The following is a 57,671-nucleotide window of genomic DNA, read 5'->3' on the forward strand; positions in this document are numbered from 1 at the left end:
GTCCGGCTGGCCGGCGACGAACCACAGCTCGCGATCCGCGCCGGCGCGGTTCACGTCCCCCGCCTCGAACGGGCGCGGACCGAACCGCTGCCCTCGTTGCTCAGCCCCGAGGGCACGGTGCTCGTCACCGGCGGCACCGGCACCCTGGGCGGCACGATCGCCCGCCACCTCGCCGTACGGCACGGCGTGCGGCACCTGCTGCTGGTCAGCCGGAGCGGCCCGGACGCTCCCGGCGCGGCCGCGCTGACCGCCGACCTGGCCGCGCTGGGCGCGACCGCCGACATCGTGGCGTGCGACGTGTCCGACCGCGAGGCGGTGGCGCGGCTGCTCGCCGAACACCCGGTCACCTCGGTGATCCACGCCGCGGGCACGCTGGCCGACACCGTCGTGGAATCCCTCACCCCGCAGCAGTTCGCGCGCGTGTGGGAGCCGAAGGCCCTCGCGGCGCGGCACCTCCACGAACTGACCTCGGACCTGGAGGCGTTCGTGCTGTTCTCGTCGGCGGCCGGTGTGCTGGGCGGCGCGGGCCAGGCGAACTACGCGGCGGCGAACGCGTACCTCGACGGCCTCGCCGCACACCGGCACGCCCAGGGACAGCCGGCCGTGTCGCTCGCCTGGGGCTACTGGGCGGAGGCCAGCGGCATGACCGGAGGTCTGACCGCCACCGACCGGCACCGCCTGGCCAGGGCCGGCGTACGGCCGCTGCCGACGACGGACGCGCTGGCCCTGTTCGACGCCGCGCTGACCGCGGGCACCCCCACCCTCGCCCCCGTCAGGTTCGACCTGCCGGCGCTGCGCCGCGCCGGAGACCCGCCCGCCCTGCTGCGGGAGCTGGTACGGCCCCGGCGCAGGCAGGCCGACCGCGTGTGGACGCAGGCCGACGTGCTGCAACTCGTCGTGGGCCAGGTCGCCCTCGTCCTCGGGCACTCGTCACCGGAGGCGGTCAACCCCGACCAGGCGTTCACCGACATCGGGTTCGACTCGCTCACCGCCGTGGAACTGCGCAACCAGCTCGACGCGGACACCGGCCTGCGCCTGCCCGCCACGCTCGTCTTCGACCACCCGACACCTGCCCGCCTCGCCGCTGCCGTGCACACACGGCTGCACGGCACCGAACCCGACCCCCTGCTCGCCGGACTCGACCAGCTCAAGTCCACCCTGGACGCGGCAGCCGCCGACGCCGACTACGAGACCGTCGCGGCCCGCCTCGAAGCACTTCTCGCGGCCTGGACCGCCAAACGCACCGGCTCCGCGGCCGGAGTCGACGAGGCCAGCGACGACGAACTGTTCAGCCTTTTGGACGATGCGCACCGCAGGACCGAGGTCATCCGCTCGGGCGAGTCCCGCAACGCTAAGGAGTAGCGATGTCCGACGAAGAGAAGCTCCGCACTTACCTCAAGCGCGCCACGGCCGACCTGGGAGTGCTCAGCAAGCGCCTCTCCGACATGGAGGAGGCCGCGCGCGAGCCGATCGCGATCATCGGCATGGGCTGCCGCTACCCGGGCGGAGTGGAGTCCCCGGACGGCCTGTGGCGGCTTGTCTCGGACGGTGCCGACGCGATCACCGAATTCCCGCCGGACCGTGGATGGGACGTCGTCTACGACCCTGACCCGGACCGGCCGGGCACGACCTACACCCGATCGGGCGGCTTCCTCGCCGACGGCGCCGGCTTCGACGCCGGGTTCTTCGGTATCTCGCCGCGCGAGGCACTGGCGATGGACCCGCAGCAGCGGGTGCTGCTGGAGACCGCGTGGGAGACCTTCGAGTACGCCGGCATCGACCCGACCACACTCGGCGGCAGCCGCACAGCCGTGTTCACCGGCCTGTGGTCCTCCGGCTACGGCAACCAGCCGCCGCCGGACCTCGAAGGTTTTCTCGCCACCGGAACGGCCACCAGTGCCACGTCCGGGCGGGTGTCGTATCTGCTGGGGCTGGAGGGTCCGGCGGTGTCGGTGGACACGGCGTGTTCGTCGTCGCTGGTGGCGATCCATCTGGCGTCGCAGGCATTGCGGGCGGGGGAGTGTGCGCTGGCGTTGGCCGGTGGTGTGACGGTGATGGCGACGCCGGCGGGGTTCGTCGAGTTCTCGCGGCAGCGGGGGCTTGCGACCGACGGCAGAGTGAAGGCGTTCGCCGAGGCGGCCGATGGTACGGCCTGGGGTGAGGGCGCCGGCTTGGTGCTGCTGGAACGCCTGTCCGACGCCCGCCGTAACGGCCACCGGGTGCTGGCGGTGGTGCGGGGCTCGGCGGTGAACCAGGACGGCGCGTCGAACGGGCTTGCGGCGCCGAATGGTCCGTCCCAGGAACGCGTCATCCGGCAGGCGTTGGCGAATGCCGGGTTGGAGCCGTCCGAGGTGGACGCGGCGGAGGCGCACGGCACCGGGACCACCCTTGGCGACCCCATCGAGGCTCAGGCACTCCTGGCGACCTACGGTCAGGGGCGGGATGAGCCGTTGTGGCTGGGGTCGGTGAAGTCGAACATCGGGCACACGCAAGCCGCCGCCGGCGTGGCTGGTGTGATCAAGATGGTCATGGCGATGCGGCACGGGCAACTGCCGCGGACCCTCCACGTGGACGCGCCGACCTCCCACGTCGACTGGTCGGCGGGCCATGTCTCACTGCTCACCGAGGCCCGGCCGTGGCCGGAGACGGGGCGTCCCCGCCGTGCCGGCGTGTCGGCGTTCGGCATCAGCGGCACCAACGCGCATGTGGTGATCGAGGCGGCTGCTGAGGAGCCGGTCGGGGCTCCGGCGGGGGCCGCGGGCGGGGTGGTGCCGTGGGTGTTGTCGGGGAAGTCGGATGTGGCGTTGCGGGAGCAGGCGCGTCGGCTGGGGGCGTTCCTGGCCGGGGATCCGGGGGTTGGCGCGGTTGCGGTGGGTCGGGCGTTGGCGGGGCGGTCGCGTTTCGATCACCGTGCGGTGCTGAGCGGTGTGGAGGCGTTGGAGGCACTGGCGGAGGGTGGCACGGCGCCGGGTCTGGTCACCGGGATCGCCCGGCCGGTGGGTCGGTCGGTGTTCGTGTTTCCGGGGCAGGGTGCGCAGTGGGTGGGTATGGGCGGGGAGTTGTACGGCTCGGAGCCGGTGTTCCGGGAGGCGATCGATGCGTGTGATGCGGCGCTGGCGCCGTACACCGATTGGTCGTTGGTGGAGGTGTTGATCGGCGGTGGGTCGCTGGAGCGGGTGGATGTGGTGCAGCCCGCTCTGTTCGGGGTGATGGTGGCGTTGGCGGAGCTGTGGCGTGCCCATGGTGTGGAACCTGATGCCGTCGTCGGGCATTCGCAGGGGGAGATCGCGGCGGCGTATGTGGCGGGGGCGTTGTCCCTGGACGACGCCGCCAAGGTGGTGGCGTTACGGAGCAGGGCGCTGGCGGTGTTGGCCGACCGGGGCGGCATGGTTTCCATAGGGCTCGGGCATGAGCGGGCCGCCGAGTTCGTGGCCCGCTGGGACGGCCGGCTGACCGTGGCGGTGGTCAACTCGGCGGACAGCGTGGTGGTATCGGGTGATCTGGACGCGCTGGACGAACTGCTGGCGGCCTGTGAGGCCGACGGCATCCGCGCCCGCCGCCTGCCCGTCGACTACGCCGCTCACTCCGTCCAGGTCGAGGCGATCCGCGAGCAACTGCTCACCGACCTCGCCGGGATCAAGCCGAGGACCGCGGAGGTCCCCTTCTACTCCACGGTCACCGGCGAGGAGATCGACACCTCCGCCCTCGACGCCGATTACTGGTACCGCAACCTCCGCGAACCCGTGCTGTTCGACCAGACCACCCGTGCGCTGCTCGACCACGGCCACACCGTCTTCGTCGAGGTCAGCCCGCACCCGGTCCTGGTCTCCGCCGTCGAGGAGACCGGTCACCACCACGGCTTCGACCTCCTCGTCACCGGCACGCTCCGGCGCGACCAGGACGACTTCCTCACCTCGCTCGGCCGCCTGCACGTCCATGGTGTCCCGGTCGACTGGCGGTTCCCGGACGACACCGAGCCCGTCAGCCTGCCGACGTACGCCTTCCAGCGCCAGCCGTACTGGCTGCGGCCCGTCCCGACGGCGTCGGGCGACCACCCCCTGCTCAGCACGTTCGTGGAACTGCCCGACGGCGCGGTGTTCAGCGGACGGATCTCGCTCGCCACCCACCCGTGGCTGGCCGACCACGCCGTGCGGGGCTCCGTCCTCCTGCCCGGCACCGCGTTCGCGGAAATGGCGGCCTACGCGGCCGGCCGGCTCGGCCACGCGGTCGAGGAGCTGGTGCTCGAAACGCCGCTCGTCCTCGACGACACCCCGGTGCACCTCCAGGTCGTCGTGGGCCCCGGGGACGACGGCCGCAACCCGCTCACGGTGTACTCGCGTGACGGCGACGAGTGGGTGCGGCACGCCACCGGGACCCTGGGCGAGGAGCCGGTGCTGAGCGCCTGGGACTGGCTGCCGGCCGGTGAGCCCCTCGACGTCGACGGGCTCTACGACTCGCTGTCCGTGCTCGGCTACGAGTACGGGCCCGCGTTCCAGGGCGTCACGGCGGCCTGGCGGGTCGGCGACACCGTCTACGCCGAGGTGGAGCTTCCCGCCGAGGAACCGTTTGCCCTGCACCCCGCGCTGCTCGACGCCGCACTGCACCCCATGGCGTTCCTCACCGACCGCACCGGCCTGCCGTTCGCGTTCACCGGAGTGGCGATACGGCCCGCGGGCCGCCGTGCGCTGCGCGTACGCCTGTCCGCCACCGGGCCGGACACGTACACCGTGGCCGTGGCCGATCCGGACGGCACCCCGGTCGCGGTCATCACGTCGCTGACCGTCCGGGACGCCACCGCCGTCCCGGACAGCCTGTACGCACTCGACTGGGTCCCCTTCGAATCGGCATCGACGGGCGGCGACCCCGCGGACCTGGTCGTCTACGAGGTGCCCGGGCCGGAGCCCGAGGCGGACACCGTCGAGGCGGCGTACGAGAGCGCGCAGAGCGTACTCGCCGTGATCCGGGACCACTTGGCGGGCGAGCGGACGCGGCTGGCGGTCGTCACCCGCAACGCCGTCGCCGCCGCGCCCGGTGACGTGGTCCGCCTCCACCACTCGATGGTCTGGGGCCTGGTCCGCGGCGCGCGGGCCGAGCACCCCGACCGGTTCGTCCTGGTCGACGCCGATCCGACCTGGGACCCCGCGCTGATCGCCGGCACGGACGAGCCGGAGCTGGCGGTACGCCAAGGGGCGCTGCGCGTCCCCCGCCTGGTCCGCGTCGGCGCGGGCCTCACCCCGCCGGACGGAACCTGGCGGCTGGAGGACACGGGTACCGGCAGCATCGACGACCTGGCGCTGGTGCCCCGCCCGGAGCTCATGGAGCCGCTGGGGCCCGGGCGGGTCCGGATCGCCATGCGGGCGGCCGGACTCAACTTCCGGGACGTGCTGATCGCCCTCGGCGTCTACCCCGGCGAGGCCCTGATGGGCGGCGAAGGCGCGGGCGTCGTCCTCGAAACCGGCCCGGACACCCGGTTCCGGCCCGGCGACCGCGTCATGGGCCTGGTCCCCGGCGCCTTCGGCCCGGTCACCATCGCCGACCAGCGGCTGCTGGTCCGGATGCCCGACGACTGGTCGTTCGCCAGGGCCGCGTCAGTGCCCGTGGCGTTCCTGACCGCCTGGTACGGCCTGCGCGACCTGGGCGGGCTGAAGGCCGGTGACCGGGTCCTGATCCACGCCGGCACCGGCGGCGTCGGCATGGCGGCGATCCAACTGGCCCGGCGGCTCGGGGCGGAGGTGTTCGCCACCGCCAGCCCGGCCAAATGGCACACCCTGCGCGCCCTGGGACTCGACGAGGACCACATCGCCTCGTCGCGCACCCTGGAGTTCGAGCAGAAGTTCCCGCCCATGGACGTGGTTCTGGACTCGCTGTCCGGCGCGTTCGTCGATGCCTCCCTGCGGCTGCTCGGGCCCGGCGGCCGGTTCGTGGAGATGGGCAAGACCGACATCCGCGACGCAGCCGACCATCCCGACATCGTCTACCGGGCGTTCGACATCGCCGACGCGGGGCCGGAACGGCTCGGCGAGATCCTGGACGCCGTCGTACGGGCCTTCACGGACGGCGGGTTCGCGCCGCTGCCGTTGGACGTACGCGAGGTCCGGGACGCGGTCGACGTGTTCCGGTTCATGAGCCAGGCGGCTCACGTCGGGAAGATCGTCCTCACTGTTCCTGCGGATTTCGATGCGGCCGGTACGGTGCTGATCACCGGTGGTACGGGGACGCTGGGGGGCCATGTGGCCCGGCATCTGGTGGCCGAGCGGGGTGTGCGGCATGTGGTGCTGGTCAGCCGCGGTGGTGGCGGGGCGGCGTTGCGCGAGGAACTGGCCGGGCTGGGCGCGGAGGTGACCGTGGCCGCCTGCGACGTGGCCGACCGGGACGCGCTGGCGGCCGTACTGGACTCGATCCCGGCCGCGCACCCGCTGACCGCGGTCGTCCACGCGGCCGGCGTGCTCGACGACGCCGTGGTCGAGTCCCTGACCCCCGAACGTCTCGCCGCGGTCTGGGAGCCCAAGGCACGGGCGGCCTGGCACCTGCACGAACTCACCCGGGGACGGGACCTGACGGCGTTCGTCCTCTTCTCCTCGGCGGCCGGGACGCTCGGCAGCCCCGGGCAGGCCAACTACGCCGCAGCCAACACCTTCCTCGACGCCCTCGCCGTGCACCGGCGCGCCCTCGGACTGCCGGCGACCTCGCTGGCCTGGGGCTACTGGGCCGAGCCGAGCGGCATGACCGGGCACCTGACCGGTGCCGACGAGGACCGGCTGATGCGAGCCGGGGTCGTGCCGCTGGCCACCGACCACGCCCTGTCGCTGTTCGACGCGGCCCTGGCCACGGACCGGGCCGCGCTGGTGCCGGTACGCCTAGACCTGTCCGTGCTGGCGGGTGCCCCGGCGGCTCCGGCGGCCCTCAAGGGCCTCGTCTCCCGCAAGGCGGCCCGGCGCCCGGCGCGGCACGGTGCGATCGCCGACCGCCTGCGGTCACTGCCGGAGGCCGAACGGCTGCGAGCCGCACTCGACCTGGTCACCACCAACACCGCCGCCGTGCTCGGTCACCGCGAACCGGGGGCCGCATGGGACCGGCAGCCGTTCAAGGACCTCGGCTTCGATTCCCTGACCTCCGTCGAACTGCGCAACCGGCTCAACGTCGCCACCGGCCTGCGCCTGCCCGCCACCGTCACCTTCGACCACCCCACCCCGCGGCAACTCGCCGAGCACCTGCTGAGCGGGATCCTCGGTGGGGGTGTGGTGCCGGTGACGCCGGCGATGCCGGTCGGTGACGGGGCCGATCCGGTGGTGATCGTGGGCATGGGCTGCCGGTTGCCGGGTGGGGTCGAGTCCCCCGAGGAGCTGTGGCGTCTGGTGTCGGGCGGGGTGGACGCGATCGGGGAGTTCCCGGGTGATCGCGGGTGGGACGTCGAGGGATTGTTCCATCCGGATCCGGATCATCCCGGGACGTCGTACACGCGGTCGGGTGGTTTCCTCGCGGACGCGGCGGGGTTCGATGCCGACTTCTTCGGGATCTCGCCGCGTGAGGCTCTGGCGATGGATCCGCAGCAGCGGGTGCTGCTGGAGACCGCGTGGGAGACGCTGGAGGACGCAGGGATCGATCCGACGTCGTTGCGGGGCAGCCAGACGGGTGTGTTCACCGGCATCTGGTCCTCCGGCTACGGCGACCAGGCACCCGCCGACGCCGAGGGCTATCTCGGTACGGGCGCCGCGACCAGCGTGACCTCCGGCCGGATCGCCTACCTGCTGGGGCTGGAGGGCGCGGCGGTCTCGCTGGACACCGCCTGCTCGTCCTCGCTGGTGGCGATCCACTTGGCGGCGCAGGCGCTCCGCTCGGGGGAGTGCTCACTCGCCCTGGCCGGCGGGGTGACCGTGATGGCGAACCCCATGGGGTTCACGGAGTTCTCGCGCCAGCGTGCCCTGTCTCCCGACGGCCGGGTGAAGGCGTTCGCCGAGGCGGCCGACGGCACGGCCTGGGGTGAGGGCGCGGGCCTTGTGCTGCTGGAGCGGTTGTCGGACGCCCGCCGCAACGGCCACCGGGTGCTGGCGGTCGTCCGGGGCTCGGCGGTCAACCAGGACGGCACCTCCAACGGCCTCGGGGCGCCGAACGGCCCGTCGCAGGAGCGGGTGATCCGTCAGGCGTTGGCGAATGCGGGACTGTCGACGGCGGACGTGGATGCGGTGGAGGCGCACGGTACGGGGACGACGCTCGGCGATCCCATCGAGGCCCAGGCGCTGCTGGCGACGTACGGCCGGGACCGGGACGAGCCGTTGTGGCTGGGGTCGGTGAAGTCGAACATCGGCCACACCCAGGCAGCGGCCGGCGCGGCGGGCGTCATCAAGATGGTCATGGCGATGCGGCACGGCGAACTGCCCCCGACGCTGCACGTCGACGAGCCGACCTCGCACGTCGACTGGGAGTCCGGGAACATCCGGCTGCTCACCGAGGCCCGGCCCTGGCCCGACAACGGCCGCCGGCGTCGCGCCGGCATCTCGGCGTTCGGCATCAGCGGCACCAACGCGCACGTCGTGATCGAGGCGCCTGCCGAGGAGCCGGCCGGGGTTCCGGCGGCGTCCTCGGGCGGAGTGGTGCCTTGGGTGCTGTCGGCCAGGTCCGAGGCGGCGTTGCGGGAGCAGGCGCGCCGGCTGGGTGCCTTCACCGCCGGGCGTCCTGAGGTGAGCGCGGTGGCGGTCGGGGGTGCTCTGGCCGCCCGCACCGTGTTCGAGCACCGGGCCGTGGTGGTGGGTGCCGCCGAGGCCCTGGACGTCCTGGCCGAGGGCGGCATGGCGCCGGGTCTGGTCACCGGGACGGTCCGTCCGCTGGGCCGGTCGGTGTTCGTGTTCCCGGGGCAGGGCGCCCAGTGGGTCGGCATGGGCCGTGACCTGTACGAGCAGTCCGAGGTCTTCCGCGCCGGCATCGACGCGTGCGACGCGGCGCTGGCGCCGTACACGGACTGGTCGTTGGTGGAGGTGTTGGTCGGCGGTGGCTCGCTGGAGCGGGTGGATGTGGTGCAGCCTGCGCTGTTCGGGGTGATGGTGGCGCTGGCGGAGCTGTGGCGTGCCCATGGTGTGGAACCTGATGCCGTCGTCGGGCATTCGCAGGGGGAGATCGCGGCGGCGTATGTGGCGGGGGCGTTGTCGTTGGAGGACGCCGCGAAGGTGGTCGCCCTGCGCAGCAAGGCCCTGGTCGCCTTGGAGAACAAGGGCGGGATGGTGTCGGTCGGCCTCGGGCATGAGCGGGCCGCCGAGTTCGTGGCCCGCTGGGACGGCCGGCTGACGGTGGCGGTGGTCAATGCCCCCGGTTCGGTCGTCGTGTCGGGTGATCTGGACGCGCTGGACGAACTGCTGACGTCCTGTGAGGCCGACGGCATCCGCGCCCGCCGCCTGCCCGTCGACTACGCCGCTCACTCCGTCCAGGTCGAGGCGATCCGCGAGCAACTGCTCACCGACCTCGCCGGCATCACACCGCACCCGGCGGTGATCCCGTTCTACTCAACGGTGACCGGCGAGGAGATCGACACCTCCGCCCTCGACGCCGGCTACTGGTACCGCAACCTCCGCGAACCCGTGCTGTTCGACCAGACCACCCGGCTGCTGCTCGCCTCGGGCAGCGACCCCGTCTTCGTCGAGATCAGCCCGCACCCGGTGCTCACGCCTGCGCTGGAGGAGCACGAGGCGGGTGTGGTGACCGGGACAGTGCGCCGCGACCACGGCACCCCGGCCGAGTTCCTGGCCGCCGCGGCGCGGCTGTTCGTCGCGGGTGTGCCGGTGCGGTGGCCGTTCCCTGAAGGGGAGCCGGCGGCGCTGCCCACCTACCCCTTCCAGCGGACGCGGTTCTGGCTCGCCCAAGGCGCGGGAGACGTGTCCGCGGCCGGGCTCGACTCGGTGGACCACCCGCTGCTCGGCGCCGCTTTCGAGGTGGGCGAGCAGCGGGTCCTGACGGGCCGGCTCTCCCTGGCCACCCACCCCTGGCTCGCGGACCACTCCGTACTGGGGACGGTGCTGCTGCCCGCGACGGCGTTCGTGGAACTGGTGGTGCACGCGGCCGGGGCGGCAGTGGAGGAACTGGTCCTGGAGGCGCCGCTGATGTTGCCCGCGGACGGCGCGGTGGACGTGCAGGTCGTCGTGGGCGAGCCGGACGAGACCGGCCGCCGCACGGTCGACGTCCGGTCCCGTACGGACGGTTGGGTGCGGAACGCCACCGGCACGGTGAGCGGGCAGCCTGTGGTCGGGCGGGCCGTGGTCGGGCAGGAGCTGACGCAATGGCCGCCGGCCGGCGCGGAACCGGTCACCGGGCTCTACGACACGCTCGCCGCGGCGGGCTACGAGTACGGGCCGGCCTTCCAGGCCGTGCAGGCGGTGTGGCGCCGCGGCAAGGAGGTGTTCGCCGAGGTCACCGTGCCGGACGCGGCCCGGTTCTCCGTCCATCCGGCCCTGCTGGACGCCGCCCTGCAACCGCTGGCGCTGCTGTCCGGCACGGAAGGCGACGTGCGGCTGCCGTTCTCGTTGGGCGGGATCGCGGTCCACCGCACCGGCGTGACCTCCGCGCGCGTGCGGCTGACGGTGGTGCGCCCCGGAACGTACGCCGTCCACCTGGCGGACCGGTCCGGCGAGCCCGTGGCGACCATCGAGGCGCTGACCACCCGTCCGATGGCTGAACGCGGCCCGCTGTACGCCCTCGACTGGATTCCGCTGACCCCCGGCGAAGGCGCGCTCGGCGACGCCGTCGTCTCGCCCGGCTCGGTCGCCGAGGCGCTGACGGCCGTCCAGGACTTCCTGGCCGGGCCCGGCGAACGGCTCGTGGTGCGCACGCGGGGCGCGGTCGCCGTCGTTCCCGGTGACGGGGTGAGCGACCCGGAAGCCTCGGCCGTATGGGGCCTGGTCCGGTCCGCGCAGTCCGAGCACCCCGGCCGATTCGTGCTCGTGGACGCCGACGAGCTGCCCGACGGCCTGTCGGTCGGCGACGAGGACCAGGTGGCGGTGCGCCGGGGGGCCGTCTACGTGCCCCGGCTCGTGCGCTCCGCACCGGAGGCGTTCGACGGACGGCTGACGCAGGCGGGCACGGGCAGCCTGGACGACCTCGCCTTCCTGCCGTACGAGCAGGCCCCGCCCGGGCCCCGGGAGGTGCGCGTCGCCGTGCGGGCGGCCGGCCTGAACTTCCGGGACGTGCTGATCGCCCTCGGCGTCTACCCGGACCCGGCGCTGCTCGGCAGCGAGGGCGCGGGCGTCGTCACCGAGGTCGGCGCCGAGGTCACCGGGCTGCGGCCGGGTGACCGGGTCGCCGGGCTGCTGCCCGGCGCGTTCGGCCGGGTGGCCGTCGCCGACCACAGGGTGCTGGTGCGCATCCCCGACGAGTGGACGTTCACCCAGGCCGCCACTGTGCCGATCGCGTTCATGACCGCGTGGTACGGCCTGCGCGACCTGGGCGGGCTGAAGGCCGGTGACCGGGTGCTGATCCACGCCGGGGCCGGCGGCGTCGGCATGGCGGCGGTCCAGCTCGCGCGGCTTTGGGGCGCGGACGTCCACGCGACCGCCGGCCCGGGCAAGTGGGACGCGCTGCGCGCCCTGGGGCTGGACGAGGACCACATCGCCTCGTCCCGGACCCTGGAGTTCGCCGACCGGTTCGGACCCTTCGACGTGGTGCTGAACTCGCTGTCCGGTGAGTTCCTGGACGCCTCCCTGCGGCTGCTCGCGCCCGGCGGGCGGTTCGTGGAGATGGGCAAGGCCGACATCCGGCCCGGCGTGCTGGCCTTCGACCTGGCCGACGCGGGACCGGAGCGGCTGGGGGAGATCCTGGCCGAGGCCGTCCGGCTGATCAGCGCAGGCGAGCTGCGTCTGCCACCACTCACCACCTGGGACGTCCGCCGCGCGCGGGACGCCTTTCGGTTCATGAGCCAGGCGGCTCACGTCGGGAAGATCGTCCTCACTGTTCCTGCGGATCTCGATGCGGCCGGTACGGTGCTGATCACCGGTGGTACGGGGACGCTGGGGGGCCATGTGGCCCGGCATCTGGTGGCCGAGCGGGGTGTGCGGCATGTGTTGCTGGTCAGCCGCGGTGGTGGCGGGGCGGCGTTGCGCGAGGAGCTGGCCGGGCTGGGCGCGGAGGTGACCGTGGCCGCCTGCGACGTGGCCGACCGGGACGCGCTGGCGGCCGTACTGGACTCGATCCCGGCCGCGCACCCGCTGACCGCGGTCGTCCACGCCGCCGGTGTGCTCGACGACGCCGTGGTCGAGTCCCTGACCCCCGAACGTCTCGCCGCGGTCTGGGAGCCCAAGGCACGGGCGGCCTGGCACCTGCACGAACTCACCCGGGGACGGGACCTGACGGCGTTCGTCCTCTTCTCCTCGGCGGCCGGGACGCTCGGCAGCCCCGGGCAGGCCAACTACGCCGCGGCCAACGCCTACCTCGACGGCCTGGCCGCGTACCGGCGTGCCCAGGGCCTGCCGGGGGTGTCGCTGGCCTGGGGCCGGTGGGCCGAGGCCAGCGGGCTGACCGGGCGGATGTCCGAGGCCGACGGTGAACGCCTCGCCCGCGCGGGGCTGCTGCCGATGGCGACCGACTACGGACTCGGGCTGTTCGACGGGGGCCTGGACACCGCGGAACCGGCGGTGGTCGCGGCCGGACTCAAGGTGTCCGCACTGGGGGACCGGCCGGTGCTGCGCGCGCTGGCACGCGCCCGCAAACCGGTGCGGACCACCGGACTGGCGGGCGAGCTGGGATCGCTCCCCGAGGCCCGGCAACGCGAGATTCTGCTCGACCTGGTCAGCACCCACGCCTCGGCCGTGCTGGGCCGCAGCGACGGGATCGGCGGCGACCTGGCCTTCAAGGACCTGGGCTTCGACTCGCTGACCGGCGTGGAGCTGCGTAACCGGCTGTCCACGGCGGTCGGGATCCGGCTGTCGGCGACGATGGTCTTCGACCACCCGACCCCGGCCCGACTGGCCGAATACCTGCGTGAGGTGGTCCTCGGCAAGGAGCGCCGGACGGTCGCGCCCGTGCCGGTCGGGGTTCCGGTGTCGGGTGATCCGGTGGTGGTGGTGGGGTTGGGGGCCCGGTATCCGGGTGGGGTGGGGTCGGCGCAGGAGTTGTGGGGTCTGGTGGCGGGTGGGGTGGATGCGGTGGGGGAGTTCCCGCCGGATCGTGGGTGGGATGTGGGTCGTATTTATGATCCGGCCGGTGGTCCGGGGAGGTCGTATACGCGGTGGGGTGGTTTTCTGGGGGATGCGGGTGGCTTCGATGCCGCGTTCTTCGGGATTTCGCCGCGTGAGGCGTTGGCGATGGATCCGCAGCAGCGGGTGCTGCTGGAGACGGTGTGGGAGACGTTCGAGGACGCGGGGATCGATCCGACGTCGTTGCGGGGCAGCCAGACGGGCGTCTTCACCGGCATCTGGGCATCCGGCTACGCGGGCGGAGTGGACCAGATCTCGCGCGACGCGGACGGCTATGTGGCCACCGGCACGGCGACGAGTGTGACCTCCGGGCGGGTGTCGTATCTGCTGGGGCTGGAGGGTCCGGCGGTGTCGGTGGACACGGCGTGTTCGTCGTCGCTGGTGGCGATTCACCTGGCGGCGCAGGCGCTGCGCTCGGGGGAGTGCTCACTGGCCCTGGCCGGCGGTGTGACGGTCATGGCGACACCCGCCGCCTTCATCGACTTCTCCCGCCAGCGGGGGCTCGCGGCCGATGGGCGGGTGAAGGCGTTCGCCGAGGCTGCTGATGGCACGGCCTGGGGTGAGGGCGCCGGCTTGGTGCTGCTGGAACGTCTGTCGGACGCCCGCCGTAACGGTCACCGGGTGCTGGCGGTGGTGCGGGGTTCGGCGGTGAACCAGGACGGGGCGTCCAATGGGTTGACCGCGCCGAATGGTCCGTCGCAGGAGCGGGTGATCCGTCAGGCGTTGGCGAATGCGGGACTGTCGACGGCGGACGTGGACGCGGTGGAGGCGCACGGCACCGGCACCACCCTCGGCGACCCTATTGAGGCGCAGGCGCTGCTGGCGACGTACGGCCGGGACCGGGATGAGCCGTTGTGGCTGGGGTCGGTGAAGTCGAACATCGGCCACACCCAGGCGGCGGCCGGTGTGGCTGGTGTGATCAAGATGGTGATGGCGATGCGGCACGGGCAACTGCCGCCGACGCTGCATGTCGACGCGCCGACCTCCCACGTCGACTGGTCGGCGGGCCATGTCTCACTGCTGACCGAGGCCCGGCCGTGGCCGGAGACGGGGCGTCCCCGCCGTGCCGGCGTGTCGGCGTTCGGTATCAGCGGTACGAACGCGCACGTGATCCTGGAGGCACCGGCCCCGGACCCGGCCGAGGAGACGTCGTCCGAGTCCCCTGCCACTCCCACGCCCGCCCCTGCGGCCGCGGTGCCGGTGCCATGGCTGCTGTCGGCCAAGTCCGAGCAGGCGCTCCGGGCCCAGGCCCGCAGGCTGCTGGCGTACGCGGCCGGGGCCCCCGACGCGGACGGAATCGGCGCCGCGCTCGCCGCGCGGACCCGGTTCGCCCACCGGGCCATGGTGACTGGACCGGAGGCACTGGCGGCCCTGGTGCGCGGGGAGGCGCATCCCGGGCTGGTGACAGGCGACGCCCGCGACTCGGGCAGGTCGGCGTTCGTGTTCTCCGGTCAGGGTGGTCAGTGGGCGGGGATGGGGCGGGGTCTGTACCGCGAGTTCCCGGTGTTCGCGCGGGTGTTGGACGAGGTGTGTGGGTTGTTGGGGTTGCCGGTGGGGGTGTTGTTCGAGGACGGGGAGGGGGTGTTGGGGGAGACGCTGTTCACGCAGGCCGGGGTGTTCGCGCTGGAGGTGGCGCTGTTCCGGTTGGTGGAGTGGCTGGGTGTGCGGCCGGATTTCGTGGTGGGGCATTCGGTGGGTGAGGTGGCGGCGGCTCATGTGGCGGGGGTTCTGGGCCTGGAGGACGCGTGTGTGCTGGTGGGGGCGCGGGGCCGGTTGATGCAGGGGTTGGCCGGTGGTGGGGCGATGGTGTCGCTTCAGGCGTCGGTGGAGGAGGTGACGGGATCGCTGGTGCCGGGTGTTGAGGTGGCGGCGGTCAACGGGGTGGATGCGGTGGTGGTGTCGGGGGACGAGGCGGCGGTGGCGGCGGTGGGTGAGGTGTGGCGCGGTCGTGGGCGTCGGGTGCGGCGGCTGGCGGTCAGTCACGCGTTTCATTCGGCGCGGATGGATCCGGTGCTGGAGGAGCTGGGTCGGGTGGCGGCGGGTTTGTCGTTCGGTGAGCCGGTGATTCCGGTGGTTTCGACGGTGGCCGGGCGTCCGGTGGACCTGGGGGAGCCTGGGTACTGGGTGCGGCAGGTGCGGGAGCCGGTGCGGTTCGCCGAGGCGATGGAGTGGTTGGCGGGTCAGGGTGTGACGGGGTTCGTGGAGGTGGGTCCGCATCCGTTGCTGGTGGGGAACGGGTTGATGCGGCGTGGTGGTGATTCCGCGGAGCGGTTGTTCGCGGGGTTGGGGCGGTTGTGGGCGGACGGCGCGGTGCGCTGGATGCCGCCTGTGACCACGACGGCGGGGACGTCGGGCGGGCGTGTGCCTTCGTACCCGTTCCAGCACCAGCACTACTGGCTGCAGCCCACCACCCCGTCGGAGGGCCTCGACACGCCCGACCACCCGCTGCTGCGGTCCCTGGTGAAGCTCCCCGACGGGCAGGGCGTGGTGCTGACCGGGAAGCTCTCCGCGTCCGTCCACCCGTGGCTGGCCGAGCACACCGTGCTCGGTTCGACGCTGCTGCCCGCGATGGCGTTCGTGGACATGGCCGTCCACGCCGGTGAGCACACGGCCAGCCCCGTACTGTCCGAACTGGTCCTGGAGGCGCCGCTCGTGCTGTCCGAGCGCGACGGTGTGCACGTGCAGGTCACCGTCGGCGCGCCCGACGACACCGGACGCCGACCCGTCACCGTCCACTCCCGCACCTGGGCCGAGCCCGACGAGTGGACCCGCCACGCGACCGGCGTGCTCAGTCCGCCGGCGGACCGGGCGACACCGGCCGATCGGACGGCCGTGCCCGGGGCGGACGACAGCGAGGCCACGCCGATCGACATCGGCTCGCTCTACGACCGGCTCGCCGAAGCCGGCTACGACTACGGGCCGACCTTCCAGGGGCTCACCGGCATCCGGCGGCACGGCGAGGACCTGCACGCCGAGGTGAGCTTCCCGGCGGACCCCGCGCAGCTCACCGGTTACCGCGTCCACCCCGCGCTCCTGGACGCCGCCATACAGCCGCTGACCCTGCTCGCCGGCCTCGCGGCCGGGGACGGCGGCGCCGGCGGCAACCCGGCGCGGCTGCCCTTCTCGTTCTCCGGTGTGTCGGTCACCGGGTCGGCCGCGACGGTCCACGTGGTGCTGCACCCGACCGGGCCGGACACCTGCGCGGTGCGGATCACCGACACCGCCGGGATGCCGGTCGTGAGCATCGACGAGATCGTCCTGCGGCCCGTCGAAGCGGCGGGTCACGGGGCCGGGCGCCGGCCGAACACGCTGTTCGCCGTTGACTGGACCCCGATGGCGGCACCGGACGGCCCGGACACCGAGACGGTCCTCCACGAGGTCGTCGGCGAGGGCGAACCGGTCGCGGCCGCCCACGCGGTGACCCGTGAACTGCTCGGCAGGGTCCGGGAGTTCCTGGCCACCGACACGCCGGCCCGGCTCGTGGTCCTCACCGGCGACGACCTGGCCTCGGCCGCCGCCCGCGGCTTCCTGCGCAGCGCGCACAGCGAGAACCCCGGGCGGATCCTGACCGTCCGGCACGACGGCACGGCCGCCTCACGACGGGCGATCCCCGCCGCGGTGCGCGCCGCCGTGAGCGACGGCGAGCCCGAGATCCAGTTGCGCGACGGAACCGCCCTCGTGCCGAGGCTGGTGAGGGCCGCCCCGGCCGGGCCGGCCGGGCCCCTGGACGGCGCGCCCCTGGACGGCACCGTGCTGATCACCGGCGGCACCGGCACCCTCGGCGTCCTGGTCGCCCGGCACCTGGTCGCGCGGCACGGCGCCCTGCACGTGGTGCTCGCGAGCCGCCGCGGCGTCGAGCCGCCCGGGCTCCGGCAGGAGCTGGGCGCCGCCCTCACCGTGGTCGCCTGCGACGCCGGTGACCGCGGGGCTCTGAGGGATCTCGTCGCCTCGATCCCCGACCTGCGGGTCGTCGTGCACGCCGCCGGGGTCGTCGACGACGCCCTGGTGGGATCGATGACACCGGAGCAGATCGACACGGTGCTGCGCTCGAAGGCCGATGCCGCGTGGCACCTGCACGAGGCCACCGAGCACCTGGACCTGCGGGCGTTCGTGCTGTTCTCCTCGGCGTCCGGGGTGTTCGGCGCCCCCGGGCAGGCCAACTACGCCGCCGCGAACGCGTTCCTCGACGCGCTCGCCGAGCACCGGCACGCGCGCGGTCTTCCGGTCACCTCCCTGGCCTGGGGCCAGTGGGCCGAGTCCAGCGGCATCACCGCGAACCTGACCGAGGCCGACCACCGCCGGCTGGCGAGGACCGGGATGCTGCCGCTGGCCACCGAGCAGGCCCTCGACCTGTTAGACACCGCCCTGGCCGGCGAACGCCCGGCGCTGGTGCCGGTCCGCCTCGACCTCGCGGCGATCGACACCCCGCCCGCGCTGCTGCGCGGACTCGCCCGGCCGCGGCGCGCGCCGGCCCCGGCGGCCGGCCCCGGCGACCTGCGGGCCAGGCTCGAAGTCCTGCCCGAGCCCGAGCAGCGCGCCCTGCTGCTCGACCTGGTCGTCACGCACAGTGCGAGCATCCTCGGGATGGCCCCCGGCGCGATCGACGACCCGCGTCAGCTGTTCCGCGACCACGGCGTCGACTCGCTGACCGCTATCGAGCTGCGCAACCAGCTCAACGCGGCCACCGGGCTCCAGCTCCCGGCGACCCTCGTCTTCGACTTCCCGACGCCCGAACAGCTCGTCAACCACCTCTACGGGCAGCTGTGCTCGCCGGAGAACCGGGTCGCCGGGCCGATGGAGCGCCTGCTGCGCAAGGCCGTCGACGTCGGCCGCGCGCAGGACGGCCTCGACCTGCTGACCACGGCGTCCCGGCTGAGCCCGGCCACCGACGCGCCCAAGGCCGAGGTGGTCGCCCTCGCGACCGGCTTCCTCCAGCCGTCGCTGGTCTGCCTGCCGTCCGCGCTGGCGTCCAGCGGCATCGAGGAGTACGGGCGGTTCGCCGCGGCGCTGGAGGCCGCCCGCGACGTCACGGCGGTCACCCTGCCGGGCTTCGCCGGCGACCCGCTGCCCGCGGACGCCGACGTCCTGGTCCAGGCACTCGCCGAGGCCGCGTCGGCCGTCGCCGCGCCGGTGCTGGTCGGCCGTTCGGTGGGCGCGTGGCTGGCGCTGGCGACCGCCAGGGAACTGGAACGGCGGGGGGCCCGGCCCAGCGCCGTGGTGCTCATCGACGGCTACCCCGACGACCTGCCGGGTGTGCTCACCGGCATGCTCGACGCCGGCCACCAGGTCCAGCCGGTCGACGACGACCGGCTGGTGGCCATGGGCCGCTACCTCGATCTGGCCGGCGCCCCGGAGCCCGTCACCGCGCCGGTGCTGCTGGTGGGCACCGGGAAGCGCTCGTGGCCCCGGCTGTCCACCACCGCCCAGGAAGTACTCACCGTCTCGGGCGACCACTTCACCGTACTGGAGGAGCACTCCGCCGCCACGGCGCTGGCCATCAGCACATGGCTCCTCGACTTCAGCGGATACGGGGCCGGGTTGTCCGCACTCAGGGGAAAGGACTATGCATGATCTGGGACAACGTCTACATCGGCGGAACGGGGCGGTACCTGCCGCCCCGCACGCCCGCGACGCAGGCCGTGCCGGACACCGAGACCATGCGGCGGCTGCTCGCGCTGTCGGACTTCGTGTCGTTCACCCGCTCCGACGACGTCACCGAGCACGCGATGGCCGTGCACGCGGCGATCGGAGCCCTGCGCGAGTCCGGCCTCAGCGGCGCCGACATCTCCATGGCCGCCTACGCCCAGATGGACCACCAGGACCACATGGCGTCCTCCTGCCACCTGCAGCGCGTCCTCGGCCTCGGCCACGCCCTCGTCTACGAGGTCGAGGCGACCAGCAACGGCGGCTCGGCCGCGCTGCAGTCCGCCGCCGCGCACCTGGTGGCCGACCCGGCCGCGACCGCGACCCTGGTCACGGCTACCGCCCGGTTCCTGCCGCCGCGGTGGGAACGCTGGCAGCCCACCATCGGGATCTTCCTGGCCGACGGTGCGGTCGCGGCCGTGCTCAACCGCGAGGGCGGCCGGGCGCGGCTGGTCGCGACCGCCAACAGCTCCGCGACCCAGATGGAGGTCCTCGCCACCCCGACGATCCCGGACCCCGAGGGCCACCGCAACCGTACGCCGATCGAGGTCACCGGCCTGGCCCCGTATCTGACGCTGATGAGCGGGGCACTGGTCACCTCGGTCGAGCAGGCCGCCAAGGAGGCCGGCGTCAGCGTCGCCGACATCACCAGGTTCGCCGTCACCGGTCTGGGCCTGGCCCAACTGGAGGTCGTCGTGCTGGAGCCGCTCGGCATCGACCTGGGCCGCACCACCTGGCCGATGCTGCGCGAGCTCGGCCACGTCGGGCCGTGCGACCAACTGCTCGGCATGGACCACCTGCTGCACGACGAGACCCTCAAGCCCGGCGACACCATCATGTCGATCGGCCTCGGCATGGGCTCGCGGTTCACCGCGTCCCTGCTGGAGGTCACCGAGCCGCCCAAGCCCCGTACGACCACCATCTTCACCGAGCCGGTGCGCGCGCAGGCCCGGCCCGCCGAGGCGTATGTCATCGACCCCTCGGGCGGCGACATCTTCGGCGAGGCCGCTGCCTTGCGCGAGCGCGGCCCGGCCACGCCCGTCGAACTGCCCGGTGGCGTGTCGGCCTGGGCCGTCACCGGGCACGACCTGGCGAAGAAGCTGCTGCTCGACCCGAAGGTCTCCAAGGACGCGAACAAGCACTGGCCCATGTGGCGCGACGGCGACATCCCGCCGGACTGGCCGCTGATCATGTGGGTCGCGATGCAGAACATGTTCACCGCCTACGGGGCCGACCACACCAGGCTGCGCAGCCTGGTGGCCAAGGCGTTCACCCCGCGCCGTATCGAAGCGATGCGGCCGCGCGTCGAGGAGATCACGGCCGGCCTGATCGCCGACCTGGCCACGGTGCCGCCGGGGCAGACGGTCGACCTGCGCGCACGGTTCGCGTTCCCGCTGCCGATCCAGGTCATCACCGAGTTGTTCGGGGTGACCGCGCAGACGGGCGCGGACCTGCGGCGGCTGGTGGACGCGGTGTTCAGCCTCGACGCGGACCCGGCGGGCGTGCAGGCCGCCTCCGGCGAGCTGTACATGCTGCTCAAGGAACTCGTGGCCGCCAAACGGCGCGACCCCGGCGACGACATGACCAGCGACCTGATCGCCGCGCAGGAGGCGGACGGCACACGACTGTCCGAGCGGGAACTGCTGGACACCCTGCTGCTGACCGTCTCCGCCGGCTTCGAGACGACAGTCAACCTGCTCGACCACGCCGTCCACGCGCTGGCCACGCACCCGTCTCAGCTCGCCCTGGTCCGGTCCGGGACCAGCACGTGGGAGGACGTGGTGGACGAGACCCTGCGCTGGCAGGCGCCGGTGCCGAACCTGCCGCTGCGGTACGCCGTGGAGGACATCTCCGCGGACGGCGTGCAGATCCGCAAGGGCGAGGCGATCCTGCTGTCCTACGGCGCGGCCGGCCGCGACCCGGCGCAGCACGGGGCCGACGCGGAGGACTTCTCCGTCACCCGGCCGTCGCGGGCCGACCACCTCACCTTCGGGCACGGCGTGCACTTCTGCCTCGGCAGCCCCCTGGCGAAGCTGGAGGCGACGACGGCGCTGTCCGCGCTGTTCTCCCGGTTCCCCCGGCTGCGGCTGGCCGTCCCGTCGTCCGAACTCGAGCCGCTGGGTTCCTTCTTCACCAACGGGCACAAGACTCTGCCGGTCGTCCTGGAGGAGAGCTGATGGCCCATTTCGCCTTCGTGAGCGCTCCCGCGTCCGGGCATGTGAACCCGACCCTGCCGCTGGTCGAAGAGCTGGTCCGGCGCGGTCACCGGGTCAGCTACGCCACGGGACCAGCCACCATGGACGCCGCCTTCGCCGCCGGGGCGTCGCCGGTGACCCTGCCCTCGCAGCTGCCGCCCGACATGGCGGCGCGGGGCGAGTTCACGGCGGAACAGCTCGCCGTGACGATGGAGTACTACCTCGACGACGCGCGTGCCTCTTTCCCCGTCCTGGCCGAGCACTTCTCGGCCGACCCGCCGGACGCGGTGTGCTACGACTCGGTGACCTTCACCGGGAGGATGCTGGCGAACCTGCTCGAGGTGCGGGAGATCTCCCTGGTGCCGACCTTCGCGGAGAACGAGTCCTTCTCGGCGGCGCAGGTGTACTTACCGGCCGACTTCGACCACACCAACCCCCGGCTGGTGGCCGCGGTTCAGGACATGGGGGAGTTCGCGCAGGGCCACACCTTCCTCGAGGACCCGAACCTGATGTTCGGCTACGTGGCCCCGACGAGCCTGGTGTTCATCCCCCGCGAGTTCCAGATGTCGGGGGATGCCTTCGACGAGCGCTTCCACTTCGTCGGGCCGTCGCTGAGCAGCCGGCAGACCGCTGAGGAGTGGAGCCCCCGGTCGCAGGCCCCGGTGCTGCTGATATCGCTGGGAACCGTCTTCAACGACCGGCCCGAGTTCTACCGGACCTGCATCGAGGCGTTCGGGGACAGCGACTGGCAGGTCGTCATGGTGGTGGGCGGCCTGGACCAGGAGTCGCTGGGCCCGATCCCGGCGAACGTCGAAGTGCACGCGCACGTGCCGCAGGTGGCGGTGCTGCGACACACCGAGGTGTTCCTGAGCCACGCCGGGATGAACTCGGCGATGGAGTCTCTCTACCACGGGGTGCCCTTCGTGGCGGTGCCGCAGATCCCGGAACAGCGGGCGATCGCCCGGCGGGCGGAGGAGCTGCAGGTCGGCAGGACGCTCGCCGAGCCGACCGTGCAGGGCCTCTGGGACGCCGTCCAGGGCGTCCGGTCCTGCCGCCCCCGGGCGGCGGCCCTGAGCCGGACCGTGCGCGGGGCGGGCGGCGCGTCAAAGGGGGCGGACGTCCTGGAGAAGCTGCTGACGCGGTAGCGGCCGGACTCCACCGGGCAGTCCGCACCCGCACCCCGCCCGGTGGAGCCCGATCCCGCGCACGGTCTCGTACGGCGTGCCCGGGTCGGGCCGTGGATTGGTCTGTTCGGGTGACGTCACAAGTTCGGGCGCGGGAGGAACGGGGTGATGATCCCACCTGCCCTGAGCCTCTGCTCCTGGGCGCCAGGCACCCAGGCGCCGGGCGGTCGCGGGTCTCCACCCTCGACCGCCCGCTCACGCCGTCTCCCGGCACCAGACGCCACGCGAGGCGCTACTCCTTGACCACGTGTCAGACGCCGATGAGCGCCCGCCGCCGCCCGCACGGCCCATCGAGACGGCGGCGACGCCGGAGCTGACGCTGCCGCTGCGCTGACCGGTGACGCCGCGCTCACCCGCGAAGGCGCTGCGCTGTCGATGTGACGGCGAGGTGCCGACGGTGTGTCGGCGGTGTCAGCCTTCGCGGGTGGCGTAGCCGAGCGCTCGTTCGCTCAGCATCTCCTCGACGATGTCGAGGAGTTCGAGCAGGGCCTCGGCGATCGTGGCGGGTTGCTCGCCCGCCACGATGCGCCGGCCGATCTCGCTGTAGACCAGTGAGTGGAACCAGCCGATCTGGCTGGCGACCACGCGCGGCGTCTGGTCGTCGGGCGCGGCTCCGGTCTCCTCGGCCAGGACGGTGGCGAGGGTGTCGGTCATCTGCCGGCCGAGGTCCTCCAGGCGGGCGGTGAGTGTGGGGGCGGCCCGCATCATCTCGAATACGGGGCCGAAGCCCGCGGTCAGGCCCACCTTCCGGTCCCGGCGCCGCAGTTCGTCCCGCAGCCGGCCGAGCACCGCCCGGGCGGCGGACTCGCCGGGCTGTCGGGCGCACACGATGTCGGCGAGCCGCTGCGGGGACGCCTCGTCCGGCGGCAGGACGAGGTCTTCCTTCGCCTCGAAGTAGTTGTAGAGGGTCTTGACCGAAACCTCCGCCGCCGCCGCGACCTCGGCGATGGTGACGTTGTCGAAGCCCCGCGCCACGAACAGGCCGAGGGCAGCCTCGGAGATACGCTGCCGCGTCTGCCGCTTCTTCCGTTCCCGCAGCCCTTCGCTCACGTCATGTCCTTGGGGAGCCACCGGGCGGACACCCGTGCACGGGAGGCGAGGTGGGTCACGTAGGCGTCGCGGACGTCGTCCGGGGTGCCGAACCCCGGCTCATCGGCCAGCCATGCGTCCGGTACGGCGGCGACGACCCGGCGCAGCAGCCGCGGGGTCACCTGGTGCGCCAGTTCGGCGTCCGCCGCTGCGATGTCGAGGCCGGGTGAGCCGAGGGCGTGTGAGCGGAAGTCGTACGCCTTGGCGACCGCGTCCGCCGCGCTCTCCCAGCGGTGGTGGAACACCAGCGACGCGCCGTGGTCTATGAGCCACAGGCGGGGCTCCTGGTGGCCGGAGGCCGGCCACGTCATGAGATTCGGGCTGTGCACCGTACGGTCCACATTCGCTGTGAACGCGTCCAACCAGAGGATCCTGGCGGACTCCACCGGATCGACATCCCGCACACCCGGCGTGAAGTCGGCGGCCCCCGGCAGGTAGTCCATGCCGAGGTTGAGTCCCGCACTGGCGCACAGCAGGTCCTGCACCTCCTGGTGCGGCTCCCCGGCGGCGACCGACGGATCGAAGTTCACCAGCACCAACTCCGGTACCCGCAGCCCGAGGTGACGCGCCAGCTCACCCACGACGACCTCGGCGACGAGCGCCTTGCGCCCCTGAGCCGAGCCAGTGAACTTGACCACATACGTCCCCAGGTCGTCGGCCTCGACGACACCGGGGACGGAGCCGCCGCTGCGCAGCGGGGTCACATACCGGACGGCCGTCACCGTGCGCAGCCCGTCCGAGGGTGTCTCCATACGTTCCTGCCCCTGTCCCTGTCCCTGCCCCGGTCGCCCGTGCCCGCCTCGCCAAAATGAAATGCACTGTAAATATACAGCGCGCTATAGTTTTTGTGAGCTTCCACGGGAGGGGGACGATGCCGGTGACAACGGACGGGCATGACGCCGCGGTGAGACGTGCCAACGCGGCTCTGGAGACGTACACGTTCTCGGGCGACGGCTGGCGCCGCAGTCCCGGCGAGACCCTTGAGCATGCCCTCGCCGACCTGCTGCACTGGTGTGACGACACCCAGCGCGATTTCGACGCCGCCCTGGAGCGGGCGCGTGCCCGGTATGCCGGAGAGAGCTCGCCATCCAGATAGCCGAGATCTGATCTTGGAGGTGGCCGCGGGGCTGCGACGGGCGATCGTGGTGCTGATGTCCGAGCAGGGCCGGTCCGTGCGAGGCTGCGTTGAAAGCGCTCGCGAGAGTGCAGAGAAGTGCCGACCTCGTCGGTCGAGCCGCCACCGCCGCAGGACAGTCACGCATCGTTGCTCCCTCGGTCGGTCTGCGGCCGGCCTGTCGAACGCGGGACGAGCCGGCGCGCGGATGTGTCATCCGCGCGCCGGTGTGCTCAGCCCGCTGCGCGCCTGGGCAGCTTCCAGCCGGGCCGCGGGAAGTGGCAGGTGTAGCCGTTGGGGTACTTCTGCAGGTAGTCCTGGTGCTCGGGTTCGGCCTCCCAGAAGTCGCCTGCGGGGGCTACCTCGGTGACGACCTTGCCCGGCCACAGTCCCGAGGCGTCGACATCGGCGATGGTGTCCTCGGCGATCTTCTTCTGCTCGTCGCCGATGTAGAAGACGGCGGAGCGGTAGCTGGTGCCGATGTCGTTGCCCTGGCGGTTCTCCGTGGTGGGGTCGTGGATCTGGAAGAAGAACTCCAGCAGGGCCCGGTAGTCGGTCCGAGCGGGGTCGTAGAGCACCTCGATGGCCTCGGCGTGGCTGCCGTGGTTGCGGTAGGTGGCGTGGGGGACATCGCCGCCGGTGTAGCCCACACGGGTGGACACCACACCGGGCTGACGGCGGAAAAGCTCCTCCATGCCCCAGAAGCAGCCACCGGCGAGGACGGCCTTCTCGGTTGCCATGGTATTTCTCCCTCTCGGGTACGGCGCGACCCTCGCGACCCTTCCGGCGCGAGGTTCGACCCCAGGTGACAGGCATCTGCTGGTACCGACAACCTACGGGGCTTCCCTATTCCGTCGCACCGCCCGGCATTCCGCCGCACCGCCCGGCATTCCGCCGCACCGCCCGGCATTCCGTCGCACCGCCCGGCGCGACCGGCCGGTCCGCCGGTCCCGGCCGCACCCCGCCGTCCAGGGCGTACCCCGCCGATCGGGCCGCACACGATGACGAGTGATCATGTCGTCCGGACCTCGGTCGATCCGCCGGGGCGCGAGTCGCCCGGCAGACCGGGCGGAAAAGGATGGCGCAGGACATGAAGATCGCAGTGGATGACCTCTCCGGCCCGGAGATCGAGCGGTTCCTCGACGCTCATCTGCGGCAGCTGCGCTCGGTCTCGCCGCCGGAGAGCGTGCACGCCCTGGATCTCGATGCGCTCCGCAGGCCGGAGGTCACGTTCTGGTCGGTGCGGGAGGGGGACGCGCTGGTCGGCTGCGGTGCGATCAAGCGGCTGGACGCGGGCCACGCGGAGCTGAAGTCGATGCGCACGGACGCGGCGCGCAAGCGGAGCGGGATCGCCTCCCGGCTGCTCGGGCACATCATCGCCGAGGCTGGGCGGATGGGGTTCACCCGGCTGAGCCTGGAGACCGGCTCGGAGGAGTTCTTCCTGCCCGCGAGGAGGCTGTACCTGAAGTTCGGCTTCGACTACTGCGAGCCTTTCGCCGACTACCGGCCCGACCCCAACAGCGTCTTCATGACGAGGGCGCTCGCGCACACGCAGGAGGAGTCGTAAAGGGCTTGTCAAACAAGGGAGTTGAGCGCGCTGACGGTGGTGCGGAGTAGCCCGGCCGCGTGCGGGCGGGAGTCGCGGGGACTCAGTAGAAGTGGCGGTCGGCCTTGTGCGTCCACGCCCCGTAGGCGCGTTTGCCGAGCTCCGGGTGGATCTGCTCGATGTGGATCCGCCGCTTGTCGTACGGTTTCTTGAAGTCCTCGTACTGGAAGCTGTCGTCGAAGCCGATCCTCTTGGTGTCCTCCAGGCTGCAGCCGAAGTACACCTCGTCGATCCGCGCCCAGTAGATGGCGCTCATGCACATGGGGCACGGTGCGCCGCTGGTGTAGATGGAGCACCCCTTGAGCATCCGGGCGCGTTCCGGCACCAGGTCGGAGTCCGAGCTGGGGATGTACTCGAGGGTCGACTCGTTCTGGTGGTACTCGGCGATGGAGGGCGACCACGGGTTGAGGATCATGACCGCCTTGCGGATGGCCTCCACCTCGCCGTGCGCGGTGGGATCCCCGGTGAGCAGGACCCGGTTCTGGCCACGCGCGATGATCTCGCCGTCCCGGGTGATGACGGCGCCGAAGGGGCCGCCCCACCCCTTCTCGACGGAGTCGACGGCCAGTTGTACGGCTTCGGCAAGGAAAGCCTTGTGGTTCTCCATGGAATGCCCTCCAGCTGGGGCAAGATGTGACCATTGGTCTATTTTGCCCGATTAATCCCCCACGGCTAGCGTAGTCGGGGTGAAGGCCTCTGCAAGCCGTGGGGGAGACAGCGCCACCGTGGTCCTCTCGCAGAAGGTGCGCAGGGGGCGCGAGGGCGACTACCGGCGCTGGCAGGACAGGATGACCGAGCTGGCGCGGGGCTTCGCCGGTTTCGGCGGCACGGAGGTCTATCCGCCCGCGGAGGGGGTGGAGGGTGAATGGGTGGTCATCTTCCGTTTCGAGCGGGTCGACCAGCTCACGGCCTGGCTGAACTCCCCGGAGCGCGAACGGATGCTGGAGGAAGGGCGTCCCCTGTTCGAGGGGCCGCCTGTCCAGGAGGTGCTGGCCGGCGAGCCACCGGAACAGAACGCCGTGACGGCGGTGATCTCCCATCGCGTCACCCCCGGCCGGGAGGCGCAGTTCGTGCGCTGGCAGGCGAAGCTGCAGAAGGCGCAGGAGAAGCTCCCCGGCTACGTGGGGTCCGAACTCTTCCGGCCGGTGCCGGGAGTCCAGGAGAACTGGGTCTCCCTCCTGCGCTTCGACACCCGGGAGCATCTGGAGAACTGGCTCACCTCCGAGGCGAGGAGAAAGCTCCTCGACGAGGGCCGCGGCGCCTACGCCTCCTATGACGTACGGCGGATCGGGTCGGCGTTCGGCGGATGGTTCCGCTTCGGCCGCGACACCGGAGGGGCAGGCGTCCCGCCCAACTGGAAGCAGGCCATGTCCGTGCTCCTGGGGCTCTATCCGACCGTCATGGTGCTCGGCCTGACGGTGGGAAGGGTGCTGCAGGCCGCAGGGGTCGCCGACTACCTGGCCCTGTTCGTCAGCAACGTGCTGAGCGTCAGCATCCTGACCTGGGTGGTGATGCCGTTGATCAACCGGGTGCTGGGGTTCTGGCTGGTGCCCAGGGGAGCGGCCCCGGCCCGTACCCATGTGCTGGGCGCACTGGCGGTCGCGCTCGGCTACGCGGCACTGCTGGCGCTCTTCGGATGGACGGCCGGACGGCCGTGAACGCGTCCGTCCGCGAGAGCCGGTGAAGCCTGCGTCCCAGAGCCTTCGGGCACCGTGCGATCGCCGGTCCGGTCGCCTTCTGGTGCGCGGCACGGTGTTGCCCTACCGTCGGTCGCTGTGATTCTCGATCAGGCGCGTGTGAACCGGATCTTCCACCCCGAGACCTACGCCGACGGTGTGCCGTACGAGCTCTTCCGGGAGCTGAGGGAGTCCGCCCCGGTCTGCTGGGTGGAGGAGCCGGCGGTCGGCAACTGGCCTGCCGGGCCCGGGTACTGGGCGGTGCTGCGGCACGCCGACGTCAAGTACGTGCTGCGCAGCCCGGAGTCGTTCTCCTCGTACCTGGGCGGCACGCAGATCCGGGATCCCGACTCGGCGGCGGAGCTCGACTTCGCCCGGGCCATGATGCTCAACCAGGACCCACCGGACCACTCCCGGCTGCGGCGGATCTCCGCCGGGGCCTTCACCCCGCGTGCGCTGGGCGAGTTGGCCACCGCCATCGAGAGCTGTGCGGGGGAGTTGGTGGACGGGGTACGGGCGCGGGGTGAGGCGGACTTCGTGGAGCTGGCGGCCGATCTACCGGTTCGGACGCTGGCCTGGATCATGGGCGTTCCGGAGCAGGACCGGCAGTTGCTGGTGGACTGGGCGAACCGGGTGATCGGCTACCAGGACGCCGCCTACGCCCGGTCCGGCACCGCGGACCCGGCCGGCCTGACCGACCTCGGCCGGGCCGCGCTCGCCCACCGCCCCACCACCTGGACCGCACCGGACGGCAGGCCGGTCAACCCGCGCTCGCGCGCCGCCCTCGCCGACATGTTCGCCTACGCCCACGCGCTGGCCGAACGGCCCCGCCCCGGCAGCATTCTGGCGCGGATGAGGGACGGCGGGCTGAGCACCGAGGAGTTCGAGACGGCGTTCTTCCTCTTCGCCGTCGCCGGCAACGAGACCCTGCGCAACGCCCTGCCCGGGGGACTGTTCACGCTGCTCACTCACCCCGATCAGCGCGAACTGCTGGTGCGGCGGCCCGAGTTGGTCACCTCGGCCGTCGAGGAGATGCTGCGTTTCTGGCCGCCCGTGGTGGACTTCCGGCGCACCGCCGCCCGGGACGTCGAGCTGGCCGGTGTACGGATCCGGCGCGGTGAGAAGGTGGTCGTCTACCACGCCGCGGCGAACCGCGACGGAACCGTCTTCCCGGACCCCGACCGGTTCGACATCACGCGGACCCCGAACGACCACGTCAGCTTCGGGTACGGTCCGCATTTCTGCCTCGGGGCCCAACTGGCCCGCATGCAGATGAGAGCGATGCTCCATCGGGTCGTCACCGAGTTGCCGGGGCTGGAGCTGGTCCCCGGGGCGGTGCCCGCCCGGCTGGTGTCCAACTTCCAGAACGGGCTCAGGCACCTGCCGATCCGATGGCGGCGCAACGGCTGACCGGCCACCCGGCGCGGTCCGCTCCGCGCCGGGGCAGGCCGGTACACCGGGCGGGCGGTGCCGCCGTCCGCGCCGGGACACAGGCCACAGCACGGCCGGAGAAGCCCCGCGATCCCGCCGCGAACCATACTGGGGCTGCCCGAGTGCCGCGGTTCGGTCCGGGGCGACGCACCGCCGAACGGCGGCCGCGCCTCGACGGAAGGGGAGCGGGGCGGACTCCCGGCTCGACCCCGCGCGGGCCTGCCGGGACCCGGCCGGACGAGGCCGTACGCCCGGCCGGTTCGCTGCGCCGCGGTGGCAACGCCCGCCGTGCGCCGAGCAGATGGACGCCGGGCAGATGGCGCCGGGCAGATGGACGCCGGGCGGCACGGGAGGCCGTCCGGTGGTCAGCCGACCTCCAGCCCGAGGAGCTCCTATGTCCGATACCGCCGCCCGGCAGACCCGGTCCGGCTTCGTCCCCTGGCCGGACGCCGTGGCCGCCCGCTACGTCGCGGCGGGCTACTGGGAGGGCCGGTCGCCGGGATCGCACCTGGCCGACGCCGCGCGCAAGACCCCGGACGCCGTCTGCCTCGTGGACGGCGGCGTCCGGATGACCTACGGCGAGCTGCTGGCGCGGGCCGACGGTGCGGCGGCCCGGCTGGGCGAGCTCGGGCTCGGGGCCGACGACCGGGTGATCGTGCAGCTGCCGAACCGCTGGGAGCACGTCGTCCTGACGGTGGCGTGCCTGCGGCTCGGTGCGATCCCGGTGTGGGCACTGCCCGAGTACCGCCGGCACGAGCTCACCGGCCTGGCCGCCCACTGCGAGGCCAGGGCGATCGCCGTGCCCGACACCCACCGCGGCTTCGACCACCAGGCGATGGCCCACGAGATCGCCGCAGCCGTCCCCTCGGTCGGGCACGTCCTCGTGGCGGGCACGGGGCTTTCGCCCGGCAGCGTCGACCTCCGGGCGCTGTGCGAACCCGCCGAGGAGGCCGACGCGGTGTCGGCCGTACTCGACGCGGCCGCACCGGGCGGGGACGCGGTCGCGGTGTTCCTGCTCTCCGGCGGCACCACCGGCCTCCCCAAAATGATCCCCCGGACCGGCAACGACCTCGTCTACATGATCGGGCGGGCGGCCGAGCTGTGCGGATTCGGGCCCGACACCGTCTACCTGACGGCGCTTCCGCTCGGCCACGGCTTCCCCAACACCGGCCCCGGCGTCCTCGGCACCCTGCTCTCCGGCGGCCGGGTGGTGATCGCGCCCTCGCCCGCCCCGGAGACCGCCCTGCCCCTGATCGAACGGGAACGGGTCACCGCCACCTCCGTCGTCCCGGCGATCGTGCGGCGATGGCTGCGGTACCGCGAGGAGCACCCCGAAACCGACCTCGGCTCACTGCGGCTGCTCCAGGTCGGTGCCGCCCGGCTCGCGCCCGCGGACGCGAGCCGGATAGGCCCGGAGCTGGGGTGCACACTGCAGCAGGTGTTCGGGATGGGGGAGGGCCTGCTCTGCCTGACCCGCCCCGACGACCCGGCCGAGGTCGTCCTGCACACCCAGGGAAGGCCGATCTGCCCCGACGACGAGCTGCGGATCGTCGACGAGCAAGGCGAGCCGGTCCCGCCCGGCGAGCCCGGCGCGCTGCTCACCCGCGGCCCGTACACCCTGCGCGGCTACTACGACTCGCCCGAGCTCAACGCCCGGGCGTTCGTCGGCGACGGCTGGTACTGCACCGGCGACCTGGTGCGCCGGACCCCGGAGGGCAACCTGGTGGTGGTCGGCCGGGAGAAGGACGTCATCAACCGGGGCGGCGAGAAGATCCACGCCGAGGAGGTCGAGACCTTCGCCCTGCTGGTCGAGGGCGTCGACCAGGCCGCCGCGGTGGCGATGCCGGACCCGGAACTGGGCGAGACGGTCTGCCTCTTCGTGGTACCGGCCCCCGGGCGAACCGTGGACGTGTCCGAGGTGCGGGCCGTGATGCTGGCCGCCGGGGTCGCCCGGTTCAAGCTCCCGGAGCGGCTGGTGGCGGTCGACGCCCTGCCCGTCACGGCGATCGGGAAGGTCGACAAGAAGGCGCTGCGCACCGAGGCGGCCCGTCGGCCGGACGGCGGCCCCGGCCCGCGCTGAGATCCCGCTCGCGAAAAGCCCCGCCGGGCATCCGGCGGGGCTCTTATCGGGCCGGGGCCGCTACGGCCGGTGGGCCCGCAGGACCAGGGAGACGCCGTTGAGCGATTTCACCGGGAGGTAGCGCTCGGCCACGATGATCCCGCTGAGGCAGGCGTTGACCAGGGCGGGCGGCGCGGCGTCGAGGTCACTGCCGGTCGAGTGCCGCCGGTGCCGCGCCACCACCGGCCGGAGCAGGACGTTCCAGCTCCACAGCCGGTCGATGGCGAAGCCCGCGCCCTCGACCAGCCGAGCGAGCCCCGCGCGGCTGTACCGGCGGACGTGGTTCACCGCCTCGTCATGCGCCGACCACAGCCGCATGTCGGCGGGGACGGTGAACAGGGCCGTGCCGCCAGGGCGCAGGACCCGGAGGATCTCCGCCGCCGCACGGTCGTCCTCGTCGATGTGCTCCAGCACCTCGAAGGCTGTGACCAGGTCGAAGGTGCTTTCCTGCCAGGGGAGTTCGCGCGCGTCGGCGCGGACGGCGTCGAGGCCGCGCGCCCGGGCGATGGCCACGGCGGTCTCCGAGAGGTCGCCGGCCACCGTCGTCCAGCCGTGCTCCAGCAGGACCCGGCTGTTGCCGCCCCCGGCGGCACCGATGTCCAGCGCCCGCCCGGCCGGCCCCAGCCGGCGCAGCTCGCGGGCGAGGAGGTTCCGCTTCTCCCGGAACCACCAGTGCCGGTCCTCGACCTCGGTCATCCGGCGGATCACGGCCGACCTCATGAAAACGCCTTCCTGGAAGGGGTGTTGGCGGTGGTGCGGGCGGGGTGTGACTCCTCGGCCGAGTCGAAGCAGACCTGGAACGCCGGGCGGTTCTGCACGGCCGCGTAGATCCGGCCGACGTACTCGCCGAGCAGGCCGAGACAGAGCAGCTGGAGCCCGGAGAGCAGCAGCACCGCCAGGAACAGGGACGTCCAGCCGGGCAGCGCCGCTCCGGTGGCGTACGCCGCCGTGCCGAAGGCCATCAGCAGCAGGCAGAGCAGGAAGCTGGTCAGGCCGAGCCAGGTCGCAAGCCGCAGCGGGGCGGCCGAGAAGCTGGTCGTGCTCTCCCAGGCGAGGGCGATCATCCTGCCCAGCGGGTACTTGGTCGTTCCGGCGACCCGCCGCTCGCGGACGTAGCGCACCTCGGCGCTGGGGAACCCGAGCGAGGGCACCAGCAGCCGGTAGACCAGGGCACGCTCCGGGAGGCCGCGCAGCACGTCGACCACCTCCCGGCTGAGCAGCCGGAAGTCGCCGGCGTGCGCGGGCACGTCCGTGCCGACCAGACGGCGCATCAGCCGGTAGTACACGTCGGCGGTCCGGCGTTTGAAGAGCGTGTCGGCGCTGCGGTCGGAGCGCACCCCGTACACCACGTCGACGCCGCCCTCGAGCGCCACCCGCAGCATCCCGGGTAAGGACTCCGGCGGATCCTGCAGGTCCGCGTCGATGCTGGCCACCCACTCGCCGCGGGCCAGGCGCAGGCCGGCGGTCAGCGCGGCCTGGTGGCCGCTGTTGCGCCGCAGCCGGACGATCCGCAGCTGACTCCAGCGCCGGCCCTCCTCCAGCAGGGCCGCTCCGGTGCCGTCGGTGCTTCCGTCGTCGACCGCGAGCACCTCGTAGCCGACGCCGCAGCCGTCGAGGACCGGCCGCAGCCGAGCGACCAGCTCGGGAACGGCCGCCTCCTCGTTGAACATCGGCACGACGACCGAGAGCACGGGTGAGAAGTCCATGGCTGACGCCCCTTCGGACGGAGCGGGTACGGGCGGGCGGGCCGGCGGCACGCCACCGGGGCCGTCGGGTGGACCGGCCCGGCTCCGCGGCGCCGGTCCACCCGGCGGTCACCGATCGCAGCGGTAGAGCGTCTCGTCGGCGAAGCTCGGCACCGGTGGCTGTCCGTCCGGTGCGGCGGGAGTGCCGCCGTAGACGGCGGGGTCCACGGCCTGGCAGTTGCGCTGGACCCAGGTGACCCGCAGGCGCTGCACGTCGCCGCCCATGCCCGCGAGGCCGCCCAGCCGGGGGCCGCCCGGAGCGGCGGAGAGCACGAACCGCAGTTCGCCCCCGGCCACCCAGGTCCGGAGCTGGTCCACCGAGGGCACGTCGTCGGCCCCCAGGTAGCCGCCCATGCCCACGACGGTGGCGTCGCTGCGGATGATGAACGACGAGGCGGCGAGCCCGCCGCCCTCGACGGCCAGGGCGATCCGCGCGCCGTCCGAGTTCCGCACGGCGTAGTCCAGGACCTTCCGGTTCTCCGGGGAGAGGTCGGGCCCGCCGATCCCCCCGCCCCGCGCCGGGCCGGTGGGGAATGCCGCCATGGGAGCCGTCGGCATGCCACCGGGCATCGGCGCGCCGCCCGGCATCGCCGTTGTGGCGGGATTTCGGAGCGCCGGCGGCAGCACGCCCCGCAGCAGCGCGTCGAAGGCCCGGTTGGGCGGGCCCGCCGAGGGGAAGCCGCCGTTGGTGCCGTGGTCGATCGCCGTCCCCGCGGACCACACCGCCGTGGTCAGGAGCATCGCCGCCACGCCGAGGACGACCGCCGGCCGTTCCACGGCGGACCGCCGCCGCGCGGGCCGGGCGGGGAGCCTGCCGAGCACCAGGCCCGCCACGGCGACGGCGGCGACGGCCAGGACGGCCCAGCGGGCCCAGCCGTTCCAGGTGGTGTTCCGGGAGACCAGGACGAACGCCCAGAGCGCGGTGATCGCGACCGCCGCCGGGAGCAGGGTCCAGCCGTAGCCGTCGCTCTCCCGGTACCGCTGCCGGAGCAGGGCGATCCCGGCGGCCGAGACCGCGGCGACGGCGGGCGCCAGCATGGCCGTGTAGTACGGGTGCCAGATGCCCTGCACGAAGCTGAACACCAGTCCGGTGACACCGAGCCAGGTCCCCCACATCAGCCAGCCGGCCCGCTGGAGCGGGTCGCCGGGGATCCGGAACCACAGGCGGCGGTACCCGGCCGTTCCGACCACGGCCAGGACCAGCAGGCTCAGCGGGAGCAGCCATGAGATCTGCCCGCCCACCTCGGTCGAGAACATCCGGGTGACGTCGGGGTTCCCGCCGCCCATGCCGACCATGCCGAGCGCGACGTTGAGCCCGGAGCCGTTGTACCGCTGGCCGAAGTCGAAGATCTTCCCGAAGCCGTTGTAGCCGAAGACGACCTGGAGCGCGCTGCCGTCCGTGCCGGCGTCGACGAAGGGTTTGCGGCCCGGCCAGAGGTCGTGCAGCACCGGCCACCAGAACGAGGAGACGGCCAGCACCGCGCCGGCGGCCAGCAGATCGGTGGTCCGGCGACGGAGCGGGCCCCGGGCGGAGACCAGGAAGGCGAGGGTGAAGCCGGGCACGATGATCCACGCGGCCAGCCACTTGGTGACGAAGCCGCAGCCGATGAGGAACGCGCACAGCATCAGCCACCCGGTCCGCCGCCGGGCCTGCGGGGTGGCGACGGAACGGGTGAGCGCGTAGGCCGCGGCCACCAGCAGCAGCACCAGCAGCGTGTCGGTGTTGTTGTCACGGTCGATGGCGACGGTCACCGGGGTGAGGGCCAGGACCAGCGCCGCGAGCAGCGCCACGTTCTCGCCCGCCCAGAGCCGGACGGTGCGGTGCAGCAGGAGCACCGTGGCCAGCCCCTCGATCGCCTGCGGAAGCAGCACCGACCAGCTGTGGAAGCCGAACAGCAGCACCGAGACCGCCTGCGGCCACAGCGACATCGGCGGTTTGTCGGTCGAGACCAGTCCGTACGGATCGAAGGCGCCGAACAGGAAGTTCTCCGGGCTCCTGGTCATCGACCTGACCGCGGCCGAGTAGTAGGCGTTGCCGAAGTCCCCGGAGCCGGAGCCGATCGACCACAGGTAGAGCCAGCCCGCCAGCAGGCAGATCCCGGCAAGTGCCCACCGCTGCGGGCCGGTTGCGCGGGCCGTCGACGGCGCCGGCGGCTCGGCCCGCGCGATCGCTGGAGGCGGGTCGTACTTGACGGACGTCATCCTGGGCTCCTCTCCCCTCGCGCGTGCGGCGGTGTGCCGTCCTCGCCGTCGTCCCACCGTGTCACGCGACCGTCCGCCTCCGCTTCTCTGTTCATGCTGATCGCATGTCAAATTCCATTGCGAATAGGGGAGTTACTGGGAAGGGAAGACGCCGTAGGGATCGGCGGCCGGTCCGCAATCGCGAAGATGTCGCGCCCTGGTGTGCGGGATAGCGTCAGGAAGCGATCGAGTCCATCCGAATCCCATCGACCCTGTGGACCCCTGCTGGAGGTCAAGTTCCATGGCAAAGGATGTGTGCCCGTACCGTCTCGACCCCGATGGCGCCGACACCCACGGGGAGACCGTCCGCCTGCGTGAGCAGGGTCCGATCGCACTGGTCGAGCTCCAGGACGGAGTGCTCGCCTGGTCGGTGCACGACTACGCGATCGCCAAGGAGATCATGGGCGACGAGCGGTTCTCCAAGAACCCCCGCCGCAACTGGCCCGCCTACATCAACGGCGAGATCTCCAACGGCTGGCCGCTGATCACCTGGGTCGCGATGGACACCATGGCCACCCAGGACGGCGTCGACCACGCCCGGCTGCGCAAGCTGCTGCTGAAGGCTTTCACCGAGCGCCGCGTGGAGGCCATGAAGCCGCACATCGAGAAGACGGTCAACGACCTGCTCGACGCCATGGAGGCGGCCGACGAGGAGATCATCGACCTGAAGGGCTGGTTCCACGCGGAGCTGCCCACCCGCCTGATGTGCGACCTGTTCGGCGTGCCCGAGGAGTCCCGCGCCGACGTGCTGGCGGGCGGTCACAAGAACATCGACACCCGGATCTCCGCCGAGGTCGCCGAGGCCAACCTCCACCAGTGGCAGAAGGCCATCTCCGACCTGGTCGAGTACAAGCGCGTGACCCCCGGCGACGACCTGACCAGCGCGCTGATCACGGCCAAGGACGAGGGCTCCAGCCTGACCCACTCGGAGCTGATCGGCACCCTGCACCTCCTGCTCGGCGCGGGCTCCGAGACCCTGGTCAACGCCCTCGCGCACTCCTCCCTCGCCCTGCTCGACGACCCGGAGCTGCGCGCGAAGGTGATGAGCGGCGAGATCTCCTGGGAGCACATCTGGGAGGAGGCGCTGCGCGTCGAGTCGCCCGTGGCACACCTGCCGTTCCGGTACGCCACCGAGGACTTCGACATCGGCGGGGTGCACATCGCCAAGGGCGACGCCATCCTCATCGACTTCGCCGGCATCGGGCGCGACCCTGCCCTGCACGGCGAGAGTGCCGACGTGTTCGACCCGCTGCGCCAGGACAAGACGAACCTGTCGTTCGGCCACGGCGTGCACTACTGCCTCGGCGCGCGGCTGGCGCGGCACGCCTGGATGATCGGCATCCCGGCGCTGTTCCGCCGGTTCCCCGGGATGCGGCTCGCCGTCCGGCGCGACGAACTCGTCGGGCAGGGAAGCTTCGTCGTCAACGGACACGCCAGCCTGCCCGTCCGGCTGCGGGCCGAGGTCCCGGGCACCGTCTGACACCTCCGGGCGGTCGGTGCCCGGGAACCTGAGAAGGAGACTGCTGATGGAGGACCCAGTGGGGTCGGACGACCACGGAGTCGCTCCCGAGGGGCTTCCCCTCGACGACGACTACGCGGGGCCGCGCGACTTGGTGGTGGAGACCGTGGTGTCGGCCGACGGGACGACGATCGCGTACGAGAAGTCCGGGAGCGGGCCGGCGGTCGTGGTCATCGGCGGCGGCCTCAACGACCGGGCCATGTTCACCCCGTTCGCCACGATCATGTCCGAGTGGTTCACCGTGTACAACTACGACCGCCGGGGCCGCGGCGGCAGCGAGTTGGGCGACCCGGAGAGCTACGCCATCGACCGCGAGGTCGAGGACCTGGCGGCCGTGATCGGGGCCACCGGCGAGCCCACCGCGGTCTTCGCCAACTGCACCGGGGGGATGATCGCCATCCGGGCGGCCGCCGGAGGGGTCCCGATGACGAAGCTCGGGCTCTACGAGCCCCCGTACAACTCGCCGAAGGCCCGCCCGGAACAGCTCGCGCAGTTGCGGCAGTTCATCGCCGAGGACCGGCGTGAGGAGGCGGTGACGCTCTTCGGAAAGGACATCGTCCGGTTCATCACCGAGGAGACGCTGGAGAACTTCAAGCAGCACCCGGCCTGGCAGGCGTTCCAGTCGATGGCGCCCTCCGCCATCTACGACGCGATCATCAGCGTGGACCACAACGCGATCCCGTTCGAGCTGCTGCCGAAGGTCGCCGTCCCCACGCTGATCCTCACCGGCAGCGACAGCTCCGCGGCGATCCAGAACGCGTGCGTGACCCTGTCGGAAGAGATCCCCGACGCCCGTCTGATCCGTGTGGAGGGCGAGGGTCACCTGTTCAACCAGAAGACCGGGGCACCGCTGTTCGCGGAGTTCTTCGGGGCGTGACGGCAGGAGCACGGCAGGACTGATGGTGCGGGGCCGGGCGCGGGACTCCTCGGTGGAGCCGGGTGCCCGGCCCCGGTCCGTGCGCTGCCACCCGGCCGCGCCGACCGCCGACGTGACAGGCACGACACGGGGACCTCCCGAGGAAGGGGTACGCACACCATGAGCGGCACGGTAGACCAGCAGGACGCCGGCACCGGCGGAGCTCCGCACGGACCGGCCGGGCGGTGCCCGATGGCGCTGCCGGCCACCCGCGACGGGCTCGACCTCGGCGACGGACTCGCCCGGCTGCGGGACTCCGGCCAACTCGCGCGGGCCACCACGGCGTTCGGCCAGGAGGCCACGCTGATCTCCCGCTACGAGGAGGTCCGGGCCCAACTCGCCGACACCGACGGCTTCCACGTCGGCTCGGTACCGCCGCCGCAGGTGCTGCTCGACGCGGCGTTCGACAGCGAGAGCGTCCGCCGGCGCCGGACGGTCGGCAACCTGATCATGATGGACCCGCCCGAGCACACCCGGCTGCGGCGGATGGTCACCGCCTGGTTCACCAGCCGGCGGGTCGAGCGGATGCGTCCTCGCGTCGTCGAGATCATCGACTCCGCGCTGGACGCGATGGAGCAGGCCGGACCGCCGGTCGACCTGGTGTCGATGTTCGCCAGGACCGTCCCGGTGATGGTGATCTGCGAGCTGATCGGTGTGCCCGAGGCCGAGCGGGAGCGGTTCCGGAATCCCTCCGCCCGGACCGCCGCACCGTCGGGACCGTCCTCCCCGCTGGAGGAGCTCAGGCGGCTCGGCGACGCCGGCTGGGTCACCCGTGAGCTGATCGCCCACCACCGCGACCACCCCAGCGACGACCTGATCGGGATGCTGCTGCGCGAACACGGGCCCGGCAGTGAGGCCGAGGACATCACCGACGACGAACTGGTCGGCCTGGCCAACGCGTTGCTCATCGCCGGACACGAGACCACCAGCCAGATGCTCTCGCTCGGCACCCTGGCCCTGCTGCGCCACCCCGACCAGCTCGCCCTGGTCCGCGACAGGCCCGACCTGGTCCCCGGCGCGGTGGAGGAACTGCTGCGCTACGTCGGCGTCCTGCACGGCGGCTTCGTCCGTGTCGCCACCCGGGACACCACCCTGGGCGGGCACCGGATCAGCGCCGGCGAACTGGTCGTCCCGGCCCTGGCGGCGGCCAACCGCGATCCCCGGCTGGTCGAGGACGGCGACCGGCTGGAGGTCACCCGCCAGCCCGTCAGCCACCTCGCCTTCGGCCACGGCGTCCACTTCTGCATCGGTGCCCCGCTGGCGCGCCTCGAACTGCGCGAGGCGTACTCCGCGCTGCTCGGCCGGTTCCCCGGACTGCGGCTCGCCGTACCGGAGTCCGAGCTCGAATTCACCGACGACACCACGGTCTACGCGCTGCGCAGCCTGCCCGTGACCTGGTGACACCCGCGCGTGCGGCCCGGCCGGAACCCCGGCCGGGCCGCCTTCGGCACCACCTGCTACGCCTTCGCGCCCCGGGCGAGCGACCGCGGCCGCCGCCGCGACCAGTGCCGGACCATCGGCCGCTCGACGCCGTAGTACAGCGCCGAGGCGATCGCGACGGTGAGCACCAGGTCGGCGCCGATGATCGCCAGCCCCGCCGCGTCGGAGAACACGGTCGACCCGAGGGCGAACCGCACGGCCATGTACACCATGAACTGGACGAGGTAGAAGGCATAGGAGATGTCGCCGAGCCAGACCGTCACCCGGCTGCGGAACACGCCGGACCGGCCCTCGACGTCCGCGATCGCGGCGGCCGCGATCAGCATCGCGAGCGGCAGCACGCTGACCGCCCGCAGCCCGTACAGATACGGTACGAACAGGGCGAGCACATAGCTCGCGACCACCAGCAGCCCCGCCCGCAGCGGGCCGACGTCCCGCCAGCGGCCGGTCATGACGGCGCGTGCGACCAGGATGCCCAGGGCGAACTCCAGCAGCCGCGACGGCGGGAAGATGTACGCGAGGAAGAGCTGCAGCTGGGAGGCGGGCCCGGTGATGACGTGCGGGGTCGAGGGAAGCGCCAGATAGAGGACCGCGGGAACGGCCACCGTCGCGGCGAGTGTCCCCGCGATCCAGTACCTGAGCCGGTCCGGGTCGATCCGCCGGAACCAGAGGTACAGCAGCGGGAAGGAGGCGTAGAACAGCGCCTCCACGCCGACCGACCAGCTCGGCATGTCGATGCTGAAGAAGACGTTGATGTCCGGTACCCACGGCTGGAGCATCGCCAGGTTGAGCAGCGCGACCCAGGCCGGGGTGATCGCGAGGGCGAACATCAGGCCCGCCGCCAGGTAGGTGACCAGGTAGTTCGGATAGATCTTGACGAACCGTCGGCGCCAGAAGGCTCTCGCGGTGTCGCCCGGCCGGGCCGACCAGGTCAGCACGAAGCCGCTGAGGATGAAGAACGCCTGCACGCCGATCCCGCCGCCCGGCAGGGCGAGCGCGTGGAGGCGGTCGTTGAACGCCGCGTCGCGAAAGAGCGTGAGGTTCGGGACGTTCTGCGAGGAGTGGTAGATCCAGACGGCGAACGCGGCGCCCCAGCGCAGCCCGGTCAGTGAGGGAAGGCGCGCGGAGAGCTGGTCCCGGGCCAGCGGCTTGGGCCGGGCGAGGGTACCCGTCATGGCGTGCTCCGTCCTGAGGCTGCGGGAGTGTCGAGGTCTGCCTGACAGGGTTCACCCCGGGTGGGCCGGGAGCATCTCCCCTGTTGCTGCAACTCGCCCACTGACCACGGTTGTTGCGCTGTGTCGTGCTGCCCTATACGGTGTGAACATGGCCAATGTAGACAGCGTAGACACTAAGTCGAACGTGCGATCCAATGTGCCCGCCTGGTTCGACATCTCGACCCCTGACTCCGAGCGGACACGCACCTTCTACAAGGAGCTGCTCGGCTGGAACGTCACCGTCCTGGACGAGACCTACGCGCTGGTGGGCGGCGCGGACGGTGAGCCGACGGGCGGGATCGGACAGGCCGGGTCCGGCAGCCCGTACACCGGGGTCGTCGTGTACTTCCCGGTCGAGGACGTGGAGGTGGCGCTGCAGCAGGTGGAGAAGCTCGGCGGCACCCGTCGGCTGGACCCGCAGTCCGTGCCCGGGCGCGGGCGGATCGCCGTGTTCATCGACCCGGACGGCAACCCCGTCGGTCTGGTGAGTCCCTGACGGATACGACCCGGCATGCGCGACCGCGGGGCGCCGAGCGCGCTTCGCGGTCGCGGAGTGTCGGGAGGCGGCGCGCCGCCCCGGCGGCCGCTGCCGCCTTCGGCGACGGCACGCGCCCGCTGTCCCGGGTCGCGCCGAGCCGGCCTCATGACATCGACAGCTAGGGAGACAAGCGTGTCCACCGTAGACTCGGACGCGGCCTCGGAGGGTTCCGAGCTCGCAGGGGAAGTCCCAGGGGCGGAGGCAGATCCCCGGCGGTGGCGGGCGCTCGGCCTGCTCGCCGGCCTGCAGTTCATGATCCTGCTGGACATGACCATCGTGAACGTGGCACTACCGCACATCCAGTCGTCCCTCGGGTTCTCACAGTCGGGGCTGGCCTGGGTGGTGAACGGCTATCTGCTGATGGCCGGTGGACTGCTGCTGCTCGGCGGGCGGCTGGCCGACTTCTTCGGCCGGCGGCGGCTGCTGCTGACCGGCGTGGCCGTCTTCACCGTCTCCTCGGCCGTGTGCGGAGCCGCCGTCTCCCAGGGGATGATGGTCGCCGGGAGGTTCGGCCAGGGCATCGCCGAGGCGATCGCCGCGCCCGCCTCGCTCGGTCTGCTCGCCCTGCTGTTCACCGATCCCAAGGAGCGGACGAAGGCCCTGGGCCTCTGGGGCGGCCTGGCGGCGCTCGCCGGAACGCTGGGCTACGTGATCTCCGGCGTGCTGACCGACCTGGTGTCCTGGCGCTGGATCTTCTACATCAACCTGCCGGTGGCCGTGCTGGTCCTGCTGCTGCTGCCCCGTATGGTCGCCGAGAGCCGGATGGTGCGCGAGGAGTCGGCCGGACTGGACGTCGCCGGCGCCGTCACCTCGACCCTCGGCCTGTTCGCCGTCGTCTACGGGCTGCTCCAGGCCGCCGACCACCCGTGGGGCTCCGCCAGTGTGGTGCTCCCGCTGATCGCGGGCGTGGCGCTGATCCTCGCCACGCTCATCGTCGAGCGCCGGGCGCGGAACCCGCTGGTCCCACTGGACTTCTTCGCCAACCGGACCAGGTCGGTGATCAACGTCGTCTCGCTGTTCTTCATGGCGTCGTTCATCTCCTACACGTTCATGCTGACGCTGTTCGAGCAGGACGTGCTGAAGTACTCCGCGCTGCAGGGCGGCCTGGCCTGGCTGCCGCTCGGCGTCGGCATCGGGGCCGGCATCGGCCTCGGCACCGCGATGACGCCCCGGTTCGGCGTCAAGGTGATCGCCGCCGTCGGCTTCGTCGGCGCGGGCGTCGGGCTGCTGCTGACCAGCGCGATCGACACCCACTCCTCGTACCCCGGCGGCATCATGCCCGGCATGCTGGTGTTCGGCGTGTTCGCGGGCGCCACCATGCCGGCCGCCACCAACGCCGCCCTGCACGGCGTCACCGTCCAGGACTCCGGCCTGGCCTCGGGCGTCCAGAGCACCATGCAGCAGGTCGGCAGCGCACTGGGCCTGGCCGTCCTGGTGGCCCTGGCGCTGCGGCACGCCAGCGGCGACATCCGGCACGGCGTGGCTCCCGACACCGCGGTGACGTCGGGTTACGCTCTGGCCTTCCGCGTCGGTGCCGCGCTGATGGTGATCGGCGGCCTGCTGGTCCTGGCGTTGTTCGAGCGCGTCAGCACCGAGATGCGCAACCCGATGGCGGAGCGGGTCGCCGAGACCCACTGACGCAGTGCCCAACTCCCTTCCCACGAGACCACAGGAGGTCAGGCCCATGGCTGCCACGAAGGATCAGACGCAGGCCCTCGACACCACCTTCAACGCGCCGATCGAGGTGGACGGCGCCTACCCGACCTATGTCACCGTGCCGGGCTCCGCGGAGCTCTTCGCGACCAGGCGGCCGGTCAAGGTCGGCGGGACGATCGACGGCCACCCGTTCACCGCCACCCTGATGCCCTCGGGCCAGGGCCCGCACTGGCTGCCCATCAAGGCGGCCCTGCGCAAGCTGGTCGGCAAGGACGCGGGCGCCGAGGTCACGGTCCACCTGCAGCAGCGGTTCAGCTGACGGTGCGCCCGCAGACGGCCACCGCCCCTGCGGGCGGTGGCCGTCGGCACGAGCACAGGAGCGCAACCTGGGACATGCCGCCCGGAGTCCGGGAGCGGGACGATGGGGCGGATTCTCCCGAAGAAACCCCCTAAGGAGTCGGTGAGTCATGGGCAAGGCATTCGTCATCCGCTATGAAATGCGACCGGAGACCGCGGACGAGAACCAGCGGCTGGTCGAGAACGTCTTCGCCGAGCTGGCCGAGGGGAATCCGGAGGGAATCCGCTACGCCTCGTTCCGGCTGGAGGACGGCGTGACCTTCGTGCACGTCGGAGTCGTCGAGGACGGGAGCAGCGCGCTGGCGGACACCGCGGCGTTCCAGGAGTTCCAGAAGGGCTTCGGTGAGCGGGCGGCCGGGAAGCCGGTCGCGAGCGGGGCCACGCTGCTCGGGTCGTACGGATTCGACAGGTGACCGGACTCGCGCGGTTACCGGAGCTGAGGGGCGAGCTCAGTACGCGCGAGGCCGATCTCGCCGCCGCCGCAGGGGACTTCGGGAACCTGGTGCGGCGCAGGCCGCTCGCCGTGTTCCGCCCCGCCGACGCCGCCGACGTGGCGGCCCTGGTGCGCTACGGCCGGGCTGCCGGAGTGCCGGTGGTACCCCGGGGGGCAGGCCACTCGGTCGACGGCCAGTCGCAGGTGCAGGGCGGGATCACGGTCGATCTGCGCTCGCTGGCCACCGTCCGCCCGGCTGGGCCGGATCTGGTCAGCGCCGACGCCGGAGCCCGCTGGAGCGCCGTCGTCGACGCCACTCTGCCGGGTGGCCTGGTGCCACCGGTCCTCCCCGACTACCTGGAGCTGACCGTCGGCGGGACGCTGGCCGTCGGCGGGCTGGGCGGCGCCAGCCACCGGTACGGCAGTGTCGCCGACAATGTCCGCGACCTCGACGTGGTCACCCCCGACGGCACGCTGCTCACGTGCTCGCCGACCCGCGACGCCGATCTCTTCGACGCCGTCCGGGGCACCCAGGGCCAGTACGGGATCATCACCCGGGCGACCGTTTCGCTCACTCCGGCGCCCGGTGCGGTCCGCCACTACCGGCTGCCCCACCGCGATCTGGGCACGCTGCTCGGCGACCAGCTGCGGCTGATCGCCGACGGCCGCTTCGACCATGTGGAGGGCCAGGCCCGGTACGTGGCCGGGGCGGGCTGGCGCTTCGTCCTGGAGGCCGTGGCCGGGTTCACCCCGCCCGAGGGGCCCGACGACCGGGAGCTGCTCGCCGGCCTGCGGCACGAGCGCGGCGGTGAGGAGGTCCGGACCCTCTCCCCGGGCGACTTCCTGCGGCGGGCCGCCCCGGTCGAGGCGCTGCTGCGCTCGCGCGGCTCCTGGCAGCACCATCCGCACCCCCGGTGCAACGTGCTGCTGCCGGGCCGCCACGCCGAAGCCGTCATCGCCGGGTTCCTGGACGGCCTCGACCCCGGCGACCTGGGCGCGGACAGCGGCCTGCTGCTCTACCCGGTGCCGACCGGGCTGCTGGCCGCGCCCAACGTGCCGAAGGCGCACGACATCGTCACCGTGCTGTTCGGTGTGCACTGCACCGTGCCGCCCGGCGATCCGGGGGCCCTGGAGCGGATTCGCAAGGGCAACGAGGCGCTGCGCACGGCGGCCCGGCAGGCCGGCGGCAGCACGTACGGCAGCCCGACCGCGTACCACGAGGAGCTGCACCGCGGTGAGGCCGAGCCGGCGCGGTGACGCCGACGCGGCCGCGGCCGGCACCCACCAGGAGGGTGGGCGCCGGCCGCTTCGGCACCGGTCGAGGAGTCAGCGACGGGCGCGCAGGGCGCGGTTGAACGCCCGCAGGTCGGAGACGAACAGGTCCGGTTCCTCCAGGGCGGCGAAGTGACCGCCGCGGTCGTACTCCGCCCAGTGCACGATGTTCGGGAAGGCGCGGTCGGCGAACCTGCGGATGGGCAGGGAGGCGTCGGCCGGGTAGACCGCGACACCGAAGGGGACGGGCAGCGGCGGCGGGGGAGTGGGCGGGGTCGGTGCGGTCGGCAGGATGTCGGCGACCTCGACGTAGAAGTTGCCGCTGGAGGCCGCCGTCGCGGTGAGCCAGTAGATCATCACGTTGGTCAGCAGCCGGTCCCGGTCCACGGCGTCCTCGGGGGACTTCTCGGTGTCCGCCCACGCCATGAACTTCTCGATGATCCAGGCGAGTTGGCCCACCGGCGAGTCGGTGAGCCCGTAGGCCAGGGTCTGCGGCCGGGTCGACTGGATCTTCATGTAGCCGGTCTGCTCCGCGCTGAACCGGCTCAGCAGTCCGAGACGGCCCAGCTCCGACTCGTCCAGGCCCGCGAGATCCGCCGGGTCGCCCGACGGGGGAGTGATCAGGAAGTTCACATGGGTGCCGGCGATGTGCTCGATGTCGAGGTGGGAGAGCGTCAGGCCGGTCCAGGCACCGAGGTCGCCGCCCTGGACCGCGTACCGGTCGTAGCCGAGGCTCCGCATCAGCTCGGCCCAGGCCCCGGCGACCCGGGGGAGGTTCCAGCCGGGCTCGGGAGTGGGGCCGGAGAAGCCGAAACCGGGAAGCGAGGGGATGACCAGGTGGTAGGCGTCGGCCGGATCGCCGCCGTGGGCGCGGGGGTTGGTGAGCGGTTCGATGACGTCGAGGTACTCGACCACCGAGCTGGGCCAGCCATGGGTCATGATCATGGGCAGGGCGTCCGGCTCGGGTGAACGCACGTGCAGGAAGTGCACGTTGGTGCCGTCGACCGTGGTGGTGAACTGGGGGTAGGAGTTCAGCCGGGCCTCGGCCCTGCGCCAGTCGTACTCGGTGCGCCAGTACTCGGCCAGCTCCTTGAGATAGGCCGACGGCACGCCGCGGCTCCAGCCGACGCCGGGCAGCTCGCTCGGCCAGCGGGTCGCCGCGAGGCGCCGCCGCAGGTCGTCCAGGTCGGCCTGGGGGATGTTGATACGGAACGGCTCCACCTAAGCTCCCTCTCTGTCTCTCTCGCACCGCCGAATCGACAACTCGGCGAATCCGGACGGGAAATGCCCGGAGCTGCGACCCCCGCGCCGGTCACGTTAGGGAATGCCGGAAGGGGGCGACAAGGGCGGTGGGGAGGGTGAGCAGTCTGGAAGAATTACGCCGCCCGTATCCCCGGTACCGTGAAAATCCGCGCAGATCGTTTCCGCTCGTTTTCCGTGCCGATGGGGAGGGCCGCACCATGGGAAATCATGTAGGCGATCACGCGGTGGTCCTGGGAGGAAGTATCGCCGGGTCGCTCGCCGCCCGGATGCTCGCCGACGCCTACCGCGAGGTGACCGTCATCGACCGGGACGAGCTGACCGGTGCCGTCGGTCCCCGCCGGGCGATACCGCAGGGGCACCACATCCACGCGCTGCTCGCCCGGGGCCAGCAGATCCTCGACGAGGTGTTCCCCGGCCTCACCGAGGAGCTGATGTCCATCGGCGTGCCCGTCGGGGACTTCGGCACCAGCCTGAGCTGGTACTTCAACGGTGAGTTGATGAAGAAGGCGGAGAGCGGGCTGACCTGCGTGGCGGCCGGCCGCCCGCTGCTGGAGGACCGGATCCGCCGCCGGATCCGCGGTCTGGGCAACGTCACCCACCGCGAACTGACCGATGTGCTCGGCCTGGTGGCGTCGCCGGACCGGCGCCGGATCACCGGCGTGCGGGTGCAGTCGCGGGCGCAGGGCAGCGCGGAGGAGGTGATCGAGGCCGACCTCGTGGTCGACACCACCGGCCGGGGCACGCGCACGCCGCGCTGGCTGGCCGAGCTCGGCTACCCCGAAGTCGCCGAGGAGCGGGTCACGATGGACCTGACCTACACCACCTGCGACTTCCGCGGCCCGCTGACCTTCGACCCGATCGGTGACGACATCGCGCTGATCCCGGTCGCCACCCCGGCCGTACGGCGCGGCGCCATCTTCGCCCGGATGCCCGACCGGTACGCGTTGTCGCTCACCGGGATCCTCGGCGACCGGCCGCCCACCGATCACCAGGGCTTCCTCGCCTACGCCGAGACGCTGCCCGTCCCGGAGATACACAAGGCCCTCCGGGACGCCGAACCGCTCGGCCCGCCGGTGTCCTTCCACTTCCCGGCCAGCATCCGCCGCCACTACGAGCGGCAGTCCAGGCACCCCGAGGCCCTGCTGGTCATGGGCGACGCGGCGTGCGTCTTCAACCCCGTCTACGGCCAGGGCATGACCGTCGCCGCGATCGAGTCGCTGGTGCTGCGCCGGCACCTGGAGCAGGGGCCCCCGAAGCCGGGCCCGTTCTTCCACGACCTCGCCAAGGTCATCGACGCGCCGTGGGAGATGTCCGCCGGGGCCGACCTCGGCTTCCCCGAGGTCGAGGGGCGCCGGACGCTCAAGTCGCGGCTGGGCAACGCCTATGTCTCGCGCCTCCAGGCGGCGGCGGTGGGCGACGGCGAGCTGTCGGTGGCCTTCCTGCGGACGGCGGGGCTGGTCGACGGGCCGCAGGCGCTCATGCGGCCGCGGGTCCTGGCGCGGGTGCTGCGCCGTCCGGCTCCCCGTCCGGCCGCCGCACCCGTCAAGCTCTGATCCCGGCGATGATCGCGTCCACGACGTGGGCGGCGAGCCGCTCCATGGTCCGGGCGTCCTCGCGCTGGTGGATCAGCGGGCCGCGGGTCGCCAGGTCGGCGAACCCGTGGACGGCGGACCAGCACGCCCATTCGGCGTTCTCACGCTGCCCGGGCGTCAGCAGCCCGGCGGTGACCATGCCGTCGAGCGCGTCCAGCAGCAGCTGGTAGGGCGGCGGAACCCGGCTGTCGGAGGCGGCGGCCGGGTCGTCCTCGCGCGAGTCGTCCTGGGTGAGGATCGCCAGCTCGAACCAGCCGGGCTCGGCCAGTGCGAAATGCACATAGCCCAGGCCGACCCCCCGCAGATGCCGCAACGCCCGTTCCGCCGCGTCGGCTTCCGGTGGGACCGCGTTCATCCGGTCGAGCATCGCCCGGGCGAGCAGGTCCTGGGCCTGTGCGGCGACGGCGAGGACAAGTGCCCGGCGGTCCGCGAAATGACGGTACGCCGCGTTCGGCGTGACGCCGACCGAGCGGGTGACCTCCCGCAGTCCCAGAGCGGCGGCGCCGCCGTCCCGCGCGACCTTCAGGCCGGCTTCGACCAGAGCGGTGCGCAGATTGCCGTGGTGGTACGAGCGCTTGCCGGTGACCAAAGCTGTGCCGCCTCCCGTTGCCGATATACGGTGTGAACATCGTGGTGTGGACAGTGTCTACTTCACGTCCGCCGGACACCAGTATGCGCCCATCCGGCTGGACGCCTCCGACCGCGTCCCCATCGGGAGTCCCGCCCCGACCAGCGGATTTACGGGCGGCCGGGGCGCAGCATGCCGGAAGTTGTCAGCCCGGCGGCGCGAAGCAGAACCTGTCAACCAGTGGGGTGGATCGCCCCCGTGTGAGCTCTTCCTGATGCGTCGTGTCCGCTCGGTGAGCTGAACAGGAGCGAGGGAATCGATGGAGACAGCAGTACCCGACGAAGCAATTGCCATCATCGGCATGAGTTGCAGGTATGCTCCGGACCTCAACTCGCCGGAGAGGTTCTGGGAATTCCTCGTCAACGGCCGGAGCACGGTCGGCGAGATGCCGGAGAAACGCTGGAAGCCGTACGCATCCGGCAGCCCACGGGCGACCGCCGTCATCCGGGAGACCATTCGCCGCGGCGCGTTCCTCGACGACATCGAAGGCTTCGACGCGGACTTCTTCGGCATCTCCCCCCGGGAGGCCGACTTCCTCGACCCGCAGCAGCGCTTCATGCTCGAACTCACCTGGGAGGCGCTGGCGGACGCGGGTGTGGCTCCGCTCTCGCTGCGCGGCACGGAGACCGGCGTGTACGTCGCGGCGAACTCCAACGACTACGGTCGGCGGCTGCTGGAGGACATCCCCCGCACCGGCGCCTACGCGGTGAACGGCACCACCTTCTACGGCATCGCCAACCGGGTCTCGTACTTCCTCGACCTGCGCGGGCCCAGCATGGCCGTGGACACCGCCTGCGCCGGTTCGCTGACGGCACTCCACCTCGCCTCCACGAGCCTGCTGTCCGGTGAGACCGGACTGACCATCGTCGGCGGCCTCAACATCATGGCCACCCCCGCGCTCAACGTCGCGCTCGACGCCGCCGGCGCGATGTCCCCCGACGGCCGGAGCAAGGCGTTCGACCGGAGCGCCGACGGGTACGGGCGCGGCGAGGGCGCCGGGGTGCTGGTGCTCAAGCGCCTCTCGGACGCCCGCCGCGACCACAACCCGGTCCTCGCGGTCATCCGCGGCAGCGGAGTGTTCCAGGACGGCCGCTCCGACGGCATGATGGCGCCCAACAGCGAGGCGCAGGAGCACATGCTGCGGCAGATCTACCGGCGGGCCGGGATCGCCCCCGCCAGCGTGGACTACGTCGAGGCGCACGGTACCGGCACGCCCACCGGCGACGGCGAGGAGATCACCGCACTGGCCCGGGTGTTCGGCGCGGACCGCTCCCCCCAGGACCCCTGCCTGATCGGTTCGGTGAAGCCCAACGTCGGCCACGTCGAAGGCGGTTCGGGTATCACCGGCGTCATCAAGACGGTGCTCGCGCTGCGGCACGGGCAACTGCCGCCCAGCCTCCACGAGGAGCCCCGGCCGGATGTCGACTGGGAGGCCAACGGCCTGTGCCTGGTCAAGGAGGTGCGGCCGTGGCCCGCCGGCGGGCGGAGCCGGCGGGCGGGGGTGTCCAGCTACGGCGTCGGCGGCACCATCGCCCACCTCGTGCTGGAGGAGAGCCCCGTGCCCGTCGGGCGCCCGGCGTCCCCGGCCGGGCGGGCGTCTGCCGCCAGGCCCGCCGTGTACCCCGTCTCCGCCGCCTCCGAGGCCGGACTGCGCGCCCTGGCCGGCTCCATCGCGAACTGGCTGGCCGAGCGCCCCGAGGCGGACCTGCCGTCGGTCGGGCACACCCTGGCGCTGCGCCGGTCGCACCTGGCCCAGCGGGCCGCGGTCGTCGCCACCTCCGCCGGGCAGCTGACCGAACGGCTGCGCACCCTGGCCGAGGGCCGCACCGGCTCCGGAACCGCCTCCGCCCGCACCGCACCCGGCCGAGGGGGCCAGGTGGTCTGGGTGTTCTCCGGGCACGGGGCCCAGTGGTCCGGCATGGGACGCCAACTGCTCGCCGAGGAGCCGGTGTTCGCGGCGGCGATCGACGCGCTCGGGGACGTCTACCGGGAGGAGCTCGGCTGGACGCCCCGCGAGGCGATCCGTGACGGCGGCCCGTGGACGGCGGCGCACGTCCAGGCCCTGACCTTCGCCGTCCAGATCGCCCTCGCCGACGTGTGGCGCAGCCGCGGGGTCGAGCCCGGCGCGGTCATCGGCCACTCCGTCGGCGAGATCGCCGCCGCCGTGGTCGCCGGCTCCCTCGACCGGGAGCAGGCCGCCCGGTTCGCCTGCCGCCGTGCGGCGGCGCTGCAACGCCTGGACGGCCTGGGCGCCATGGCCATGGTCGGCCTGCCGTTCGAAGAGGCGCGGGAGCGGCTGCGGAGCGAGGACGGCGCCGAGGCCGCGATATCCGCGGCACCGCAGTCCACCGTCGTCTCCGGCGGCACGGCGGAGGTCGCCGGGATCGTGGAGCGCTGGGCCGAGGCCGGCATCTGGGTGCGGACCGTCGACTCCGGCATCGCGTTCCACAGCCGCCACGTCGACGAGGTGGCCGGCGAGGTGGCCGAGGCCGCCCGCCGGCTCGACCCCCGGCCGCCGGCCGTCACCCTCTACAGCACCGCGCTCGACGACCCGCGCTCGGTGGCGGACCGCGGTGGCGACTACTGGGTGGCCAATCTCCGGCAGCCGGTACGGTTCGCCGAGGCCGTCCGGGCGGCGGTCGAGGACGGCCACCGCCTCTTCCTGGAGATCTCCTCGCACCCGGTGGTGGCCCACTCGATCCGCGAGACCCTGCTCGACCTCGACATCGAGGACGGCGCCGTGGCCGGCACGCTGCGGCGCGACACCGACGAGACCGGGACGCTGCTCGGCACCATGGCCGCGCTGCACTGCCACGGCGCGGCGATCGACTGGTCCCGGGACCACGGCGGCGGCGAACCGCTCCCGTTGCCCGCCGCCGCCTGGCAGCACCGCCCGTACTGGATCTTCGGCGAGGAGGGTGCGGACGCCGGCCTCGGAAGCGGCCACGACCCCGACAGCCACAGTCTGCTCGGCGGCCGGATGACCGTCAGCGGCTCCCCGTCCCGGCAGGTCTGGCAGACCCGCCTCGACATGTCCACCAGGCCGTACCCGCAGAGCCACGGGCTGGTCGGCGTCGAGGTCACCCCGGCCGCGTCCATCATCAACACCTTCGCGGCCGCCGCCCAGCAGGCCGACCCGCCCGCGCTGACCGACATCCTGCTGCGCACCCCGCTCGCGGTGGAACCGCCGCGCGTGGTGCAGATCGTCCGTGAGGGCAGGTCGCTGTCGCTGGCCACGCGGATCGCCGACGAGGGCGCGGCGGACGACGGCGACGAGTGGATCACCCACACGACCGCGACCCTCGATCCGGGCGCCCGGCCCCCGGCCGGGCGGATCGACGCCGCGGCACTCCGCGCCCGGCTGCCCGAAGGCTCGCTGACCAGGGCCGACGAGATGTTCGGACGGATGGGCGTCGAAGGCTACGCCTTCCCGTGGGACATGGAGGAACTGCGCCACGACGCCGAGGAGCAGTTCGCCGTCCTCACCATCGAACCGGCCCCGGCGACCCGGGCGAGCAGTTGGGCGCACGTCGTCGACGGCGCGCTGACGATCAGCGCGATGGTGGTGGCGCCGGGCGACGCCTCCGTGCTGTGGATGTCCCGCTCGATCGAGAAGGTCGTCTGGCGCGGCGAGCCGCCCGCGCGGATCGCCGTGCACAGCACACGCTCGCCCCGGTCGCCGCACGACACCGTGGACGTCCGGGTCGCCGACGAGCACGGCGAGGTGGTCTGCGAGGTCGTCGGCCTGCGCTTCGCCGCGGTGGAGCACCTGGGCACCGCGGTGCTGCCGAGGGACCTGGTGCACGAGATCGTGTGGCGGCCGCTGCCGGACACCGAGCCCGGCGCGGACGCGGTGGAGCAGGTGGTCCTCGTCGGGGACCCGGGGCTGACCGGCCCGCTGGCCCGGCAGTTCGCGGCCGCCGGCGTGCCCTGCGAGATCGCGGGTCAGGGGCCCGAGGCCCAGCTGCGGGCGGAACTGTTCACCCGGTCCGGCGCGGTCCTCGTGGTACCCGACCAGGCTCCGGCGGGCGAGCCGCTGGAGGAGGCGGCCGAGCGGGCCGCCTGGACGCTGATCAGGGTCGTGCAGCGCGTCGCCGAACTCCAGGCCAACGCTGCCCGGCGGTTCGCCCCGCAGCGCGTGTGGTGCCTGACCAGCGGGGTGCGGGCGGCCCACGACGAGCGGTCCGTCGCGCACGGCCCGCTGTGGGGAGTGGGCCGCATCATCGCGGGGGACCACCCGGAGCTGTGGGGCGGTACGGTCGACATCCCGGCCGTGGAGGCGGGCACCGGCGCGCGCCTGCTCGCCGTTCTGCGCTCCGCCGCGGGCACGGAGGACGTCATCTCGCTGACCCCGGACGCCGTCGAGGCGGCCCGGCTCAGCCGGATCGAGCGCAGCGCCGACGGGACGCCGCTGCAGTGCTCGCCCTCGGGTACGGTCCTGATCACCGGCGGACTGGGGGCGCTCGGGCTCGAAGTGGCCAGATGGCTGGTCGACCGGGGTGCGCGGCGGCTGCTGCTCACCGGCCGGCACGGACTGCCGCCCCGCGCGGAGTGGGACACCGTCGGCAACCCCGACCTGCGCCGCCAGATCGACAGCGTGCTCGCGCTGGAGGCGCTCGGCGTGACGGTGACGGTGCTCGCGCTCGACATCACCGACGCCGAGCAGGTCGCGGCGGCGCTGACGCCCGGTGCGCTGGGCCTGCCGCCGGTGCGCGGCATCGTGCACGCCGCCGGTGTCGTCAACAACGCCCTGGTCGACAAGGTGGAGCTGGACGGGCTCCGGGAGGTGCTCGCGCCCAAGGTCCGCGGTGCGATGGTGCTGCACCGGCTCTTCCCGCCCGGCTCGCTGGACTTCTTCGTGCTGTTCTCCTCCTGCGGCCAGTTCGCCCGGCTGTCGGGCCAGGCGAGCTACGCGGCGGCCAACTCCTTCCTGGACGCGCTGGCCGCGCACCGCAACTCCGGCGGCCACACCGAGACGCGCAGCCTCGGCTGGACGTCCTGGCGCGGGCTGGGCCTGTCGGCCGACATCGCCACCACCATGTTCGAGGCCAACTCCCGTGGCCTGGAGGCGGTCTCGGTGTCCGAGGCGTTCGCGGCCTGGGTGTTCGCCGACCGCTTCCAGGCGGACTACCAGGCCGTCCTCCGGGTGGTTCCGACCCCGGTACACACCCCGCGGCTGCCGATGTTCCGCGAGCTCACCGTCTCGGGTGAGGCCGAGGCGGGTGCGGGCGGCCAGCTGTTCGCGGCGGCGGAACTCGCGGGCCTCGACGCCGAGGAGGTCCTCGAGCGGGTCACGGCCGACGTGCGGGAGCAGGTGGCGGCCGAGCTGAACCTCGACCCGGCGGACGTGGAAGTCAAGCGGCCACTGGTCGAGTTGGGCGTCGACTCGGTGATGACCGTGGCGCTGCGGGTGCGGATGCAGCGCCGGTACGGGCTCGACCTCCCGCCGACCGTCCTGTGGGCCAAGCCGACGGTGGCGGCCCTGTCGGGGCAGATCGCCGAAAGTCTGCGGCCGCAGGACGGCTGACCGCCGACGAGCACGCGGCCGGCCCGTCCACCGGAGGGGCCGGCCGCGCGTCCGTCCGGCAGCCGTGTACCAAGCGACGTCCCCTGGGGCCGAGTCCGCCGACTCGACTCCAGGGGACGTCTGCTGACTGATGGTCAGTTCATTGGAGAGGGAAGAGACATCTCTTTGGTCGCGGCATCAGCGGGCGGCCAGTTCGAGCACCGAGACATACCCGAGCGGGTGCGCCGCGCGCACCACGAGCCCTGCTCTGGCGGCCAGTTCACCGAGTTCGGCAAGACCGCGCTCCTTGCCGCCGTAGTAGACGAGCATCCGCAGGTCCATCGCGGTGCCGACCGACTCGCCGTCCGCGCCGACCGCCTCGATGACCAGTACCACGCCCTTCTCCCCGGCCGCCTCGGCGCACCGCCGCAGGATCGCCACGGCGTGGTCGTCGCTCCAGTCGTGCAGCACCGTGGACAGTACGTAGCCGTCCGCACCGGCCGGCAGCGGGTCGAAGAAGCTGCCCGCCACCACCTCGACCCGGTCGGACACGCCCTGTTCCTCAAAACGCCGGCGCGCGGCCGCCGCCGGTCCCGGCAGGTCGACCAGCGTGCCCCGAAGCGCGGGGTGGGTGGCCAGCAGGACGCCGAGCAGCGCGCCGCTGCCGCCGCCGACATCCACGACGTGCCCCAGCGCCGCCCAGTCGTAGGCATCGGTGATCCCGGTGTCGTCGAGCTGGACATGATGGGTCATCAGCCGGTCGAACGACGCCGACAGCGTGGCATCGGCGCCGAGGTCGTCCCAGAACGGCATGCCGTAGCGGAGGGGGTACGCGGGCTCGCCGGTCCGCACGCTGTGCGCCAGGTCGACGAAGCTGAGGTCCCCCCGGCCGACCGCGCCGCCCAGGTCCAGCCACTTCCGCCTCCCCGCCGGATGGTCGTCGCGCAACTGCTCGCCGTACTCGGTCAGGTGGTAGCGGCCGGTCCCGTCGCGGGTGAACAGGCCGACGGTGACCAGGTGCCGCAGCAGCCGGTCCAGTGAGTCCGCGTGTGCCCCCACCGCCTCGGCGATCTCGCCGACGGTCCGCCGGCCGGCCGCGACCTGGTCCGCCACCCCCAGGGTGGCTGCCACCCGCACCGCCATCGGCGTCGCCAGGTCGGCCAGCGCCCGCAGACCGACGCGGCCTGCCTTCTCCTGTGCCATCTGTGCTCTCCCTTCGCCTGGGGCGAGCGTAGGCGGTCGTGGAACTCCCGCCTTATTCCCGCATGCTGAAGATTCGAGGGGCCCTGGATACACTCGGCCGAATGCGGCGAGGGCCGTCTCCTGGTCGGTTTCGTCTATCCGGTCAGTGATCTGATCAGTGTGTGGGACAACCGCGGCGACGGCCCATCATGACGATGGAACACCGCGGAGTTCTGACACTGCTCGGTAGCGGTTCCGGAATTGTGGTGGTGCCCGATCTGCGGGTTCTCACATCATGCTCGATGAACCGGATCCCATCTCGTTGTCGAATGCTCCGGCAAGTCGCCTGGAAAGACGCGCGGTTGTGCGACGGCGGGCTCGTCACGGAGCCTCTGATCTGAAAGCTGATCAGGTGGTTCCGTAACGCACGACCTGGACCGGCTCCGGCTTGACTCCAGGGTGGTTCGCGGACCCGGGCCTGAGGTCGGCATTCCGGGCCACTGATCCTCCTGGGAGTCGATGGGACGGAGATCCCGTGCGATTTCGCGCTGTCCTTTGAAACGGTCGGGTTCGGCACGCGGTCCGGTGCTGCGGTGAGTTTCCGACGGTCGGCACCGGGGAGCACCGTATCCGTACTGTCGTCCGCCACATACCGGCTGGAATCGCGGGCGGTGTGACACGCCTGATTCGTTGGAATGCGGACGGGTCTTGCCGCCGGGAAACCATGGAACGCGGTGTCGCCGGACGGTGCGCCGGATGTGGGGCTCGCGGCGGCCGGTGTCGCGGGCGCGGTGCGTCCGGGACGTGCCGGGTGGCGGTTCAGCCGGCGTCGGAGATCCTGGCGTTCTTGGTGAAGGCCGCCGCACGGACGTCCAGGAGGGCGAGCAGGACCGGCGGGTCGAGCGTGCGCACGGGGCGCAGGCGCAGCTCGAGCGGCAACAGCGGCACGCCCGGCCTGATTTCGATGGGGCCGACGGATCCGACGGAGACCTCGTGGTCGCCGGTCAGGACCTCGTCGAAGGAGGCGGGAACGGAGTGCGCGAGGAGGTACCAGGTCCCTGTCGGCACGTGGTCGAGGAGGAAGCTGCCGGGGCGGGGCAGAACGGTACAGGCGGCCGGCCGGCCCTCCGGGATGCGACTGGAGAAGAGTCCGACGAAGACACGGCCGAGCTCTCCGGCGACGGGGGCTCTGATCTCACCGCGGACGGTGGCGAGTTCCGTGGTCTGGCTCCAGCGGCGGGAGTCGACCTCGATGCTGGTGGTGAAACCGCGTAACTGACGGAACATCGTGGGGGAGACGCCGACGCTGCTGGCGAACCGCGAGCTGAAGGTGCCGACGCTGTTGTAACCGACACGGTGGCTGATCTCCGTCACAGTGAACGCCGTTTCGATGAGAAGGCGTTTTGCGGCCTCGATGCGTATGGCGGAGAGAAAGCGTCTCGGCGAGACTCCGGTCACCCGCTGGAATTCCCGGGAGAAGTGGAATTTGCTGTAAATGGCCGCCTGCGCCATATCGTCTATGGTCAGCAGCTCGCCGATGTTCTCGTGCATGACCTCGATGGCCCGGGTCACGGCCTGCTCGATAGCTGGTTTCAAGTCGACTCCAGGTTCTCGCTGTACCGATGGGTCAACAGAATTCCGCTCAGGTATTGATTTCCTGGTGAAGGCTGTGGCCGGGTGGGATGGCAGGTGGCCGTCGGAACTACCGGAGCGTGCGAAACCTGCCCCTCCCCCCTGGAAAACGGCGATGACGGGGCGTATCGCCGCGATAATAACTGATCACCGTAGCAGGGGTGCATGGTCAGTGCAACGGGCCTCTGACACTTTCATTAGGCACGCCGATGGGCCGGGATACTGGCCGGTTGTGTTTGAACAGTCGCAGTAATGCAGGAGATGCGATTGAGGGGGTGGTGCGCGCACGGTGCTGGTGGTGAACAAGCGAAAACGGCCCGGGTGTCGGCGGCCGGGACATGCCGGATCCGGCGTGAGTTCCCGGCGGAAAACCGCCGGTAGATCCCGATGACTGGAGATCTGCCGGGATTTCGGCACTGATCCGCCGACTACTCCCGCCCTGAATCGGCCACCACCGCCACCACCTCCTTCTGCAGCCGCCCCGCGGAGGCCGCCACCGAGACGGTGGCGGCCTCCCGGGTGTCACCGACACCGACCATCAGCCCCACCAGCTGCTCCTCCAGCAGGCGATCGGCACCGCACGGCTCGATCAGGTAGTCGCCGAGCTCCAGCACGACCAGACCGTGCACCGCCGACCACATCTGATGCGCCACCAGCTCGGCATCCGCCGCCCGAAACCGGCCCGCCTCGATACAGCGGGCCGCGCACTCCGCCACCCCGGTCAGCGTGTAGCGGCCGTACTGCCGGTCCTCCTCGCCGAGCGAGAACCCGGCCAGCGAGGAGCCTCCGAACATCACCGCGTACAGATGGGGGTTGGCCAGCGCGTTGCACCGGTACGCCCGACCCAGCAGCGCCAGGTCGCACACCGGGTCGTCGGTGGGCCCGACCCGGGTGAAGTAGTGCTGGAGCCGGGCGAACCCCTCGTGCACCATGGCGCGCGCCAGCCCGCGCATCCCGTTGAAGTGGGTGTACAGGGCCATCGTCGAGGTGCCGACCTCGCTCGCGATCCGGCGGGCGGACAGCGCCTGCGGCCCCTCCTCCGCCAGTATCCGGGCGGCGATGTCCACCAGCGCCGGTCGGGCGCTGGGATCCGAGCGACGCGGACTCATCCCCCCAGTCAAGCAAAACACTGTTATGCCAGAGCCGTTCGCGGTCCACAGCCTCCGGATCTCAGCACAATACGAGAAGCGGCCCACCGGCACCCGGCGTAGCTTCGCCAGGCACCCGGGGCCTGCCCGGCGGATCTTTCCACCGGGCAGGCCCAGGAGCGACATCCCAGGTCAACTCACCGTCGGAGTAGGCATGTAG

Annotated in this window: 32 protein-coding genes (1 of these 32 only partly in view); 19 read left to right on the plus strand and 13 right to left on the minus strand. The window is 72.3% G+C overall.

All coding sequences use genetic code 11. From position 1 onward, the window contains the following. The 4 genes in view from ACSMTC_RS32350 to ACSMTC_RS32365 are tightly spaced (at most 2 nt apart) and all read left to right on the plus strand, a layout consistent with a single transcriptional unit that may run on beyond the window. Window positions 1–1,362 carry the 3' end of an SDR family NAD(P)-dependent oxidoreductase gene (locus ACSMTC_RS32350; protein ID WP_436563282.1) on the plus strand. The gene continues 21,501 nt to the left of window position 1, outside the view, so 1,362 of the gene's 22,863 nt are visible here — the last part of the coding sequence; the start codon falls outside the window, past its left edge; it ends in the stop codon at window positions 1,360–1,362. A gap of 2 nt (window positions 1,363–1,364) precedes the next feature. Continuing rightward, window positions 1,365–18,743 carry an SDR family NAD(P)-dependent oxidoreductase gene (locus ACSMTC_RS32355; protein WP_436563283.1) on the plus strand — a complete coding sequence of 5,793 codons (17,379 nt, stop codon included), beginning with the start codon at window positions 1,365–1,367 and terminating at the stop codon, window positions 18,741–18,743. After that, a complete protein-coding gene (locus tag ACSMTC_RS32360; protein WP_436563284.1) occupies window positions 18,740–20,992 on the plus strand; it encodes a cytochrome P450 in 2,253 nt (750 codons plus the stop codon). Before ACSMTC_RS32355 ends, ACSMTC_RS32360 begins: the two co-directional genes overlap by 4 nt. Beyond that, window positions 20,992–22,155, plus strand: coding sequence for a macrolide family glycosyltransferase (locus ACSMTC_RS32365; RefSeq protein ID WP_436563285.1), 1,164 nt, complete (start codon window positions 20,992–20,994; stop codon window positions 22,153–22,155). Before ACSMTC_RS32360 ends, ACSMTC_RS32365 begins: the two co-directional genes overlap by 1 nt. A 450-nt stretch (window positions 22,156–22,605) precedes the next feature. Here ACSMTC_RS32365 and ACSMTC_RS32370 read toward each other — a convergent pair whose 3' ends face one another. Together ACSMTC_RS32370 and ACSMTC_RS32375 are read right to left on the minus strand one after the other, a co-directional pair. Beyond that, the gene (locus tag ACSMTC_RS32370; protein WP_436563286.1) at window positions 22,606–23,244 is read right to left on the minus strand and encodes a TetR/AcrR family transcriptional regulator; all 639 of its coding nucleotides are present in this window, start codon (window positions 23,242–23,244) and stop codon (window positions 22,606–22,608) included. Further along, window positions 23,241–24,035, minus strand: coding sequence for a HipA family kinase (locus ACSMTC_RS32375; protein WP_436563287.1), 795 nt, complete (start codon window positions 24,033–24,035; stop codon window positions 23,241–23,243). Before ACSMTC_RS32375 ends, ACSMTC_RS32370 begins: the two co-directional genes overlap by 4 nt. Before the next feature lie 152 nt (window positions 24,036–24,187). On the opposite strand from ACSMTC_RS32375, the gene ACSMTC_RS32380 reads away from it, so the two are divergent. Further along, a complete protein-coding gene (locus tag ACSMTC_RS32380; protein ID WP_436563288.1) occupies window positions 24,188–24,379 on the plus strand; it encodes a hypothetical protein in 192 nt (63 codons plus the stop codon). Between the two features lie 251 nt (window positions 24,380–24,630). Here ACSMTC_RS32380 and msrA read toward each other — a convergent pair whose 3' ends face one another. Beyond that, the gene (gene msrA, locus ACSMTC_RS32385) at window positions 24,631–25,137 is read right to left on the minus strand and encodes a peptide-methionine (S)-S-oxide reductase MsrA (protein ID WP_436563289.1); all 507 of its coding nucleotides are present in this window, start codon (window positions 25,135–25,137) and stop codon (window positions 24,631–24,633) included. A 350-nt stretch (window positions 25,138–25,487) separates the two neighbouring features. Here msrA and ACSMTC_RS32390 point away from each other — a divergent pair, with 350 nt between their 5' ends. After that, on the plus strand, window positions 25,488–25,964 hold the full coding sequence (locus ACSMTC_RS32390; RefSeq protein WP_436563290.1) for a GNAT family N-acetyltransferase: 477 nt from the start codon (window positions 25,488–25,490) through the stop codon (window positions 25,962–25,964). Window positions 25,965–26,046: 82 nt separating this feature from the next. Here ACSMTC_RS32390 and ACSMTC_RS32395 read toward each other — a convergent pair whose 3' ends face one another. Further along, window positions 26,047–26,610, minus strand: coding sequence for a nucleoside deaminase (locus ACSMTC_RS32395; RefSeq protein WP_436563291.1), 564 nt, complete (start codon window positions 26,608–26,610; stop codon window positions 26,047–26,049). Window positions 26,611–26,689: 79 nt separating this feature from the next. On the opposite strand from ACSMTC_RS32395, the gene ACSMTC_RS32400 reads away from it, so the two are divergent. From ACSMTC_RS32400 to ACSMTC_RS32410, 3 genes are all read left to right on the plus strand, one after another. Continuing rightward, window positions 26,690–27,661: an antibiotic biosynthesis monooxygenase gene (locus ACSMTC_RS32400; protein ID WP_436563292.1), complete on the plus strand. Its 972-nt coding sequence runs from the start codon at window positions 26,690–26,692 to the stop codon at window positions 27,659–27,661. 117 nt (window positions 27,662–27,778) lie between these two features. Continuing rightward, complete coding sequence (locus tag ACSMTC_RS32405; protein ID WP_436563293.1) at window positions 27,779–29,089, plus strand: cytochrome P450; 1,311 nt, start codon at window positions 27,779–27,781, stop codon at window positions 29,087–29,089. Between the two features lie 415 nt (window positions 29,090–29,504). Next, complete coding sequence (locus ACSMTC_RS32410) at window positions 29,505–31,190, plus strand: (2,3-dihydroxybenzoyl)adenylate synthase (protein WP_436563294.1); 1,686 nt, start codon at window positions 29,505–29,507, stop codon at window positions 31,188–31,190. A 60-nt stretch (window positions 31,191–31,250) separates the two neighbouring features. Here the strand turns inward: ACSMTC_RS32410 and ACSMTC_RS32415 are convergent, their stop codons facing one another. From ACSMTC_RS32415 to ACSMTC_RS32425, 3 genes are all read right to left on the minus strand, one after another. Then, window positions 31,251–31,949: a class I SAM-dependent methyltransferase gene (locus tag ACSMTC_RS32415; RefSeq protein ID WP_436563295.1), complete on the minus strand. Its 699-nt coding sequence runs from the start codon at window positions 31,947–31,949 to the stop codon at window positions 31,251–31,253. After that, the gene (locus tag ACSMTC_RS32420) at window positions 31,946–32,935 is read right to left on the minus strand and encodes a glycosyltransferase family 2 protein (protein ID WP_436563296.1); all 990 of its coding nucleotides are present in this window, start codon (window positions 32,933–32,935) and stop codon (window positions 31,946–31,948) included. The genes ACSMTC_RS32415 and ACSMTC_RS32420 overlap by 4 nt, the downstream gene beginning before the upstream one ends. Window positions 32,936–33,043: 108 nt before the next feature. Next, a complete protein-coding gene (locus ACSMTC_RS32425) occupies window positions 33,044–35,176 on the minus strand; it encodes an ArnT family glycosyltransferase (protein WP_436563297.1) in 2,133 nt (710 codons plus the stop codon). A gap of 280 nt (window positions 35,177–35,456) precedes the next feature. Here ACSMTC_RS32425 and ACSMTC_RS32430 point away from each other — a divergent pair, with 280 nt between their 5' ends. The 3 genes from ACSMTC_RS32430 to ACSMTC_RS32440 all read left to right on the plus strand — a co-directional run bounded on the left by ACSMTC_RS32430 (window position 35,457) and on the right by ACSMTC_RS32440 (window position 39,051). Beyond that, window positions 35,457–36,695 (plus strand): cytochrome P450 family protein, encoded by a 1,239-nt coding sequence (locus ACSMTC_RS32430; protein WP_436563298.1) that lies wholly within the window; start codon window positions 35,457–35,459, stop codon window positions 36,693–36,695. 46 nt (window positions 36,696–36,741) lie between these two features. Then, window positions 36,742–37,611 carry an alpha/beta fold hydrolase gene (locus tag ACSMTC_RS32435; RefSeq protein ID WP_436563299.1) on the plus strand — a complete coding sequence of 290 codons (870 nt, stop codon included), beginning with the start codon at window positions 36,742–36,744 and terminating at the stop codon, window positions 37,609–37,611. 159 nt (window positions 37,612–37,770) lie between these two features. Next, entirely contained in the window at window positions 37,771–39,051 is a 1,281-nt protein-coding gene (locus ACSMTC_RS32440; RefSeq protein ID WP_436563300.1) for a cytochrome P450, read from the plus strand. A gap of 56 nt (window positions 39,052–39,107) precedes the next feature. On the opposite strand, the gene ACSMTC_RS32445 is transcribed toward ACSMTC_RS32440, so the two are convergent. Next, on the minus strand, window positions 39,108–40,265 hold the full coding sequence (locus tag ACSMTC_RS32445; protein WP_436563301.1) for an acyltransferase family protein: 1,158 nt from the start codon (window positions 40,263–40,265) through the stop codon (window positions 39,108–39,110). A gap of 184 nt (window positions 40,266–40,449) precedes the next feature. On the opposite strand from ACSMTC_RS32445, the gene ACSMTC_RS32450 reads away from it, so the two are divergent. The 5 genes from ACSMTC_RS32450 (at window position 40,450) to ACSMTC_RS32470 (ending at window position 44,545) form a co-directional block, all read left to right on the plus strand. Next, on the plus strand, window positions 40,450–40,800 hold the full coding sequence (locus ACSMTC_RS32450; RefSeq protein ID WP_436563302.1) for a VOC family protein: 351 nt from the start codon (window positions 40,450–40,452) through the stop codon (window positions 40,798–40,800). 174 nt (window positions 40,801–40,974) lie between these two features. Continuing rightward, a complete protein-coding gene (locus tag ACSMTC_RS32455; protein WP_436563303.1) occupies window positions 40,975–42,480 on the plus strand; it encodes an MFS transporter in 1,506 nt (501 codons plus the stop codon). Between the two features lie 46 nt (window positions 42,481–42,526). Beyond that, on the plus strand, window positions 42,527–42,817 hold the full coding sequence (locus ACSMTC_RS32460) for a DUF1905 domain-containing protein (protein ID WP_436563304.1): 291 nt from the start codon (window positions 42,527–42,529) through the stop codon (window positions 42,815–42,817). 148 nt (window positions 42,818–42,965) lie between these two features. Beyond that, entirely contained in the window at window positions 42,966–43,268 is a 303-nt protein-coding gene (locus ACSMTC_RS32465; RefSeq protein ID WP_436563305.1) for a hypothetical protein, read from the plus strand. Further along, window positions 43,265–44,545: an FAD-binding protein gene (locus ACSMTC_RS32470; RefSeq protein ID WP_436563306.1), complete on the plus strand. Its 1,281-nt coding sequence runs from the start codon at window positions 43,265–43,267 to the stop codon at window positions 44,543–44,545. The genes ACSMTC_RS32465 and ACSMTC_RS32470 overlap by 4 nt, the downstream gene beginning before the upstream one ends. Window positions 44,546–44,614: 69 nt before the next feature. On the opposite strand, the gene ACSMTC_RS32475 is transcribed toward ACSMTC_RS32470, so the two are convergent. Beyond that, complete coding sequence (locus ACSMTC_RS32475) at window positions 44,615–45,781, minus strand: epoxide hydrolase family protein (protein WP_436563307.1); 1,167 nt, start codon at window positions 45,779–45,781, stop codon at window positions 44,615–44,617. Between the two features lie 239 nt (window positions 45,782–46,020). Here ACSMTC_RS32475 and ACSMTC_RS32480 point away from each other — a divergent pair, with 239 nt between their 5' ends. After that, complete coding sequence (locus ACSMTC_RS32480; protein ID WP_436563308.1) at window positions 46,021–47,376, plus strand: FAD-dependent oxidoreductase; 1,356 nt, start codon at window positions 46,021–46,023, stop codon at window positions 47,374–47,376. On the opposite strand, the gene ACSMTC_RS32485 is transcribed toward ACSMTC_RS32480, so the two are convergent. Beyond that, window positions 47,366–48,004 (minus strand): TetR/AcrR family transcriptional regulator, encoded by a 639-nt coding sequence (locus ACSMTC_RS32485; protein ID WP_436563309.1) that lies wholly within the window; start codon window positions 48,002–48,004, stop codon window positions 47,366–47,368. The two genes, ACSMTC_RS32480 and ACSMTC_RS32485, sit on opposite strands and share 11 nt — an antisense overlap. Before the next feature lie 298 nt (window positions 48,005–48,302). On the opposite strand from ACSMTC_RS32485, the gene ACSMTC_RS32490 reads away from it, so the two are divergent. Next, window positions 48,303–53,570 carry a type I polyketide synthase gene (locus tag ACSMTC_RS32490; RefSeq protein ID WP_436563310.1) on the plus strand — a complete coding sequence of 1,756 codons (5,268 nt, stop codon included), beginning with the start codon at window positions 48,303–48,305 and terminating at the stop codon, window positions 53,568–53,570. Between the two features lie 177 nt (window positions 53,571–53,747). Here the strand turns inward: ACSMTC_RS32490 and ACSMTC_RS32495 are convergent, their stop codons facing one another. The 3 genes from ACSMTC_RS32495 to ACSMTC_RS32505 all read right to left on the minus strand — a co-directional run bounded on the left by ACSMTC_RS32495 (window position 53,748) and on the right by ACSMTC_RS32505 (window position 57,472). Further along, window positions 53,748–54,752, minus strand: a complete 1,005-nt coding sequence (locus tag ACSMTC_RS32495) for a methyltransferase (protein ID WP_436563311.1) — start codon at window positions 54,750–54,752, stop codon at window positions 53,748–53,750. A gap of 798 nt (window positions 54,753–55,550) precedes the next feature. Then, window positions 55,551–56,303, minus strand: a complete 753-nt coding sequence (locus ACSMTC_RS32500) for a helix-turn-helix transcriptional regulator (protein ID WP_436563312.1) — start codon at window positions 56,301–56,303, stop codon at window positions 55,551–55,553. A 488-nt stretch (window positions 56,304–56,791) separates the two neighbouring features. Continuing rightward, on the minus strand, window positions 56,792–57,472 hold the full coding sequence (locus tag ACSMTC_RS32505) for a TetR/AcrR family transcriptional regulator (protein ID WP_436563313.1): 681 nt from the start codon (window positions 57,470–57,472) through the stop codon (window positions 56,792–56,794). Window positions 57,473–57,671: the final 199 nt, after the last annotated feature.

Source organism: Kitasatospora sp. HPM-01-4 (genome assembly GCF_051374625.1).
Lineage (GTDB): Bacteria > Actinomycetota > Actinomycetes > Streptomycetales > Streptomycetaceae > Kitasatospora.

Bases quoted from the DNA above. Each gene is read 5' to 3' on its own strand.
- ACSMTC_RS32375 (WP_436563287.1), bottom strand. From the start codon at position 24,035: ATGGAGACACCCTCGGACGGGCTGCGCACGGTGACGGCCGTCCGGTAT.
- ACSMTC_RS32390 (WP_436563290.1), top strand. From the start codon at position 25,488: ATGAAGATCGCAGTGGATGACCTCTCCGGCCCGGAGATCGAGCGGTTC.
- ACSMTC_RS32480 (WP_436563308.1), top strand. From the start codon at position 46,021: ATGGGAAATCATGTAGGCGATCACGCGGTGGTCCTGGGAGGAAGTATC.
- ACSMTC_RS32365 (WP_436563285.1), top strand. From the start codon at position 20,992: ATGGCCCATTTCGCCTTCGTGAGCGCTCCCGCGTCCGGGCATGTGAAC.
- ACSMTC_RS32495 (WP_436563311.1), bottom strand. From the start codon at position 54,752: ATGGCACAGGAGAAGGCAGGCCGCGTCGGTCTGCGGGCGCTGGCCGAC.
- ACSMTC_RS32420 (WP_436563296.1), bottom strand. From the start codon at position 32,935: ATGGACTTCTCACCCGTGCTCTCGGTCGTCGTGCCGATGTTCAACGAG.
- ACSMTC_RS32355 (WP_436563283.1), top strand. From the start codon at position 1,365: ATGTCCGACGAAGAGAAGCTCCGCACTTACCTCAAGCGCGCCACGGCC.
- ACSMTC_RS32440 (WP_436563300.1), top strand. From the start codon at position 37,771: ATGAGCGGCACGGTAGACCAGCAGGACGCCGGCACCGGCGGAGCTCCG.
- ACSMTC_RS32435 (WP_436563299.1), top strand. From the start codon at position 36,742: ATGGAGGACCCAGTGGGGTCGGACGACCACGGAGTCGCTCCCGAGGGG.
- ACSMTC_RS32360 (WP_436563284.1), top strand. From the start codon at position 18,740: ATGATCTGGGACAACGTCTACATCGGCGGAACGGGGCGGTACCTGCCG.
- ACSMTC_RS32395 (WP_436563291.1), bottom strand. From the start codon at position 26,610: ATGGAGAACCACAAGGCTTTCCTTGCCGAAGCCGTACAACTGGCCGTC.
- ACSMTC_RS32465 (WP_436563305.1), top strand. From the start codon at position 42,966: ATGGGCAAGGCATTCGTCATCCGCTATGAAATGCGACCGGAGACCGCG.
- ACSMTC_RS32415 (WP_436563295.1), bottom strand. From the start codon at position 31,949: ATGAGGTCGGCCGTGATCCGCCGGATGACCGAGGTCGAGGACCGGCAC.
- ACSMTC_RS32410 (WP_436563294.1), top strand. From the start codon at position 29,505: ATGTCCGATACCGCCGCCCGGCAGACCCGGTCCGGCTTCGTCCCCTGG.
- msrA (WP_436563289.1), bottom strand. From the start codon at position 25,137: ATGGCAACCGAGAAGGCCGTCCTCGCCGGTGGCTGCTTCTGGGGCATG.
- ACSMTC_RS32425 (WP_436563297.1), bottom strand. From the start codon at position 35,176: ATGACGTCCGTCAAGTACGACCCGCCTCCAGCGATCGCGCGGGCCGAG.
- ACSMTC_RS32445 (WP_436563301.1), bottom strand. From the start codon at position 40,265: ATGACGGGTACCCTCGCCCGGCCCAAGCCGCTGGCCCGGGACCAGCTC.
- ACSMTC_RS32490 (WP_436563310.1), top strand. From the start codon at position 48,303: ATGGAGACAGCAGTACCCGACGAAGCAATTGCCATCATCGGCATGAGT.
- ACSMTC_RS32460 (WP_436563304.1), top strand. From the start codon at position 42,527: ATGGCTGCCACGAAGGATCAGACGCAGGCCCTCGACACCACCTTCAAC.
- ACSMTC_RS32430 (WP_436563298.1), top strand. From the start codon at position 35,457: ATGGCAAAGGATGTGTGCCCGTACCGTCTCGACCCCGATGGCGCCGAC.
- ACSMTC_RS32505 (WP_436563313.1), bottom strand. From the start codon at position 57,472: ATGAGTCCGCGTCGCTCGGATCCCAGCGCCCGACCGGCGCTGGTGGAC.